Source organism: Alteromonas sp. G4i13 (assembly GCF_054960505.1).
This window is the reverse complement of the sequence record NZ_JBHNYX010000030.1, coordinates 1-57,671: the sequence shown is the minus strand read 5'-3', so window position 1 is coordinate 57,671 and position 57,671 is coordinate 1. Positions and strand designations below refer to the sequence as shown.

At 44.9% G+C, this 57,671-nt stretch carries 50 protein-coding genes (1 of these 50 running past the window's edge); 22 read left to right on the top strand and 28 right to left on the bottom strand.

Going from position 1 to position 57,671, the window contains the following annotated elements:
* Together ACFI6J_RS14820 and ACFI6J_RS14815 are read right to left on the bottom strand one after the other, a co-directional pair.
* Positions 1 to 331 carry the 5' end (the start) of a transposase gene (locus ACFI6J_RS14820; RefSeq protein WP_156078146.1) on the bottom strand. 644 nt of this gene lie to the left of the window's left edge, so only the first 331 of its 975 coding nucleotides appear in the window; it begins with the start codon at positions 329 to 331; its stop codon lies beyond the left edge, outside the window.
* Between the two features lie 559 nt (positions 332 to 890).
* A complete protein-coding gene (locus ACFI6J_RS14815) occupies positions 891 to 1,547 on the bottom strand; it encodes an arylesterase (protein WP_014976079.1) in 657 nt (218 codons plus the stop codon).
* A 16-nt stretch (positions 1,548 to 1,563) separates the two neighbouring features.
* On the opposite strand from ACFI6J_RS14815, the gene ACFI6J_RS14810 reads away from it, so the two are divergent.
* A complete protein-coding gene (locus tag ACFI6J_RS14810) occupies positions 1,564 to 2,262 on the top strand; it encodes an ABC transporter ATP-binding protein (RefSeq protein ID WP_061485322.1) in 699 nt (232 codons plus the stop codon).
* Positions 2,263 to 4,785, top strand: coding sequence for an ABC transporter permease (locus ACFI6J_RS14805; RefSeq protein ID WP_283633280.1), 2,523 nt, complete (start codon positions 2,263 to 2,265; stop codon positions 4,783 to 4,785).
* Positions 4,786 to 5,113: 328 nt separating this feature from the next.
* Here the strand turns inward: ACFI6J_RS14805 and ACFI6J_RS14800 are convergent, their stop codons facing one another.
* Both ACFI6J_RS14800 and folX read right to left on the bottom strand, forming a co-directional pair.
* On the bottom strand, positions 5,114 to 6,010 hold the full coding sequence (locus ACFI6J_RS14800) for a TIGR01777 family oxidoreductase (RefSeq protein ID WP_156078148.1): 897 nt from the start codon (positions 6,008 to 6,010) through the stop codon (positions 5,114 to 5,116).
* Positions 6,011 to 6,033: 23 nt separating this feature from the next.
* Positions 6,034 to 6,402: a dihydroneopterin triphosphate 2'-epimerase gene (folX, locus tag ACFI6J_RS14795; RefSeq protein ID WP_012517852.1), complete on the bottom strand. Its 369-nt coding sequence runs from the start codon at positions 6,400 to 6,402 to the stop codon at positions 6,034 to 6,036.
* Positions 6,403 to 6,475: 73 nt separating this feature from the next.
* Here folX and ACFI6J_RS14790 point away from each other — a divergent pair, with 73 nt between their 5' ends.
* Positions 6,476 to 7,516, top strand: coding sequence for an AI-2E family transporter (locus ACFI6J_RS14790; RefSeq protein ID WP_014948934.1), 1,041 nt, complete (start codon positions 6,476 to 6,478; stop codon positions 7,514 to 7,516).
* 200 nt (positions 7,517 to 7,716) lie between these two features.
* Here ACFI6J_RS14790 and ACFI6J_RS14785 read toward each other — a convergent pair whose 3' ends face one another.
* From ACFI6J_RS14785 to ACFI6J_RS14775, 3 genes are read right to left on the bottom strand one after another with little or no spacing between them, the layout of a single operon-like run.
* On the bottom strand, positions 7,717 to 9,048 hold the full coding sequence (locus ACFI6J_RS14785) for an ATP-binding protein (RefSeq protein WP_014976085.1): 1,332 nt from the start codon (positions 9,046 to 9,048) through the stop codon (positions 7,717 to 7,719).
* Positions 9,045 to 9,719: a response regulator transcription factor gene (locus ACFI6J_RS14780; RefSeq protein WP_014948936.1), complete on the bottom strand. Its 675-nt coding sequence runs from the start codon at positions 9,717 to 9,719 to the stop codon at positions 9,045 to 9,047. Before ACFI6J_RS14780 ends, ACFI6J_RS14785 begins: the two co-directional genes overlap by 4 nt.
* Position 9,720: 1 nt before the next feature.
* Positions 9,721 to 9,990 carry a PepSY domain-containing protein gene (locus ACFI6J_RS14775; RefSeq protein ID WP_014948937.1) on the bottom strand — a complete coding sequence of 90 codons (270 nt, stop codon included), beginning with the start codon at positions 9,988 to 9,990 and terminating at the stop codon, positions 9,721 to 9,723.
* Positions 9,991 to 10,621: 631 nt separating this feature from the next.
* On the opposite strand from ACFI6J_RS14775, the gene ACFI6J_RS14770 reads away from it, so the two are divergent.
* Positions 10,622 to 11,086, top strand: a complete 465-nt coding sequence (locus tag ACFI6J_RS14770) for a pyridoxamine 5'-phosphate oxidase family protein (protein ID WP_039230397.1) — start codon at positions 10,622 to 10,624, stop codon at positions 11,084 to 11,086.
* A gap of 258 nt (positions 11,087 to 11,344) precedes the next feature.
* Here the strand turns inward: ACFI6J_RS14770 and ACFI6J_RS14765 are convergent, their stop codons facing one another.
* The 7 genes from ACFI6J_RS14765 to ACFI6J_RS14735 are packed head-to-tail and all read right to left on the bottom strand — an operon-like array spanning position 11,345 to position 18,451.
* Positions 11,345 to 11,644 carry a YciI family protein gene (locus ACFI6J_RS14765; protein ID WP_025254698.1) on the bottom strand — a complete coding sequence of 100 codons (300 nt, stop codon included), beginning with the start codon at positions 11,642 to 11,644 and terminating at the stop codon, positions 11,345 to 11,347.
* Between the two features lie 4 nt (positions 11,645 to 11,648).
* Complete coding sequence (gene trpA, locus ACFI6J_RS14760) at positions 11,649 to 12,458, bottom strand: tryptophan synthase subunit alpha (RefSeq protein WP_348670711.1); 810 nt, start codon at positions 12,456 to 12,458, stop codon at positions 11,649 to 11,651.
* A complete protein-coding gene (gene trpB / locus ACFI6J_RS14755) occupies positions 12,458 to 13,639 on the bottom strand; it encodes a tryptophan synthase subunit beta (protein WP_014976090.1) in 1,182 nt (393 codons plus the stop codon). Before trpB ends, trpA begins: the two co-directional genes overlap by 1 nt.
* A 20-nt stretch (positions 13,640 to 13,659) precedes the next feature.
* Positions 13,660 to 15,069, bottom strand: a complete 1,410-nt coding sequence (gene trpCF, locus ACFI6J_RS14750; protein ID WP_342317463.1) for a bifunctional indole-3-glycerol-phosphate synthase TrpC/phosphoribosylanthranilate isomerase TrpF — start codon at positions 15,067 to 15,069, stop codon at positions 13,660 to 13,662.
* Positions 15,062 to 16,093: an anthranilate phosphoribosyltransferase gene (gene trpD, locus ACFI6J_RS14745; protein WP_342317464.1), complete on the bottom strand. Its 1,032-nt coding sequence runs from the start codon at positions 16,091 to 16,093 to the stop codon at positions 15,062 to 15,064. Before trpD ends, trpCF begins: the two co-directional genes overlap by 8 nt.
* Positions 16,086 to 16,718, bottom strand: a complete 633-nt coding sequence (locus ACFI6J_RS14740) for an aminodeoxychorismate/anthranilate synthase component II (RefSeq protein ID WP_283626357.1) — start codon at positions 16,716 to 16,718, stop codon at positions 16,086 to 16,088. The genes trpD and ACFI6J_RS14740 overlap by 8 nt, the downstream gene beginning before the upstream one ends.
* On the bottom strand, positions 16,715 to 18,451 hold the full coding sequence (locus ACFI6J_RS14735) for an anthranilate synthase component 1 (protein WP_348670712.1): 1,737 nt from the start codon (positions 18,449 to 18,451) through the stop codon (positions 16,715 to 16,717). Before ACFI6J_RS14735 ends, ACFI6J_RS14740 begins: the two co-directional genes overlap by 4 nt.
* A 278-nt stretch (positions 18,452 to 18,729) precedes the next feature.
* On the opposite strand from ACFI6J_RS14735, the gene ACFI6J_RS14730 reads away from it, so the two are divergent.
* The 6 genes from ACFI6J_RS14730 to dkgB all read left to right on the top strand — a co-directional run bounded on the left by ACFI6J_RS14730 (position 18,730) and on the right by dkgB (position 24,068).
* Positions 18,730 to 19,587 (top strand): PHP domain-containing protein, encoded by an 858-nt coding sequence (locus tag ACFI6J_RS14730; RefSeq protein WP_187446823.1) that lies wholly within the window; start codon positions 18,730 to 18,732, stop codon positions 19,585 to 19,587.
* Positions 19,588 to 19,813: 226 nt separating this feature from the next.
* Positions 19,814 to 20,434, top strand: a complete 621-nt coding sequence (locus tag ACFI6J_RS14725; RefSeq protein WP_014948946.1) for an L-threonylcarbamoyladenylate synthase — start codon at positions 19,814 to 19,816, stop codon at positions 20,432 to 20,434.
* A gap of 224 nt (positions 20,435 to 20,658) precedes the next feature.
* Positions 20,659 to 21,519, top strand: coding sequence for a segregation and condensation protein A (locus ACFI6J_RS14720; RefSeq protein WP_462586258.1), 861 nt, complete (start codon positions 20,659 to 20,661; stop codon positions 21,517 to 21,519).
* Positions 21,506 to 22,099: an SMC-Scp complex subunit ScpB gene (gene scpB, locus ACFI6J_RS14715; protein ID WP_014948948.1), complete on the top strand. Its 594-nt coding sequence runs from the start codon at positions 21,506 to 21,508 to the stop codon at positions 22,097 to 22,099. The genes ACFI6J_RS14720 and scpB overlap by 14 nt, the downstream gene beginning before the upstream one ends.
* Before the next feature lie 40 nt (positions 22,100 to 22,139).
* The gene (rluB, locus tag ACFI6J_RS14710) at positions 22,140 to 23,036 is read left to right on the top strand and encodes a 23S rRNA pseudouridine(2605) synthase RluB (protein ID WP_014948949.1); all 897 of its coding nucleotides are present in this window, start codon (positions 22,140 to 22,142) and stop codon (positions 23,034 to 23,036) included.
* 228 nt (positions 23,037 to 23,264) lie between these two features.
* A complete protein-coding gene (gene dkgB / locus ACFI6J_RS14705; RefSeq protein WP_348670713.1) occupies positions 23,265 to 24,068 on the top strand; it encodes a 2,5-didehydrogluconate reductase DkgB in 804 nt (267 codons plus the stop codon).
* 223 nt (positions 24,069 to 24,291) lie between these two features.
* Here the strand turns inward: dkgB and ACFI6J_RS14700 are convergent, their stop codons facing one another.
* Complete coding sequence (locus ACFI6J_RS14700) at positions 24,292 to 24,855, bottom strand: sugar O-acetyltransferase (protein WP_348670714.1); 564 nt, start codon at positions 24,853 to 24,855, stop codon at positions 24,292 to 24,294.
* 40 nt (positions 24,856 to 24,895) lie between these two features.
* A complete protein-coding gene (locus ACFI6J_RS14695) occupies positions 24,896 to 25,567 on the bottom strand; it encodes a hypothetical protein (RefSeq protein ID WP_348670715.1) in 672 nt (223 codons plus the stop codon).
* 627 nt (positions 25,568 to 26,194) lie between these two features.
* Between ACFI6J_RS14695 and ACFI6J_RS14690 the strand changes: the two genes are divergently transcribed.
* Together ACFI6J_RS14690 and ACFI6J_RS14685 are read left to right on the top strand one after the other, a co-directional pair.
* Entirely contained in the window at positions 26,195 to 26,689 is a 495-nt protein-coding gene (locus ACFI6J_RS14690) for an arsenate reductase family protein (RefSeq protein ID WP_278346130.1), read from the top strand.
* A 12-nt stretch (positions 26,690 to 26,701) separates the two neighbouring features.
* Entirely contained in the window at positions 26,702 to 27,988 is a 1,287-nt protein-coding gene (locus ACFI6J_RS14685) for a DUF445 domain-containing protein (protein WP_168462764.1), read from the top strand.
* Positions 27,989 to 28,121: 133 nt separating this feature from the next.
* Here the strand turns inward: ACFI6J_RS14685 and tmpT are convergent, their stop codons facing one another.
* From tmpT to ACFI6J_RS14655, 6 genes are all read right to left on the bottom strand, one after another.
* The gene (tmpT, locus tag ACFI6J_RS14680) at positions 28,122 to 28,775 is read right to left on the bottom strand and encodes a thiopurine S-methyltransferase (RefSeq protein WP_061485353.1); all 654 of its coding nucleotides are present in this window, start codon (positions 28,773 to 28,775) and stop codon (positions 28,122 to 28,124) included.
* A gap of 105 nt (positions 28,776 to 28,880) precedes the next feature.
* The gene (locus tag ACFI6J_RS14675; RefSeq protein ID WP_012517879.1) at positions 28,881 to 29,237 is read right to left on the bottom strand and encodes an outer membrane protein assembly factor BamE; all 357 of its coding nucleotides are present in this window, start codon (positions 29,235 to 29,237) and stop codon (positions 28,881 to 28,883) included.
* 124 nt (positions 29,238 to 29,361) lie between these two features.
* Positions 29,362 to 31,047, bottom strand: a complete 1,686-nt coding sequence (gene recN / locus ACFI6J_RS14670; RefSeq protein WP_061485355.1) for a DNA repair protein RecN — start codon at positions 31,045 to 31,047, stop codon at positions 29,362 to 29,364.
* A gap of 402 nt (positions 31,048 to 31,449) precedes the next feature.
* A complete protein-coding gene (dps, locus tag ACFI6J_RS14665) occupies positions 31,450 to 31,959 on the bottom strand; it encodes a DNA starvation/stationary phase protection protein Dps (RefSeq protein ID WP_014976104.1) in 510 nt (169 codons plus the stop codon).
* A gap of 259 nt (positions 31,960 to 32,218) precedes the next feature.
* Complete coding sequence (nadK, locus tag ACFI6J_RS14660; RefSeq protein WP_014948959.1) at positions 32,219 to 33,094, bottom strand: NAD(+) kinase; 876 nt, start codon at positions 33,092 to 33,094, stop codon at positions 32,219 to 32,221.
* A 90-nt stretch (positions 33,095 to 33,184) separates the two neighbouring features.
* A complete protein-coding gene (locus tag ACFI6J_RS14655; protein WP_348670557.1) occupies positions 33,185 to 35,527 on the bottom strand; it encodes a fatty acid cis/trans isomerase in 2,343 nt (780 codons plus the stop codon).
* A gap of 210 nt (positions 35,528 to 35,737) precedes the next feature.
* On the opposite strand from ACFI6J_RS14655, the gene ACFI6J_RS14650 reads away from it, so the two are divergent.
* A complete protein-coding gene (locus ACFI6J_RS14650) occupies positions 35,738 to 36,925 on the top strand; it encodes an iron-containing alcohol dehydrogenase (RefSeq protein WP_278346129.1) in 1,188 nt (395 codons plus the stop codon).
* A gap of 103 nt (positions 36,926 to 37,028) precedes the next feature.
* On the opposite strand, the gene ACFI6J_RS14645 is transcribed toward ACFI6J_RS14650, so the two are convergent.
* The 4 genes from ACFI6J_RS14645 to ACFI6J_RS14630 form a co-directional block, all read right to left on the bottom strand.
* Positions 37,029 to 37,796, bottom strand: a complete 768-nt coding sequence (locus ACFI6J_RS14645; RefSeq protein ID WP_278347136.1) for a 3-hydroxybutyrate dehydrogenase — start codon at positions 37,794 to 37,796, stop codon at positions 37,029 to 37,031.
* Positions 37,789 to 38,859, bottom strand: coding sequence for an extracellular catalytic domain type 2 short-chain-length polyhydroxyalkanoate depolymerase (locus tag ACFI6J_RS14640; protein ID WP_348670551.1), 1,071 nt, complete (start codon positions 38,857 to 38,859; stop codon positions 37,789 to 37,791). Before ACFI6J_RS14640 ends, ACFI6J_RS14645 begins: the two co-directional genes overlap by 8 nt.
* Complete coding sequence (locus ACFI6J_RS14635) at positions 38,856 to 40,292, bottom strand: E22 family MetX-like putative esterase (protein WP_348670552.1); 1,437 nt, start codon at positions 40,290 to 40,292, stop codon at positions 38,856 to 38,858. Before ACFI6J_RS14635 ends, ACFI6J_RS14640 begins: the two co-directional genes overlap by 4 nt.
* A gap of 105 nt (positions 40,293 to 40,397) precedes the next feature.
* Complete coding sequence (locus tag ACFI6J_RS14630; protein WP_014976110.1) at positions 40,398 to 41,693, bottom strand: GntP family permease; 1,296 nt, start codon at positions 41,691 to 41,693, stop codon at positions 40,398 to 40,400.
* Between the two features lie 263 nt (positions 41,694 to 41,956).
* Between ACFI6J_RS14630 and ACFI6J_RS14625 the strand changes: the two genes are divergently transcribed.
* The 3 genes from ACFI6J_RS14625 to ACFI6J_RS14615 all read left to right on the top strand — a co-directional run bounded on the left by ACFI6J_RS14625 (position 41,957) and on the right by ACFI6J_RS14615 (position 46,331).
* Positions 41,957 to 44,335, top strand: coding sequence for a TonB-dependent receptor (locus tag ACFI6J_RS14625; RefSeq protein WP_014978851.1), 2,379 nt, complete (start codon positions 41,957 to 41,959; stop codon positions 44,333 to 44,335).
* Positions 44,336 to 44,579: 244 nt separating this feature from the next.
* Positions 44,580 to 45,248, top strand: coding sequence for a response regulator transcription factor (locus ACFI6J_RS14620; RefSeq protein ID WP_014948967.1), 669 nt, complete (start codon positions 44,580 to 44,582; stop codon positions 45,246 to 45,248).
* A gap of 189 nt (positions 45,249 to 45,437) precedes the next feature.
* Positions 45,438 to 46,331: an aspartyl protease family protein gene (locus ACFI6J_RS14615; RefSeq protein ID WP_462586257.1), complete on the top strand. Its 894-nt coding sequence runs from the start codon at positions 45,438 to 45,440 to the stop codon at positions 46,329 to 46,331.
* An 81-nt stretch (positions 46,332 to 46,412) separates the two neighbouring features.
* On the opposite strand, the gene ACFI6J_RS14610 is transcribed toward ACFI6J_RS14615, so the two are convergent.
* Positions 46,413 to 49,928 carry a PAS domain-containing hybrid sensor histidine kinase/response regulator gene (locus ACFI6J_RS14610; protein ID WP_348670554.1) on the bottom strand — a complete coding sequence of 1,172 codons (3,516 nt, stop codon included), beginning with the start codon at positions 49,926 to 49,928 and terminating at the stop codon, positions 46,413 to 46,415.
* Positions 49,929 to 50,175: 247 nt separating this feature from the next.
* Here ACFI6J_RS14610 and ACFI6J_RS14605 point away from each other — a divergent pair, with 247 nt between their 5' ends.
* The 5 genes from ACFI6J_RS14605 to ACFI6J_RS14585 all read left to right on the top strand — a co-directional run bounded on the left by ACFI6J_RS14605 (position 50,176) and on the right by ACFI6J_RS14585 (position 56,092).
* Positions 50,176 to 51,081, top strand: a complete 906-nt coding sequence (locus tag ACFI6J_RS14605) for a tetratricopeptide repeat protein (RefSeq protein WP_101564003.1) — start codon at positions 50,176 to 50,178, stop codon at positions 51,079 to 51,081.
* Between the two features lie 211 nt (positions 51,082 to 51,292).
* Positions 51,293 to 51,916 (top strand): nucleotide exchange factor GrpE, encoded by a 624-nt coding sequence (grpE, locus tag ACFI6J_RS14600; RefSeq protein ID WP_014948971.1) that lies wholly within the window; start codon positions 51,293 to 51,295, stop codon positions 51,914 to 51,916.
* A 119-nt stretch (positions 51,917 to 52,035) separates the two neighbouring features.
* Positions 52,036 to 53,964, top strand: a complete 1,929-nt coding sequence (dnaK, locus tag ACFI6J_RS14595) for a molecular chaperone DnaK (RefSeq protein WP_014948972.1) — start codon at positions 52,036 to 52,038, stop codon at positions 53,962 to 53,964.
* Positions 53,965 to 54,164: 200 nt separating this feature from the next.
* Positions 54,165 to 55,295 (top strand): molecular chaperone DnaJ, encoded by a 1,131-nt coding sequence (gene dnaJ / locus ACFI6J_RS14590; protein ID WP_014948973.1) that lies wholly within the window; start codon positions 54,165 to 54,167, stop codon positions 55,293 to 55,295.
* Between the two features lie 311 nt (positions 55,296 to 55,606).
* A complete protein-coding gene (locus tag ACFI6J_RS14585) occupies positions 55,607 to 56,092 on the top strand; it encodes a c-type cytochrome (RefSeq protein WP_014948974.1) in 486 nt (161 codons plus the stop codon).
* Positions 56,093 to 56,208: 116 nt separating this feature from the next.
* On the opposite strand, the gene ACFI6J_RS14580 is transcribed toward ACFI6J_RS14585, so the two are convergent.
* On the bottom strand, positions 56,209 to 56,361 hold the full coding sequence (locus ACFI6J_RS14580; RefSeq protein ID WP_462586256.1) for a hypothetical protein: 153 nt from the start codon (positions 56,359 to 56,361) through the stop codon (positions 56,209 to 56,211).
* 101 nt (positions 56,362 to 56,462) lie between these two features.
* On the opposite strand from ACFI6J_RS14580, the gene ACFI6J_RS14575 reads away from it, so the two are divergent.
* Positions 56,463 to 57,671: hypothetical protein (locus ACFI6J_RS14575; RefSeq protein WP_462586255.1), on the top strand; the 1,209-nt coding region annotated here is incomplete at its 3' end.

The following is a 57,671-nucleotide window of genomic DNA, read 5'->3' as shown; positions in this document are numbered from 1 at the left end:
TTTCTAAATATCGCTGCACTACGGGCGGGCATTTATAAAACATCCTCCACCGAAGCAAGACCTCATCCATCGTCCAGCCTTCAGCTCTGCCTTTTGCTATATGTAATACCACATGAATGTGATTGTGCATAACAGCGTAGGCGCATAGGTCGATGGCAAAAGCTTGAGAAAGCTTATGAAGCCTGTCTTGAATCCACTTTCTTCTATGCTCATAGTTTATGCCAGTGCGGGCATCGCGACCACAAAGGTAAGATTGCCTCACGCAGCGAGAAATGCAGTGGTAATAAGGTGTAACATCAGTATTTATTTGCTTGTAACGAGGTAGAGGCATATCCGTATCCCATAGTTATTTATTGACATTATGAGATTTACGGCGTCAATTTTAAGTGGTCTTTGGGACAGTTTTAGGGACGGTTATTTTTCATGAGTGCTCTTTCGATCAAATCTCAGAACTGGCAATCGTGGACAGACACTCGAATTTCATAACGGATAGACGTCAATCGTTAAGTCTATTTGACCCAAAAGAAAAAGGACAGACACCCTTATTCGCCGGGTTTCTGTCCTTTCTAATTTCCTTATTGCAAAGCCGCCTCTACTAGCAAGAGGACTAAGCAAAAGTACCAACGAGTGTCTGTCCCTAACAATTTAATTTAAAGGGCAAGTTATACAAACACGTCAACCCTAGAACCCACACGCCCATCGTTAGCGCTTGAGGTCTGCTGTGTGCTCTGGGGCTGAGTCTCGCGACTTTCTTGCACATTACGGGGCTCAACCTGTTGAGTAGGTCGCTGTGGCGATTCTAAGACAGTGGAAACAGGAGACGAATTAACAGAAGAAACGTCCATAAACAAACCTCGCATTTAAAAAATCACTTGATAAGATTAGCACAATTATTGAGCGCTAAGAATTAAACTTCTTAAGTGTCTGTCCATAAAATTAGCGATCAAAGGCTGTGCCTCAGCATTGGGATGAATACCATCGTTTTGCATTAAGTCCTTATTTAGCGCTATTTCTTCAAGGAAAAATGGAATTTTTTGAACGTCCTGAGCTTCCGCGACTTTATTGAAGTTTTGAGTAAACATCTGCGTATAGCGCTTGCCATAATTAGAAGGAATTTGCATTTCTTGCAGAAACACTACGGCTTTACTCTCTTTCGCAACACTTACCAGTGAATCTAAATTATCCCTAATCTTACCGATATTATGGCCCTGAAGGCCGTCATTACCGCCCAGTTCAATCAATACATGGGTAGGGTTGTGTTGCTCTAATAAACGGGGAAATCGCGCTAAACCGCCGTCAGTAGTCTCTCCGCTTACCGCAGCATTTACAATATCAATCGGAATGTTGTCGTCTTGCCACATCTTTTGTAACAAACTGACCCAACCCTCATGTTGCTGTAATCCATAAGCCGCGGATAAACTGTCACCTAAGATAAGTAAAACCGCATTTTCGCTTGTGTCGCTCTGCTCGGCTTGATCTGATAGCGCTTGAAAGGGTATTAAAAGAATAAGTAAAAAAGCGTACAAATAACGAAATTTAACAAACACGAATTGATGACCTCTTATGATAAAAGCTAATGCTGTAACCAAAGTAGTGGATACGAGTGAAGGTTCACTGCAGATCCTTCGTCCTATTTCTTTTGAAGTCAAGTCTGGTGAGTCCATTGCCATTATTGGCGCGTCAGGCTCGGGTAAGTCAACCCTTTTGGGCTTGTTAGCTGGACTTGACCAAGTTACAGAAGGGGAAATTTTCTTAGATGGCGAAGCACTTCACAGCATGACTGAAGAAGATCGCGCGATTTTAAGAGGAAATAAAGTAGGCTTCATTTTTCAAAGCTTTATGTTAGTTCAAAGCTTAACAGCGTTAGAAAATGTGATGCTACCGGCAGAAATTGCAGGGCTTGATAACCCAAAGGCACTAGCTTTGGATATTCTAGAGCAAGTCGGATTGAAACATCGCGCACATCACTTTCCTAATCAGTTGTCGGGGGGCGAGCAACAGCGCGTTGCCATAGCGCGAGCATTTATTACCTCTCCCAAAATACTTTTCGCCGATGAGCCTACCGGCAACCTAGACGCCAAAAATAGTGAAAAAATCGAAGCGCTGTTGTTCGAGATGAATAGAGAAAAAGGCACAACTCTCGTACTCGTAACTCATGATAACGAGCTTGCGGAACATTGTGACAGGCAACTCACTATGAATGCTGGCGAATTAGTTGAAACAACTGGCGCGAACACAATGAATAAGAAAGAGGCGGTTTAGATGTCGACGTCTTTTAATTTAGCTTGGCGGCTTTTCAAGCATGAGGCTAGACGTGGTGAACTGACCATCATATTGCTGGCCATTGTGCTATCTGTGGCAGCCGTTTTGTCGCTGTCACTCTTCAGTGAGCGTTTACAGGGCGCACTAAAGGCTCGTTCTGCAGCATTCATTGCAGCAGATGCGCAACTTCGTTCAGATGACCCTATAAACGAGGAGTGGTTAGCTAGAGCCCAAGAAGAGGGCCTTGCGACGGCAAAGCAGGTGGCAACACGTTCAATGGTATTTAAAGGCGACGAGATGTCGCTTGTTGATTTACGAGCCGTGAATGACGCTTATCCACTGAAAGGGACAGTCAATATTACTGACCAGCCGTTCGGGGAAAAACGTGCTACCGCAGGGTTACCACAATCTGGCGAAGCATGGGTACAGTCTCGGCTTTTTCAGAGCTTGGGGCTTTCTATTGGCGATAGTATCGATATTGGCGACGGCACTTTTACCGTTACCCGTGTGTTGGTAGATATTCCCGATGCTGGCTTTAGCGTGTTTAATACTGACCCTATTGCGCTGATTAACTTAGATGACTTGGAGAAAACTGCGATAACTGGGCCAGGGAGTCGCGCTCGTTATGTGGGCTTTTTTGCCGGTGATGCGGGTGATATAGACAGTTTCAATACTTGGTTATTGCCCCAATTAAATGACGACTTACACTCGTGGCGTACAGTCGAAGATGACGAGTCAGCGATAGGGCGTTCTGTCGCAAGTGCTGAGCGCTATTTTCTGTTAGCGAGTTTGTTGGCAATAGTATTAGCGGCCGTTTCCATTGCCGTTGCTGCTCAGCGTTATGCTCAACGTCACTTTGATCCCGTAGCAATAATGAAGACCTTGGGGGCAACAAGCAGCACCATTCGAAAAGTCTATTTGTTCCAAATTTTATTTATCACTGGGCTTGGTATTTTTATTGGCCTCGTTATAGGTTTTATTGGTCAGCAAGTGGTGGTTTCACTTGTAGCGGACAGAGTGGATGTATCTCTTGACGTGTGGCATTGGCGGCCGCTTTTAATCGCCGTTGCTACAGGCGCTACGTGTGCATTGCTTTTTTCCTTATATCCGCTTTTGCAGCTTTTTTCAGTTCCCCCGCTTCGCGTATTAAGAAAGGACATATCGGCGAATTTACGTTCCAGAAGCATTCAGTTCGTGGCTTCCGGTGGCGCAATATTCTTACTGATGTGGATGTATAGTCGAGATTTAAAAATTAGCGCAATTCTTTTCGTTTCTGGCGCTGCACTGGTTCTTGGACTGCTTGGCGCTACGTACATCTTGATTGCTGTGGGACGCAAGTTGGGCAGTGGAAGGATGGGGGCGTGGCAGTTGGCATGGGCACGTATTAAGCGACGTGCAATGGACAACAGCGTGCAGCTTATTAGCTTTTCCGTCACCATTATGCTGCTTCTAGTGGTGCTAGTAATGCGCAACGATATGGTTTCGCAATGGCGCTCGCAACTGCCCGAAGGGACACCGAATTACTTCTTAATTAACATTACGCCGGATATTCAACCCGAGTTGGACAGACACTTCGCTGACAATGGCGTAAAAATTGAAGAGTTTTATCCTGTCATTCGAGGCCGATTTGTTTCGGTAAATGGAGAAGGGGTAAACACCGAGGTTTCTAAAGAAGATGAGCCGAATCGAGAAGGCCGAAGAGGTTTAGGCAGAGAAGCAAACCTAACTTGGAGCAACGCGCTTCAAAAAGAAAACGAGGTCATTGACGGGAACTGGCATGGCGATGAGGATAAACAATACAGCGAAGGATGGTTCCCGGTCTCCGTTGAAGAAGGCGTTGCAGAAAGGTTGAACATTAAAATGGGCGATCGGCTTACTTTTAATGTGGGCAGCGAGATTGTCGAAACGAAAGTAACCAGTATCCGTACGGTGAATTGGCAAACCATGCAGCCCAACTTCTTCTTCGTCATTCACCCCGAGGCGATGGCTGCATTTAGCCCAACTTATATTACTAGTTTTTACCTTCCTACCGAGAGAAAGGCTGAGTTAACCAACCTACTTAAGCCGTTTGCATCAATAACTATGTTCGACGTTGATGCTCGAATTAATCAGTTGCGAGAGATTGTGGATCAAGTGTCTGTTGCTGTTGAGTTTATTTTGGTACTGGTGTTGTTAGCGGGCAGTTTAGTATTAATTGCTCAAGTACAGGCGAGCATGGATGAACGCAGACAGGAAATAGCCATACTTCGAACGCTCGGTGCAAAGGGGGCGTTGATAAGAAAAAGTGTTATTTTTGAGTTTGTTATCATTGGTGTAGTAGCAGGCTTTATGGCAGCAATGGCCAATGAGTTGAGCCTTTATTTACTTCAAACCTCTGTATTCCAAATGGAAGCAAGCTTACACCCAGAATACTGGGCAATAGCGCCAAGCGTTGGCGCTGTCGTTGTAGGCATATTAGGTGCGTTTGGATGCTGGCGTTTGCTTACACTTAATACCAGTCAGATGCTGCGGAATATGGTTTAGGCATTCTCGCGTTAGTTTAAAATGCGCTTTAATACTAAACGGACAGACACTCGGTTAAGTGCCGTTTAGATTAAGGGCAGTGGACAGTTACTCAATTCAAATGAGTGTCTGTTCACTGTGCATTTCACAGCAAAGTTCACTAATTACTAAAGAATGGTTTTCGCGAAGAGTTTAAAAAGTACTCTGGTTTGAGAGTGGATAGAAGTTTTTGAGGTTTGTGACTAAGCAAAGTGCCTCGCGATAATGTTGTGCAATAAATGTGGACACACACTTGCTTAGCAATTCAAGTGACTGTCCACAAGGCACATAACGAATTTCAGTAATTCAACTATGCGCGATATATTTCTCTTAGCGCCTCGTCGATAGAAGGGAAGTCAAAACTGAAGCCGGCGGTAGTAAGCTTTTGAGGAATGACTCTTTGCCCCTCAAGTATCATCGTCGACGATTCGCCCATTGCTACTTTCATAACAAAGCCCGGGACATTGAACAGGCAAGGTCGGTTAAGTGATTTTGCGAGCGCTTTAGAGAACACCTTGTTCGTGACAGGCTCCGGTGCCGTTAAGTTAAATGCACCAGAACATGCACTATTCTCGATCAAGAAGGAGATAGCACGCACCATATCTTGTAAGTGGATCCAGGCCAAATACTGACTACCACTCCCAAGTGTACCTCCGGCCCCCAGTTTAAACGGTAGAGCCATTTTCCCTAACGCACCGCCTTTTTCGGCGAGAACTACACCAGTTCGAAGCGTTACGACACGTGTCTTAGTTTGATCTACACTTTGGGCAATAGTCTCCCATTTAGCGCACAGTTCATGGGTGAACTCGTTATGAGGAGGAGTTTCTTCAGTTACAAGCTTGTCTCCTTGATTGCCGTAGTAACCAATCGCGGAGCCCGATAAGAAAACAGGCGGAGGCGCATCACAACTATTTATTTTTGAGACTAGCTCAGAAGTGATGTCCCAGCGGCTATTGCAAATTATTTTCTTTTGAGTGTCTGTCCAGCGCTTATCGGCGATAGGCTCACCAGCTAAATTAATTACTGCGTCGAAACTTTCAAAATTTTCTATCGAAGAAACGTTCTCGACGATTTTGACGTTATCCCCCAATTTGCTCTTTGCTTTTGTAAAGTCGCGAGAAGTCACCGTAAATTCATGTTCTCGAGAATATTGACGAATAAATTCGCTTCCTATCAGCCCTGTTCCACCGGTCAAAAGAATGTTCACAATTAGCTCCTCGAGGTATGACCTTATCCCGTCTTATTGCAAGATAGTGTCAGGGACACGGAATCAGAAAATCTAAGGGCATGTGGCTTATCGACCTCAACCTCAGCGTAGCGCACCGAAGAATGTTCTGCGGCAATGCTTAGCACATCGGCGGTAAGTTTTTCCAGAAGAGAAAAACGGTTGTCTTCTACAAGCTTGATGATTGCCTTTGTAATCGTTTTATAGTTGAGCGCATCACTCATATCGTCGGTGTTCGTCGCTTTTTCAGCGTCGTAATCAATTTTCACGTTAACAACAACGTCCTGCTTGTTTTTTATTTCATCTTCATTGATGCCAATGTATGTGCGTAGTCTTAGGTTTTTAATTTTAATAGTGGCAAGATTAAAGTTCATTGAAGTCTCTTGTTTGTAGTTGTTTATAAGTCGTTGTAAAGTGTTGTCGTTTCAGTCAGGAATGTAGCACAAAATGTCAATGGAACTACGCTCGCCAACAGCAAAAATTCTAATCGTTTTAGCATGTTTAGTAGTGGTAATGGCTGGTATTAAAGCCGCCAGTACGATCATGGTACCGTTTTTTCTCTCTATTTTTATAGCGATCGCGTGTAGCCCAATAATACGTTGGACTTCGAAATTTGGCGTGCCTAAATGGCTCTCTATAACTTTTGTTATACTGCTTATCGTTGTTTTTGGTTTTCTTTTAGCTGGCTTAGTTGGCCAGTCTATGACCGAGTTTCGAGAAAATCTGCCAGAATACAGAAGTAAGCTTGATACAGAGTTTGCCTGGGTTGTGTCCAAATTGGCTGAATTTAATATTCACATCAATAGAGAGTTAATCGCTTCGCACCTTGATCCAGCAACGGCTATGTCTGTAGCAACAAATTTCATCAGCGGAATGGGCGGCGTACTTTCAAACCTTTTCCTTATTCTTCTTACTGTCATTTTCATGCTTTTTGAAGCAGACAGTATTCCACGCCGGTTGCATATTGCCCTTGCCGATCCAGGAATGAAACTAAAGCATATCGACAGATTTATTCGTTCTGTGAACAGTTACTTAGCGATAAAAACTGTGGTCAGTTTAGGAACAGGTCTGATTATTGGTATTTGGCTGTATGTGATGGGAGTAGATCATTTCATGCTTTGGGCTGTGTTGGCTTTCATGCTCAACTTTATTCCTAACATTGGCTCAATTATCGCTGCTGTGCCCGCAGTGTTGATAGCCTTTGTTCAACTTGGGCCTGCCTCAGCAGGTTTCGCAGCGCTTGGCTTTGTGCTTGTTAATACCATCATGGGTAATATGGTGGAACCTCGATTGATGGGTAAGGGCATGGGGCTCTCTACGCTCGTGGTATTCCTTTCGTTAATATTTTGGGGGTGGCTGCTAGGCACCGTTGGAATGTTGCTATCAGTTCCGTTAACCATGGTGGTAAAGATAGCTCTAGAGTCTCGCGAGGAGAGCAAGTGGCTTGCGGTGCTGTTATCGAGTGAAGGTGAGAAGTCTGCGTCGTAACTTAGTGTAAGTAGAAAGTGGACAGACACTTGTTTGTGAAAGTCGATAGTGGACAGACACTCAATCGATTTAAAAAAATCTCTCATTGGTCTCTAGCTAAACAGTCAATTGAGAATGTGTCTGTCCACTTTCATACTTGAGCAATTGAAAGCTCAAGGATTTAACGGTCATACACAAACTTCGTTGTACTTTTTAAAGCACTATTCGTGATTGGGAAATTGAATAACGATACGAGCGCCGCCAAGCGAACTGTCCTCGATGAGCATTCTACCTTCGTAGATTGAAACTAAATCGGCCGCCAACGCCATGCCTATTCCGTGGCCTTCTGTATAGGTATCAAGTCGAGTTCCTCGCTCTAACAAAAGCACCTTTTTGTCGTCAGGAATACCAGGGCCGTCGTCTTCTACTTTAATTGTTAGCCAACCAGCACGCTTCGACGCTGATACGATAATTCTATTGGTCGCAGCTTTACATGCATTGTCTAGAAGGTTGCCACATAGTTCCATGAAGTCGGTCTCGTCTCCTTTAAACTGAGTATCCTCATCCAGTTCAAACTCAATGGTAAGGGCTTTATCTTGGTAGACCTTGTCCATTGCATCGGCAAGCTTGTGCAAAATGGGTAATATATAGATAGCTTGTTGCCAGCCAGATTTTCCAGCACTCGCTCTTTTTAGCTGGCGCTTAATGATTCGGTCAATTTGCTGTAATGCTTCGTTTACCTCAGTAGGTAAATCGCTAGTGCCCGATGCTACTGCCAAAGGCGTTTTCAAACTATGTGCTAAGTCTCCTAAACTGTTTTTATATCTCTCCCTTTGGGCGGCCTCAGTTTGAAGCAAACCATTAATGGATTGCTTTAAGGAATCGAATTCAACTGGATAGCGTGATTCTAACTGGCGTTTATGTCCACTTGAGGCTTGTGAAATTTCGTCAATTAACTTCCTAACAGGAAGAAGTACTAGGCTAATCCCGATAATAATAAAAAATAGAAGCGCTATACAGAGCGTGAAAATCCACTGCCACGTCGTGTCTAAGAACGTATTCCGCTCTGCTTCAAAAAGTGCTTTATTGTTAAATATATAAAACCGAACAGGCTCGAAGTCTCTACTTGAAGCAAATTCCGCAGTAAAGGCGTATACAAAAAACTCGGAATCTTCTTCAAACTTAGGTATATGAGAATCCAAAAATAACTCGTTACCGACTGCAACGTCTATCTCAGGTGGTGCAAAGGTATATTCAAGAGCTGAGGCTGACTGCCAAATTACTTCGTCTCGAAACACAATCACGCCAAGATAACCTGATCCCGGAAGGTTTAACTGCTCTTCGTATAAAATTTCAGGCATATAGGGCAGGTCGCCATCTAACTCGAAAGCCGACAACAGACCTAAGTTCATCAACCTAAGCTCACTCATCTTGGCTTGCGTAAGGCTATCAGTATATGCCTCGTCTAAAATGACAACAGTAAAGGGCGCAAATAACGCTAGAAGAACAATCGCTAGAAAGGTACTCCGAAGACGTAGCGACAATTGCCTCATAAACTTCTATTTATCCTATAGCCTCTACCTCGAAGGGTTTCGATTGGCTTTAACTCACCGGTTGGGTCCAGCTTTTTCCGCAGTCTTCCCACGAAAACCTCTATTACATTACTATCTAAATCGAAATCTTGGTCATAAATGTGCTCGGTTAGCTCTGTTTTTGAGATGACCTTTTGCGGGTTAAGCATAAGGTACTCCATGACTTTGTATTCGTAAGCTGTTAGATCCAAAGCTTGACCGTTTAACGATAGTTCTTCACTAACGGTATCCAGCGAGATAGGGCCGAACTGAATGGTTGGGTTCGCTTGTCCAGAAGCTCGTCGAATTAGTGCTTTTGTTCGAGCAAGTAACTCTTCGTTATGAAAGGGTTTGGTGAGGTAGTCATCGGCTCCGGCATCAAGGCCTTCCACTTTCTCTTGCCACCTATCTCTAGCAGTTAAAATGAGTATAGGGCAGGAAATATCAGCTTGACGGGCTTTTCGTATAACCTCAAATCCGTCTAGCTTTGGCATGCCGATGTCGACGATAGCCAAGTCATAGCTATATTCTTTAATGAGAAAAAGCGCGTGCTCACCATTATCTGCGAGGTCTACGCTATAGCCATTTTGCTGAAGGAGCGCATCAAGTTGGGTTAATAATCTGCTATCGTCTTCGGCTACGAGGATACGCATGTTAATCCTTATCTTTATTTGTTTTTACCTTGCCTGAGCGTTTGTCTACGTCTACTGATACTACTCGCCCTGACTTTTTAAGTACTTTTACCCGGTAGTTTTTTGAGGTCTGTTCAACTTTTAAGACGCGTCCATTTACAGCAACGCGAGCACGCTCAGCAGCTTCGCTTTTTGATATATCGCCGCCAGAGTCTTGAAACGCCAAAGCTGGCGCTGTGTTAGACAAAGCTAACACTAAACAAACTACTGCAACACGAAGCGATAATTTCATACAACCTCACAATTATTATCCCACTCAGGCCAAACTACAGATAAGTATAACTTGGTTAACTGAACCGATTCTGAACTGGGTTTAGTCTACCTTGCGGAGCAAAAGCTGTATATAAGCCTTGAGTAAATGGCATTTACGAAAGAGCAAATATTGTGGACAGACACTTAATTGCTATGAGGCCACAAGTCAAAATGAGAGTGTCTGTCCACAACCCTATTTCTAAGCTTCAAAGTGACGCATATATTTAAGTGCTCTCGTTAGTAAGTCATATTGAGTAATCTTTACTCCTACTTTGAAAAAGTGTCTGTCCACTTTGTTGATTGTTATTAAGGGGGACCAATGTTTATTGCGCAAACGAATCACTGTCCACGGTTTTTGTAAATTAGTTCACAACGCTCATATGGATGTATGAGTGTGTGTCCAAAGCTGTACCTAACTAGTGTGTAGTGAAGAGCTTACGTTTCTCAATAACTCTTTTGGCAGCTGAGCGGGATGATATTGACTTTTTTGGCATGCCACGTGCGAGGCATAAGCTTCAGATGAATCAATAAAATGAAAATAAGGCGTTTAGTTCAACTACTCCATTCAATAGTAACGTCGGACAGACACTTATTTTTAACAAGGAGGAGCTATGTCTAGCGATATTAAGAAAACAATGTGGAAAGCAATGTCAGATAGTCCAAAAGTAATGGTAAGTCTGGTAGGCGAGGATATGCATGCCGAGCCTATGTACGCCCAACTTGATAAAGACGCTGATAGCGAGTTTTGGTTTTACACTAGTCGAGACAACCGCATTGCTAAAGGTGGAAAAGCCATGGTTCATTTTGCATCCAAAGGTCATGATGTATTTGCTTGTATCCGAGGCAATCTCACTGTTGAATCACGTAAAGAGGTGATTGATAAATACTGGTCTAATCCAGTAGAAGCATGGTTCGAGAAAGGTAAAGATGATCCTTCTTTATTAATGCTTCGCTTCGAACTTATAGATGCAGAAGTGTGGGATGCAGACCCTTCGCTCAAAGGCATGTTTAAAATGCTTACTGGTAAAACCGTAAAGCCAGAAGAGATGGGTGAACACGAAAAGGTCGATCTTTAAACGCAGTATAATGGGCCAATTTTATGACGAAGTTTTGAGGCGCTGGGACACTTACTCAGAGGAGCGAGTGTCTGTCCACAAGGGATTGTTTATTGCGATTGTTGGCTGATTACTAAGTGTCTGTCCACACTAGTTTAATGAATAAGTGTTAGCTTTGTTACTGTTGAAGCAACAAAAAAGCCCCTTAAACCGGAACTTTTCGGTCTCAAGGGGCTTTCGTTATTTATCGCAGTTTGCTACTTAGCGTTTAGCTAAAAACTAAGGCAAAACCTTTTTGTAAGGTTTAACTACAACACTTTCGTAAACACCAGCTTCGATGTACGGGTCGGCTTCTGCCCATGCTTGAGCAGCTTCTAGTGAATCAAACTCTGCGACTACTAGTGAACCAGTAAATCCGGCTGGGCCAGGATCTGGGCTATCTACAGCAGGGAAGGGGCCTGCCATAACTAAACGGCCCGCATCTTTTAATGCATTCAAACGTTCAAGGTGAGCAGGTCGCGCCGCTAGGCGTTTTTCTAGACTGTCCGCCACATCGGTTGCACAAATCATATATAGCATGCGTTTATCCTTTTGCCGTAGCTGCTTTCATGTTTTCAACAAAGCTGCCGAGCTCGCTTAGCATTTTGTGACTGTCCGATAAATTGGCTGCGATAATATTCACTGTCGCCGAGCCTGAAATTGCGCCAGCGGCACCTGCGTCAATAGCAGATTTAACCTGTTCCGGTGTAGAAATACCAAAGCCTAACAATGCTGGTGCTGCTTTGTGTTTGTTCAAGCGCTCAATAAGCTCTGAAGCAGGCACGTTTGCGGCAGTTTCTGCGCCAGTAACGCCCGCACGACCCAGCAAATACGTGTAACCTTTCGAGTATTCCCCAATTTTTTCCATGGTTTCATCGGTAGCATTAGGTGGTGCAATCAAAATCTGAGAAATGCTGGTGGCTTCGGCTGCTTTTTGAAAAGGTGCTGCTTCGCGAATAGGAACGTCAGCGACCAAAATTGAGTCAACGCCTGCCTCTTGCGCTTTATTGTAAAAATTTTCGATGCCTTGGGCCATTACTAAGTTGCTGTACAGAAGCAAGCCGATAGGCACATTAGGATATTTTGCGCGAACACGTGAAATAACACCCAAGCAATCTGCTACCGTCACCTTGTTATTTAATGCGCGAATAGCAGAAGCTTGAATCGTGGGGCCATCAGCGATGGGGTCAGAGTAAGGTATACCTAACTCAAGTGCGTCAGCACCGCTTTCTACTAGCTGGCAAATAATGGCTTCAGATTGCGCTAAATCGGGGTCACCCACCATTACGAAAGGTACGAAAGCGCCTTGGTTCTTTTTATCAAGCCCGGCAAACATTTGTGCATATCTATCCATTATAAATCGTCCCCTAAAATGTTGATAACGTGCGCTAAATCTTTGTCGCCACGACCTGATAAGTTAACTACGATGATGGTTTCTTCTTCCGCTTCATCTGCCATATTGAGCGCGTGCGCTAAGGCATGCGACGATTCAAGGGCAGGAATAATACCTTCTTTTCTTGCAAGCAATTGGAATGCGTTCAGCGCTTCTTCGTCGGTAGCGGCCACGTATTCCGCTCGTCCAATGTCGTGAAGATAGGCATGCTGAGGGCCAACAGCAGGGTAGTCGAGACCAGCAGATACTGAGTAGCTCTCTTCAATCTGGCCTTCTTTGTCTTGCATGATGAAGGTGTAAGCGCCGTGAAGAATACCTTTTGTACCCGTCACGATAGTTGCGCCGTGCTCTTTGGTGTGAACACCTTTACCCGCAGGCTCAACGCCAACTAGGCGTACAGATGGCTCATCAATAAAGTCTGCAAACATACCGATAGCATTTGAGCCTCCGCCCACACATGCTACTACGGCGTCAGGTAAGCGACCTTCTTTTTCCATGATTTGTGCACGAGTTTCTTCACCAATCATACGGTGATATTCACGAACAATAGTCGGGAACGGGTGTGGGCCCGCGGCTGTGCCTAACAAATAGTGGGCTTTATCATAGTTTGCCGACCAGTCGCGCATGGCTTCGTTTACGGCATCTTTAAGCGTACCAGAACCGGCATTTACAGGAATAACCTCTGCGCCCATAAGCTTCATTCGGAACACGTTTGGCGCTTGACGCTCAACGTCTTTCGCACCCATATAAATACGTGCTTTAAGCCCCAATAATGCACATGCTAACGCGGTTGCAACACCGTGTTGGCCTGCGCCTGTTTCGGCAATAACTTCTTTTTTACCCATGCGCTTGGTAAGTAGCGCTTGGCCTAACACCTGGTTAGTTTTGTGAGCGCCACCGTGTAGTAAGTCTTCACGCTTTAGGTATAACTTCACCTTTGGGTTACTTACCAGATTGCGAGTTAACGTCATTGATGTTGGGCGACCCGCATAGTCTTTTAACAGAGATAAAAACTCTTCGTTAAATGTCGGGTCGTCCTTGGCATCCAAAAATGCTTTTTCCAGTTGGTCTAGTGCTGGAATAAGTAGCTCGGGCACGTACATGCCACCAAATTCACCAAATTTTGTATCTAACTGGTTCATTACGTTGTCCTGTATTTAAATTAGTAACGGCGGCAAATGGCAAAAAGCGCGTCGAGTTTTTCTTCGCTTTTCACGCCGGGTGCGGTTTCTACGCCTGAATTCACATCAATAGCACCACAGCCGGTTGCAATAGCTTCTGCAACATTCTGGGCGTTAATACCGCCAGCAAGCACTAACTTATGCTTCGCTTCGATATCGTTTAATAGCTGCCAGTTGAACGCTTCGCCCGTACCGCCTTTGGCATCACCCACTTGGCAATCCAGAAGAACACGGCTTACAAGGCTATTTTTTAAGTGTCTGTCCACTGCGTCTGGTAGTGCGTCAGAAGAGGTTGCTTTAACACCTTCGACTTTCCAAATTTCACAACCTTCTGGAAGCTTGGCAGCAAGCGCTGAAATGTAGGTGTCATCTTCGCTGCCGTGAAGCTGCACGGCAAAAAGGTTGAGCGAGGCGGCGAGTGATGCCACTTCATCAATGTCGTGATTAACGAACACACCAACAAAAGCACCGTCAACGCTCTGCGTTATAGTCAAAGCCTGTGCTTCGCTCACACAGCGTGGCGATTTTTCAGCGAAGATAAGCCCGCCAAAGCTAGCGCCTTTATCAAACGCCATTTGCGCTTGTTCGGGGGTGGTAAGTCCGCACACTTTAACTGCGCCATTCACTAACGTTTTCACAGCGCGCGGTAGGTCAGACTCTGCCATTAACGCACTGCCCACCAAAAAGCCTTGGGATACAGGCGCTAAACGAAGCACGTCTTGGTGTGTGTATATGCCCGACTCTGAAATAACCACGTAGTCGTGCGTGGCTTTTTCAAGCATGGGCACAAGGCGTTCTGTGGTGGCTAAATCGGTAGAAAGGTCGCGTAAGTTGCGATTATTGATACCAATGATGTTGGCTTCAAGGGCAATAGCGCGCTCCATTTCTTCTTCATTACTTACTTCGGTAAGAATGTCTAATGACAGAGCATTGGCAACGCTTGCCAACTCGCGATATTCGTCATCATTTAGCACACTAAGCATTAATAGCACTGCGTCGGCATTATAGTGACGGGCTAGATACACTTGATAGGTATCAACGAAGAAATCTTTGTTAAGTACAGGCTGAGCAACACGCTCAGTAACATAAGCTAAGTACTCAAATTTACCTTGGAAGTACTTCTCGTCTGTCAGCACAGAAATACCGGCAGCATAAGGCGTGTACGCGGCTAAGATCTCGTCTAAATCGAAATGCTCTCGAATAAGGCCTTTTGAAGGCGATGCTTTTTTGCATTCAAAGATAAAGCCTGCGTTTGGCTCACTAAGTGCGGCAAATAAACTCTTTTCGGAAGGAGCTAGATTCGCCTTGAAGCTTTCTAGCGGCAGTGCTTCTTTGCGTGCGGCCACTTCTTCTCGTTTGTCTGCAACAATTTTCTCAAGCACATTAGCCATTCGTGCTTACCTCCTGAGTAATTTTGGCAACCTTCGTTAATAACTGCATGGGTAACCCTTCGGCCATAGCGTCCATCGCCATTTCAGCCCCTTCTTTGAAGGTTGATGCTTTGCCGGTTACTTTCAACAGTGCCCCGCAGTTCATGGCGATAGCGGCACGGTGCGCCTCTTTACCTTCGCCGTTTAGCGCTGCTTCAACAAATTGTCTGTTTTCTTCAGGTTCACCGCCCTCAATCGCAGAAAGAGGATAATGAGGTAAACCGAAGTCTTCGGCGGTAACGGTAAGCTTGCGAATATCGCCATGCTCAAGGTCGTAAATCATTGATTCGCCGTGAAGCGCCAGTTCATCCAAGCCATCGCCATGCACTATCATTGCGCGGTGTTGGCCAAGCAGCATAAGGGTTTTTGCGTAAGGTTCAAGCAGTTCAGGCGAGTATACGCCGAAAACGCCGTGAGTTGGACCCGCCGGGTTTGCCAGCGGCCCCAGTATATTAAACAAGGTTCTGGTCTTCATCGCAGCGCGCACGGGGGCTGCATGGCGCATACCGGCGTGATAAACCGGTGCAAAAAGAAATGTGAAATTTGCTTCATCTAAGCACTTGCGGGAAGTTTCTGGGCTTATTTCTAAATTAAGACCAAACTGTCGAAACAAATCAGCAGAGCCAGACTTACTCGATACACTGCGATTACCGTGTTTCGCCACCTTCACGCCACAAGATGCGGCAACTACACCGGCTGCACTGGAAATATTAATGGTGTTGTGGCCATCTCCGCCTGTACCAACGATATCTGCAAACTCATAAGACGGTGTGGGAAAGGGCAGTGCATTGGCAACCATGGCACTCGCCGCACCCGCAATTTCGCTGGGTGATTCTTTTTTCATTTTCAGCGCAGTCAGCACTGAAGCAATCATCACCTCGCTTTGCTCACCGTGCATGATGCTGTTAAACAAGCTGTATGCCTCGGTTTGCGACAATGATTCTCGCAACATAATTTGTTCTAGTAGAGGGCCTGCGTTAAGCATGGTTCGCTCCCTGTAACGTTAAATAGTCAATACTTTGCTTTAACAGCAAACTGCCGTGGGCTGTTAAAATAGATTCTGGGTGAAATTGGAAACCCAACATGCGATCTTCGCTATTGTAAACTGCCATTACGGCCTCACTGCCGTCATCGTTTATTGTAGATGCGCAAACAGTAAGGTTTTCAGGCAATGAATGTGCCACTAAAGAGTGGTAGCGTGCGACATGTAAGGGCTGCTGTAAGCCTTTGAACATGGCGTCTTTAGAATGGGTAATAGCAGAAGACTTGCCGTGCATAACTTGGCTGGCGCGACCTACGGTGCCGCCATAATGCTCAACAATAGCTTGATGGCCTAAACAAATACCAATTACGGGGAACACACCGTGTACTTTTTTAAGTAGCTCAGGCATACAGCCGGCTTCACTTGGTGCGCCTGGACCTGGTGACAACATAAGAAGCACGGGGCCTTTCGTTGCTTGTTCCTGCATTCTTTCAAACAGAGCATTTGCTGAAACCGTGTTGCGATAGACCTTAATGTCTAGGTTTAAGGTGCGCAGTTCGTCCACAAGGTTGTAGGTAAATGAGTCTACATTGTCGAGCAAAAATAGGGTGGTCACTTGCTGATTCATGCGTTGCCTCCTTCATTTAATGCAACGTTGATACTTTCAGCTTCTTCTTGTAGCGCTGCTTTTACTGCACCAATTACCGCTTGTGCCTTAGCGCGGGTTTCATCAGCTTCAGCTTGTGGAACCGAGTCATATACTACACCTGCACCCGCTTGAATATAAGCCGTGCCGTTTTTCACAAACGCTGAGCGAATGACTATACAAGTGTCCATATCGCCTTGACCATTCAAGTAGCCAACCGCGCCGCCATAACTGCCGCGGCGTTTTTTCTCTACTTCGCGAATTAACGTCGCTGCGCTTACTTTTGGTGCGCCAACTAGAGTGCCCATATTCATGCAGGCTTGATAAGCGTGCAGTGGATCTAAGTCGTCACGTAGCTGGCCAACCACGCGTGACACCAAGTGCATCACGTGAGAGTAACGGTCAACTTTTAGCAAGTCTTTCACATAGCGCGTACCTGGGCGACTCACTTTTGCAACATCGTTTCGGGCAAGGTCAACCAGCATAATGTGCTCAGACTTTTCTTTGGTGTCTTCGCGAAGGTTAAGCTCAATACGGCTGTCTAAATCTCTGTCGATACTGCCATCAGGGCGCTTGCCACGTGGACGGGTACCGGCAATCGGGTAGATCTCTACCTGATTACTTTCTCTTTCGTATTTAAGCGCTGATTCAGGAGAGGCGCCAAATATGCTGAAAGCGGCATCTTGCATGTAAAACATGTAAGGGCTTGGGTTTGATTCTTTAAGTTTAGCGTAAGCAAGTAGCGGCGACGGGCAGGGGAGAGAGAATGTGCGCGAGGGCACAACCTGAAAAATGTCGCCAGCTAAAATGTGCTGTTTTAAGTCGAGTACATGATTACAAAACTGTTCATCGCTTAAATCAACGCTAACTTCAACGCTTGGGTCAAAAGAAGAAAGTGACTGTCCGTTTTCGGTTTCGTTTGGGCTTTCTGAGTCGGAAGCGAGTGACTGTCCGCTTTGTGCTTCACTATCTACATCAGAAATCTTCACTCCATTTGTGCTCACTAGCACAGGCTCAGCGGGCATATCGTGTAGCTGCTGATGAATTGCTTCTAAGCGCTGAGCAATGGCAAAGTATTGCTGGGCAACGTCTTGTCCGCTAAAAACACTGCCAATTAAATGAGTTTCGCGGGTTTGGTGGTCAACGGTAATTAAAGTTTCTGCCAGGTAAAACACAAAGTCTGGACAGTCATTTTCACCTTCTGCAACATCGGGTAATTTTTCAAAGCCTGCTAGCATGTCGTAGGCAAATACACCGCCTAAGAAAACCGCGTGGGGATGTTGGCGGATTGGCGTTATCTTATTGATAACAATGCGAAGCGCGTCCATTACGCTTGCGGCCTTTAAGCGACTGTCCTCGTCAAGTTCACCGTCGGCTTCATCACACACCAGCGTAATTGAAGTGTCTGTCCTTTCTTTGACGTGTAGGCCGTCAGGGGCGTGGTCAACAAATAAAGGTAACACTGAAGCGCCGTTGCCTGTCAGTGCTTTCACTTCAACTCGATTGCCCCGGCATTCCATGCGCAGTGCTGCGTCAACCATTAACAAGCTTTGTAAATCGTCTTTAGAATCAATTTCTGCCGACTCTAAAAGCAATGCGTTATTTTTATTGCCACAAAGGTGGGCAAACGCGGCAAGTGGATCATCGACATAGTGTCCCACCTGCTCAATTGTCTCTACCTTACCTGGAGAAATCCCCAGTTCCGCTAAACTCATTTTTGCTACTCTCCAACTGCAAAAAGACAAAAAAAAGGCCCGTATAAACGGGCCTTTATGTGTATTCATTCACGCACTACAGTGCACACCGCCCGTTAAGTTAGGGAGTGCCACCACCAAGCTGCAACTGTCATTGCTGTTGAAATATTGTATGAATGCATGAATTACTCGTTGTTTTTCCAAACTTCAATAGGATTTGAAGCGGTTAGTACGTATACTTTGTGTGTATAGAAGAAAACAAATTGCCGTTTGTGTCAACCTAAAATTTGCATAAGACATTGAAAATAGATCTACACAGTCATACAAAATTCTCTGATGGCCACCTAACGCCAGAAGAATTAATCCTTCGCGCACACACCATGCAGGTGGATGCGCTTGCCGTTACCGACCACGATACCGTAGCCGGTTTGGAAGAAGCACATGCCACTCAATCGAAGCAAAAACGTGCTTTAACCATTATTGATGGTGTTGAAATTTCCACCACTTGGCACAGTTTCGATATCCATATAGTTGGATTAAATGTGGACAGACACTGCCCAACGTTTCTTGAGCGGCTGCAAGGCCAGTCTCAAACCCGAGAAGCCCGAGCTGAAAAAATTGCTGATAAGCTCGAAAAGTGTGGGTTTGAAGGTGTTCTAACGCGAGCAAAAGCGCTAGCGGGCGTTGGCCAGGTGACACGGGCGCACTTTGCGCGCGTATTAGTAAACAACTACGGTGTGCCAAGTATGGACGCCGCGTTTAAGAAGTATCTTGGCAAAGGCAAACGAGCTGCAGTTAAAGCAGAGTGGCCAAGTATCGAAACGGCTATCGAGTGGATACACGATGCAGGTGGACAAGCAGTACTGGCTCATCCTGCTCATTATGATATGACAGCGAAGTGGCTACGGCGTTTGGTGGCCTTGTTCGAACAAGCCGGTGGCGATGCCATTGAAACTGCGTTTCCAGGTATCAATAAAACCAAACAAGAGCTTATTAATGAGCTTGCACAAACCCATCAGTTACTAGCATCGGCGGGCTCTGATTTTCACTTTCCGTCTCGTTGGACTGAGCTGGGTAAGAACCTCGGCATTAGCAGTAAGCTCACACCCGTATGGCATAATTGGAAACAATTTGAAGGGCTGACGGCTGAAAGCTAAGAAAATCTAATTTGCTAAGCTCTGGGTATAAATGGGCAAGGTAAGGCAAATGGTTCACGTACGGTTGATGAGCGCTATAGCTAATTAAAATGCCGAGAGTTGGTTGGTAAAAAGCTTAAAAGCGAGTTTTACCCACGAGCTTAACCAGCAAGCTTTACGAGTGGACAGACACTTGCCTCGTTGGCAAAGTAGTATCGTTCTGCGCGTTTAAGAAAAGGAAGTAATTATGAGTCAATTTTTCTATGTGCACCCCGACAACCCGCAAAAGCGCCTTATTAGTCAGGCTTGTGAGTTAATTCGAGAGGGAGCAGTGGTGGTGTATCCGACAGACTCAGGCTACGCCATAGGTTGCCAAATGGAAGACAAAAAGGCGCTTGAGCAGTTGTGTCGTATTCGTCAAATCGATAAAGATCACAACTTTACCTTAATGTGTCGAGATATGTCTGAGCTATCAATTTACGCAAAGGTAGACAACACGGCGTTCAGACAAATTAAGAACAACACGCCAGGGCGCTACACCTTCGTGTTGAAAGCGACCCGCGAAGTACCAAAGCGTTTGCAAAACCCTAAACGTAAAACCATTGGAATTCGCGTGCCCGATAACGCCATTGCACTTGCATTATTGGAGGAGCTGGGCGAGCCATTGATGTCTACGTCTTTGATTTTGCCAGGCAATACCATGGCCGAATCAGACCCAGATGTCATTCGCGACAACTTAGAAAAGCAAGTAGGGCTTATTATTCATGGTGGTTACATTGGTGAGCAGCCCACAACGGTGGTTGATTTGTCGGAAGACACACCAGTAATTGTGCGACATGGCACGGGCGATCCGTCTCCCTTTGAGTAACTTTCGTTAGGCTGACTTTTTGAAAAGACTGTTTTAAATAGGTTATTTTAAATAGCTTCTTTTGCTAGTTGCAGGTGAAAGTTATAGTAGGAAACCGTAAGCTAAGTTTCTAAGGCCTGTAGCGCTTCGGTTTGCAGCGAAGCGCTGCAAGTTCTCGCGTGAACGCGTAAATAATAATATCAATAATCGCCGCTTTGTTAGCGCGTAAAAACGGTTGTGGAACTGTGTCAGAGCTTGAAGACAATAATAATGATAATGAGGCCTCTGTTGAGAAGGGGCTTTCGACACCTGTTCAGCAGCCGTTGCCACTTGCGTTTATTAATGGCGAAGCGCTAATTGAAAAGCCTGAAGATCTCTTCATTCCCCCCGATGCCCTAGAGGTCATATTAGAAACCTTCGAAGGGCCGCTCGACTTACTACTTTATCTGATTAGAAAACAAAAGTTTGATATCACCATACTGCCCATCGCTGATGTTACCAAGCAGTATATGGAGTATGTTGATGCCATGATGTCGCTAAAATTAGAGCTGGCGGCAGAGTACTTGCTGATGGCAGCCATATTGGCAGAAATTAAGTCCAGGCTTCTATTGCCTAAACGCAGTGACGATTCCGACGAAGAAGAAGACCCTCGAGCAGAGCTTATTCGCCGATTAAAAGAATACGAGCTAGTAAAGCAAGCGGCAGAAGATTTAGATATTCAGCCTAGACTTGAACGGGATATTTTCACCACTCACGTTGAACTAAGTGAGAATGTGGCGCCAATTCGCATTGAGCCCGATGTGTCTTTAGCTGAAATTGTATTGGCGTTCAGTGCGGCCATGAAGCGCGCTGAAGCGTTTGAACACCATACCATTGCACGGGAAGCACTGAGCACGCGAGAGCGCATGTCGCTCATCTTGTCGTTACTCACAACAACAGAATATACGCCACTTGAACGCCTATTTACGGTTGAAGAAGGTAAAGCTGGGGTAGTGGTTTGCTTCTTAGCAATTTTAGAATTAGTAAAAGAACAGCTAATTTTATGCATTCAGGCAGGTCCTTATGCAAAAATTCATGTAAAATTAGGTGCCCATGAAGAAAATTAACACGGCGCAGCTTAAACAATTGGTAGAGGCAGCAATATTTGTTGCTGATAAACCTATTTCAAAGCAGCATTTAAAAGAAACGGTACTCAATGAGTTTACCGTCGCTGATAGAACCTTGAGTAAGGTGATTAACGAGCTAAAGTTAGACTATCAGCCAAGAGGCATTCAATTGGTGGAAGTAGCAAGTGGCTATCGCTTTCAATCGTTAGATGCGTTAAGCCCGTGGTTAAGCAAATTGTGGCAGGAAAATGCGCCAAAGTATTCTAGAGCAATGCTCGAAACCTTGGCACTCATTGCCTATCGTCAACCTATAACCCGCGGAGAAATAGAGCAGGTAAGGGGCGTGGCGGTAAGCAGTAATATTATAAAGACACTCACAGAACGAGACTGGGTAAAGGTAGTAGGTCACAAAGAAGTGCCTGGGCGACCAGCGCTTTATGCAACTACCAAAGGCTTCTTAGACTATTTTTCGATGACGTCGTTGAGCGATTTGCCCAATGCTGATGCTTTCGAAAACATGGCTGAAAGCGTTGCGTCAGACTCGCCGCTTAAGGTGTTAAATGAGGCACCGTCTGAATAGACCGTGCGACCGTAAACAAGCAATTAAAGAGTGAAAACCCATGACTGAAAAGTTGCAAAAAGTACTGGCTAACCAAGGGCTAGGCTCGCGACGAGAAATGGAACGTTGGATTGAAGAAGGCCGAGTATCGGTCGATGGCACCAAAGCAACATTAGGAGATAGAGTCGACCACACCGCACAAATCCGTGTTGATGGTCATTTGCTATCTCGTCAAACAGAACAGCCAATTTGCCGAGTGTTGATGTACAACAAACCCGAAGGTGAATTGTGTAGCCGTCACGACCCTGAAGGTCGCGATACGGTATTTGACCGTCTACCCGCTATTCGACTAGGGCGCTGGATCACCGTTGGTCGTCTAGACATGAACACCAGTGGCCTGCTGTTATTCACCAACGATGGTGAACTAGCCAACCGCCTAATGCACCCGAAATGTGAAGTAGAACGCGAATACGCAGTACGTGTATTCGGTGAGGTAACAGGCAAAACACTACATACCCTTCAAAAAGGTGTAGAGCTGGAAGACGGCGAAGCAAAGTTCCTGACAATTTCAGGTGCGCCTACGCCGCAGCATGCTGAAGATGAAAGCATGAACCGTTGGTACAACGTAACGTTGAAAGAAGGGCGTAACCGCGAAGTGCGTCGTCTTTGGGAGTCGCAAGGCGTGCAAGTTAGCCGCTTGATCCGCGTTAAATATGGTCCAATTGAACTGCAGAAGCGTCTACCGCAAGGTGCGTGGGTAGAACTAGGATTAGAAGACGTAAACGCGCTTCGTAGCCATGTTCAATTGCCGGATGAAACGCAAACTATGGTTAATGTACGCCAGGGTAAACTTGACCACGCTCGTTTAAGTCGCATGCGTCGCTCGGTTAAAAAGCATAAAGTGCGTAAGCAACAAGGCTTAAATAAACGAGCTGGACGTCCCGCCAAACGTAAGTAATACTTAATTTATTCTTCACGTGTAAGTGATTACTCAAAGCCGCAAGCGTTCGCTAGCGGCTTTTTTATTTCAGTGACGTGCATTCTTCAACGTAATCACTAGGTTTGTCTCCCATTTAATCCTGATTTCAGTCACGATGATTACGATCTTCTTTCTAAGCGATGGCGTAGCAAAGTGTGAAGCTGCTACGTCAAGTAGGGTAAGACCAACACGGAAAAGGAGAGAGTAATGAAAGATATGCCTCAGTTAGGAATGGGAACGTTTCGGTTGAAAGGTGACGAGGCCCGTGAGTCAGTCAGTAAAGCGCTAGAGGTTGGGTTCAGACACATTGATACCGCACAATTTTATGACAACGAAGCACAAGTTGGCGATGCCATAAAAACCAGCGGCCTTGATAGAAGCGAACTGTTTGTCACCACCAAGGTGTGGCACGAGTCATTGGGCGATACCCATTTTATTCCAAGTGTTCACGAAAGCTTAGAAAAACTGAAGCTAGAATATGTTGATTTGCTTCTTATTCATTGGCCATATCCTAGCACTGATATTTCACTCGAAAGTTACTTAGGCAATCTTGCAAAGGCGAAAGAGCAAGGGCTTACTCGTCATATTGGGGTGTCTAATTTCACTATTGATTTGTTAGATAAGGCCGAAAAGGTTATTGGTAAAGGCGAGATTTACACCAACCAAATTGAAATCCATCCTTTCATGCAAAATAAGAAAGTTGTTGAAGCGTGTAAGGAAAAAGGCATAAAAGCGACTGCATATATGCCATTTGCGGTAGGAAAAGTAATGAAGGACGAAACTTTATTGCGAATAGCGCAAAACCACGATGCGACGCCAGCGCAAGTTGTTCTGGCGTGGATGGAGAAACGTCACATTTACGCAATCCCTTCATCAACCAGTAAAGTACACTTGGCAGAGAATTTAGCTTACGGTGGTGTACATTTAACTGATTCAGAGCTCGCGCTTATTGATGATCTTGATAACGGCGACCGAATTGTAAACCCAGATTTTGCTCCAGACTGGGATTAACGATTTATAGAGCGCGTTTGTCTTTAGACTACTAACGGGATAGCGTTTAATTTTACCTAGCTCTGTGTACTAGGCTAAAATCAGGGGCCGCCTTTGAGGTACTAATGGCGGCCCTTGAAGAGTCTTTGAATTACCGGTTCAGATTAAATCGATAGATGTGACTTGGTATGGACTCGTGTAAAGGTGTTTTTTAAAGCATGTGATACCGAAAACATCACATGCTCTATTCGGCTTGCTCTATTTCTTTGATGACTTTGGCAGGGTTACCACCTATGACCACATTGTCGCCAAAAGACTTAGTTACCACCGCGCCAGAGGCCACAACCACATTGTCTCCCAACGTTACGCCAGGGTTTATGACCGCCATACCACCAATCCAGCAATTATCGCCAATAGTAATGGGCTTGGCGAACTCGATGCCGGTTGCCCTTTGTACCGGATCTAATGGGTGCGTAGCGGTGTAGAAACCGACTTGAGGCGCAATCATGCAGTTATCACCTATCGTGACCTTCGCTGCATCTAAAATCACACAATTGAAGTTAGCGAAAAAATTTTCGCCTACGTGAATATTTTCGCCGTAATCACATTTGAATGAAGACTCAATGTAAAGCCTTTTTCCAGTATTACCAAACAGCTCTTTTAGTAGTCTTGTACGCTTTTTGTGGTCACTTTGACAAGTTGTGTTGAGCTCGTCTAATTGCATACGGCATTGCTTGCGCAATGCCGATAATGTTTTGTCTGACGGAAAGTATAAATCGCCAGCAAGCATCTTTTCTTGTTCAGTCATGCATTTCCAGTAGGTAAGCTTAAATGATTAAGCCAATACGTTACTGTGCACTGCCGTAGCTTACAATGACTTTTTGTTTTAGTTCATCGCTTTCAATGTCTAAGTTGACAGGGCGGTGCAAAACAATGCTGCCGTCCACAGTAACCGATGCACTAATCGATAGGGTAGGTTTGTTGTCTGATTTCTTGCCCCAAGCGCTTTCACTTTCCTTATATACGATATCGCCTAAAATGTGAGAAGAGCCAGACAAAGTAATATCGCCGTTGAGTGTTTTGATGTGTTTTTCAATGGTTGTATCGACGGCTGTTATGTCTCCATTCACTGTTTCAACGCTACCGCCAATTGCACTTTGCGTAGGAAGTGTAACATTTCCATTCACGGTCTCTACACCCTTAAGCACATTGAGGTGTGAAGCTGCACTTACATCGCCATTTACAATATCGATATTTCGGACAGACACATGGCTACCCATTTCAAGATTTCCGTTAACGATGCTGACTTCATCCGCGCCACCATGATCGCTAATTTCCACATTGCCATTAACAGAAGAAATATCACCAGCGTGTTTCCCTTCAGCTATGTCAATATTGCCTAGAATAGAACTGAAATCGCTGCCTTCTAATGCGCTAGCGTCGCCAACATGGATAACGCAGCCAGTAAGCAAAGAGGCTGAAAGCAACATAGCTGCACTAGTAATAATAGACTTTTTCATATTCTTATATCCTTGATTGTTTCATAAATACTTAATAACACGCTTTAACGGTATTAATATCAAACACAAATTTTGTTGTGCATTTATAAAATACATATCACGTATCATGCCACTCTTAAAAAGCATTTAAAATCAAATGGTTAGTTTAATATGCTAAAGGGTGGAGACTGCCTCAATGGTGTAATAACTAATTTTATAGTTTCATCTGCCACCGGATGGCGAATTTGACCATTTTGTACCACATGGCTCTAGGCTCAGAAGGGATTTCAGAAGGGGACAGACACTCGCTTGAAGAAATTATTTAAAGAAATGGACAGACACTCAATGTGAATACATCTTTTTGGTTACAAGCTACTTTTTTGAGTGTGTGTCCAAGAAGTACAGGTAGCTATTTGAGTGTGTGTCCAACGAGTACGGGCAAGGTTTTAGCCTATGTGAGTGTCCGTCCTCGAATTGTATTTGGTTACAAGCTGCTTTTTTGAGTGTGTGTCCAAGAAGTACAGGTAGCTATTTGAGTGTGTGTCCAACGAGTACAGGCAAGGTTTTAGCCTATGCGAGTGTCTGTCCTCGAATTTTAATAGTATGTTGGTATATGTGGTTTTTACTTTTTAGTGAGGTTAGGTGGCGATGATAAAGATTTATCACAACCCAGAGTGCGGCACGTCTAGGAATGTACTGGCGGTGATCAAGGCCGCTGGGTATGAGGTGCAGGTTATTGAGTATTTACGTGTTGGGTGGGAACGTGAACAACTAACTTATTTGTTGAATGCAGCTAACCTTAACCCTCGACAAGCGCTTCGCACAACAAAGTCGCCTGCTGCTGAATTAGGGTTACTTGATGAAACAGTGAGTAACGAAATCATCTTTGAATTGATGCTGGAACATCCCGTTTTAGTGAATAGGCCTATTGTTTGCATTCCCAAAGGTGAACACGAAAAAGCAGTTTCTTTACCTCTTGGGAGAGTTGAAGGTAATTCCTATTCTGATAACGCGAAAGAAACAGTGAAATTATGCCGGCCAAGTGAAGCTGTACTGGATATTTTGCCTGTATGGCCACAAGGCCCTTTTGCTAAAGAAGACGGCACACCACTTATAGACCAAGATGGTAAACGAGTAATTTAAACGGAGTAGTTTATGCAGGACAAGTACACGCAATTGAATAAGGCTAAAAGGCTTGCATTGGCCTGTTTGATTTTTGCCGCAAGTGTATTTGTTTTAACGGTTTTACTTCCCAAGTTTTATCCAAACTTGCAAGGAGTATGGTGGTTGGGGCTTATTAAGATGGCCAGTGAGGCGGCGCTCATCGGTGGTCTAGCTGACTGGTTTGCAGTGACGGCATTATTTAAGCCAATTCCAGCGAAGTACCCCATTCCGCACACCAATATCGTGGCTAGTAACAAGTCTGTTATTGCTAATAACCTGTCATTGTTCGTTAAGGAAAAGTTCTTTCATCCTGAAGCAATAGAGAAGCTAATTCGGGACAGCGACCCTGCAAAGGGCGCGGGAAGGTGGTTGTCACAAGATAGAAACGCTACCCGTTTAAGTCGCTTTCTATGCGATGCTTTTGCAGGCGTTCTTCGCGTGCTCGATGACAAACCTGTGAAAGCGTTTATCGCTAAAACCGCACAGAAGGGCATTAACCAACTTGATCTTAGGCAATTGATGGCAACCTCGTTAAGCGCCGTTACGAAAGAGCGCCAGCATCAGGTAGTGCTTGATAGGGTGTTAGGGAAATTGGCCTCACTGCTTGCAGAGCCAGAAACCCAAATCTACATAGCAGATACGTTAGTAGTCTGGCTAAAAACTGAATACAGTCGTATCGAAAAGCTATTGCCGTCTAGTTGGCTAAGCGAGCAGGGAGCACTCATTGCTGTTAAAGCGGTTTCAAGTATTTTGGAAGATGTATACGAAGATGAGCATCACCCCATTCGCCATGCATTTGATGAGCAAGTACACGAATTCCTCTACGAACTACAGCACAGCCCGTTAATGGAGAAAAAGGTAAACAGCTATCGGGAAAAAATTATTAATGACCCAGCGTTAAACGCGTATGTTCAGCAATCATGGGCCAAGTTTCATCAATGGCTTTTAACGTCTCTTGAACAGCAAAATGGTAAAGCAGAAACAAAGGTGTCGAGCCTTTTAAACGATTTGGGTACCACGTTAACGCAAGACAGTGAGCTAGCAAAAGCGTTCAATAAGCACATTGGAGAAGCGGCTAAATACATGGCGCCTGAGTTGGCTGAATTTCTAACCCGTCACATTCGCGACACCATCAATAGTTGGGATGAACGTGAAATGGCTGAGCAGGTAGAGTTGAATATTGGCCGCGATCTTCAAAAAGTTCGCATAAACGGCACGATCGTAGGCGGGTTGATAGGTGCAATATTGTTTGGCATAGAGGCACTGCTTGGCCTCTAGTCATTTATTTAAGCAAGTCGCATTAGCTGGTGTGGGTATGAATAGCTTTAGTGTCGCTGTTAATCAGCGCTAAAACGCAAACTATAAAGCAACCATTTCAACGCTTTCTATTGGCAACAAATCTTAAAAAAGTCTACTTCGCCGTTAGTGCAAATACCAAATTATCAGCGTCTACTTTGCCTTTCAAACCGCCTTCAAGCACCGAGCGCTCTAACCTTTGAATGTTGTAGTCCGCTGAATAAAGAGCGTCGACGGTTTTTTCGTTTACGCTAAAGGGAGGGCCGGCCATTTCATTCTGGTCATACTCGAAAGAAATGATTAGCTGGGGGGCGCATTGAGTAATGGCCATTAAATGCGCAGCATATTGCTCGCGAAGCGGGCTAGGCAGCGCGACTAAAGCGGCTCTATCATAAATGCCCGTAACGTCACCTAAGTCGCTTGATGTAAGTTTAAAGATATCACCTACGTAAATGGTTAAACCGTCTATAGCGTAAATTTTACCGTTGGAAGTAGTGGTAACGGTAGGCTCTACACCTAGCTCTTCAAACAGCTGTATAATAGCCACTTCGCTTAGCTCAGCACCAACCACTTCACAACCCTTGGAGAGTAACCAACCAATATCTCGGGTCTTTCCACATAGTGGTACAAAAATGCGCTTTAAAGATGTGCTAGGACTATCGTCGCCAAACAGAAAAGACGCATACTTTACCAGAAGTGCATTCCCTTCAGGTTCGTGAAATCCAATCTCGTTCTTTTGCCATTTACTGTGCCAAAAACTATGTTCCATATAAACCTCAAGTAAGTAAGCGATATATCTCTAAAAAAACAGACGTTTTTATGAAGGGTATTAGAAACAAAAAAGGTAGCGAGAAACGCTACCTTTTAAACAAAATTAGTTATCAAGCGGTGTATTGAAGTCTTCAGATAACTCGAAGTCACCTTCAACCGTTGTCACTTTGTTGTCTACAAAGTTAATCACCATTTGCTTTTGAAAATCTTCACCACGCTTTTTCATACCGCGCTTCATATCGTAAACGTAGTACCAAGTGTCATCGTCGAATGAGTCTTGAACAACAGGGTTACCTAGTACATAAATAACTTGTTCTTTTGTCATTCCAACGCGCAGCTTTTCCACATCTCTTTGATCAAGGAAGTTTCCTTGAGGAACGTCGATTCGATAAATCCAGTTCGAGCAAGCGGTTGATGTTAGTGTGATACCAAGAATTACTAATAGGTGTTGCAACTTCATGCGTTAATTTGTCCAGTATTGCCTTTGTTAGTGTCAATGAACTTCGCTAAAGCGAATTTCGAGACTGTTTTATTGCAAGCGCGAAGGCATGCTACATTGACAACTATGACCAATCAACTGCATTTTAGTTCGATGCTGCGCTTTTAAGCAGTTCTTTTGCATTCGCTAGCGCCGATTTGGTTACTTTATCACCGGCTAATAGTCTTGCAAGCTCATCGATCCTGTCTTGCTTCGTCAACGCCAACATCTGGGTTTCAGTACTTTCCCCGTCGGTAAGCTTGGTAACAAACAATTGATTATGTGCCTGTGCCGCTACTTGAGGTAGATGGGTAACACACATTACTTGCGATTGTTTACCTAATTTACGTAAAAGCCCGCCAACGATTGATGCTGTTGGGCCGCTAATGCCCGTATCGACTTCATCGAAAATCATAGTAGGGGTAGCGTGATGGCCGCTCGCGATAACCTGAATAGCCAGTCCTATACGAGAAAGTTCACCACCTGATACGACTTTTTCTAATTTGTCTGCATCTTGACCAGGGTTGGTAGACACTTTAAATTCTACGGTATCTAGACCTGTGCTCACCGGCTTCTTAAGTTCGTCGTATTGAATCTGAATATCCACTTTTGCGTGGGGCATATTCATTTGGCGAATTTGCACTTCAATATCTTCGCTTAGCTTACCAGCAGCACGTTGCCTGCTCTCAGAAAGCGCTTTGGTCGCGGTTAAATACGTTGCTCGTGCTTCTTCTACTTCGCCTTCAAGCGTACCTAACAGTGTTTCCTGTTCCGATAAAGCATTGAATTCGGCGGCTAGCTCTTGGTGATGCTGATAAAGTCCCTCTGGCATCACAGTATGTTTACGGGCAAGTTCCATCGCCTTCGCATAGCGCGCCTCAACTTGCTGTAAGCGAAGTGGATCGATCTCTAAGTGATCGCAGTAGCTACGTAGCTCTCCTGCCGCTTCTTCTACTTGAATTGCTGCATCATTAAGCATTGCAATGATTGGCGTTAAACTAGCGTCGTGCGCCTCTAATTCGCCTAAACGTTCAATACTGCTTTGTATAACTGACAGTGCGTTGCCTTCATCGCTTTCATATAAATTGTATACGCTAGTCTGTGCTTGCTCTAAAAGGCTTTGCCCGTTACTCAGGCGTTTGTGCTCTATTTCTAACTCTTCAAATTCACCCTCTTCAATGGCGAATTCATCAAGTTCTTGAACCTGATAAGTTAACAGCTGAATTCTGTCTTCGCGCTGCTGGGCTTGTTCTTGAAGCGCCTTTAACGTGCGCTGCTTATCACGCCAAAGAGAGTAGGTTTCTCTAACCTGCACTAATATGTCGTTGTGCTTAGCGTAACCATCGACTAATTCCCTTTGATGGTCTTCTTTCAGCAACTGTAGGTGAGTATTTTGACCGTGAATGGCCAACAAAAACTGGCCTAAGCGTTTTAACTGCTGAAGTGAAGCGGGAATACCGTTGATAAAAGCTTTTGAACGGCCTTCCTTTGAAATAACTCTGCGAATAAAGCAGCTATTCTCATCTTCATCTGAGGTGAGCTCATGTTCATCGAGGAAGGCTTTAGCTAATACATTGCCGTCTAAAGAAAAGTGAGCAATGATCTCCGCTTTTGCACTACCTTTTCGCACCGCATTTGCGTCGGCGCGCTCGCCTAAGCACAAACTTAAAGCATCAATGGCGATGGATTTACCAGCACCGGTTTCGCCGGTTATAGCAGTCAACCCGTTTTCCAGTTGAACCGATAATTGTTTTACAACAGCAAAATTTGAAATAGAAAGATGCGCTAACATAACCACACTCGAAAAAAGTTGAACATGATGATATATACAGTAACTGATAATATATACAGTATTTTTTCTGTGTAAAGTTAAGTCGTAAATATTTTACTTAAAAATTAAAGTGGATTGTGAAAAGTTTAAATAAATCAATAGTTTATAGAGCTTTTAAAAAGGAGTGGTTATGAGTAACCCATTAATAATAGGCTGCGCTAGATGCGTTCGTTACAGTGGTTATACAGTAGTAAATTAGCTCAATGCTAAGTAGCTGAATAACTCAAAAGCAAGCGGTAAACAATTCCACAACGCAGTAGAGAACCTGATAGCAAAAAGGAGAGCGTAAGCTCTCCTTAAAATTCAATTTCAATTAAATAGCAGGTAGTCCGAATGACTATGTGGTTTACCAGCAATTATACATTATTGCTGAAGTTCACCGCTGCCAGACTCAATGTGCGCGCGCACAAACCACTGGAACTGTTCTAAATCTGCAAGTTGGCCGGTGATCATATCTTCCGATACTGGGTCAATTTCACCTAAAAGCTCTAACGCTTTTCTATGGTCACCATTTACACCGTCATATACGGCATCCAGCGCCTTAAGGTGGTCAAGTACTAAACCTTTACCCAACTCATAATCGTTCCAGCTGCGACCTTCAACAATGGCTTTCGGTGTACCTTTAGGTACGCCACCTAACGTGGCAATTCGCTCTGCAATTGTGTCGGTCATTTCGCGTACCGCATCTACCTGCGGGTCCAACATTTCATGCACACCGATAAAATTTGGTCCTACTACATTCCAATGAATGTGCTTCAACGTTAACTGTAAATCTAATAGTGCAACCAATCGCTGATCCAATACCTTGATTGTTTTGGCAGCTGCATCGTTATCCATTCCAGGGGCTGTAAATTTGATATTGGTGTTACTCATGATATCTCCTATTGAATGCAAATAAGTCAGCGGGATGCGAAACATCATTTAGGCCAAATAACAAAGACCTTGTGCTGACGACTTGTTGTAATAGGTGCAACAGGTATGCCGAAAACTTATATTTCTATAAGTCTTGGTTTTCGTTAAGGAAATTAGAGAAGATTAAAAAATCTTTATTTTTCAAGCCTGTAGCAATCAAGAAAATGCTACAGGCTTATGTAATAAATGCACATGGAATCAACTAAATGGAGCAGGGAGGTTAGTAAAGCTTACTACCCCAACCTAACTTTTTACGAAGTACATTGAAGTAGCTGTAGCCCTTAGGGTGAACAAGATGGAGTTTGTCTACGCTTTTGTTTATTCGAATTTCATCGCCAGGTAGCACCGGCAGGACAATATGGCTATCGCAACTCACTTGTAGCGAGTCACTATTAACCTTTGATACTTTCATCGATACCTGACTGTCAGCATCAACAACGATTGGACGGCTGCTCAGTGTGTGAGGAAACATGGGTACCAACGTAAGTGCATCTAGTTTGGGCATAATAATAGGGCCGCCCGCTGATAAAGAGTAAGCCGTTGAACCTGTAGGTGTGGCTACTATTAATCCGTCGCTGCGCTGACTGAATACAAATTGCTCATCGATGTAAATTTCAAATTCCATCATATGGGCAACTTTTCCGTGGTGAAGTACCACTTCGTTTACAGCAGAGTTGTTACTTTTAAGCTTTTCGTGTCGATAAACTTCTACTTCAAGTAAGAAGCGCTCTTCTACTACGCATTCACCGTTAAAGATAAGGTCAAGTTGTTGAACAATATCATCGGGGTGGATATCAGTTAAAAAGCCTAGGTTTCCGCGGTTTACACCGACAACGTGAATGTCAAAGCGAGCGAGCACACGTGCTGCACCAAGCATGCTGCCGTCACCGCCGACCACAACGGCAAGGTCAGCCTCTTTGCCAATAGTGACAAGGTTACAGCTTTTAAAGTTCTCGGTTTCAAGCTCTTCAGCAATACTTTCCTCAACCAATAGTTTGCATCCTTTAGCCAACAAATATTCGGCAAGAATGTTTAAGCTGTCATGAGTTGCAGCGTGCTGAGGTTTTCCAATTAAAGCAACGGTTTGATAGGGCATGGAATGCTAATGTCCTTTCATTTCCAATGGTTGGACATTAGCACAGGTTTTTTGCAAAAGAAAAGCGTAATACGGCACACAGCGCAAGGTTTAGCGATCTTCTAACCGATTATAGTCGAGAAGACCGCCTTCAATAGGATAGCGCTCGCTAGACCATTGCATTAATTTATCACTAAACGCCCAAAAATTAGGGTTGGTTCGACGCATGCCAACATCGTCGAGCAGGGCTTTGTAATCGGCTTCGCTTTTAATGGATTTAAGCTTCTCAATCGAAGACGTTATTTCTGAGGCATTGATATACCAGAATGCGTCGGGGTAACTGCCCAACAAACCATGAACTAGCGTGATTGAATCTTTAGAAGGCTCCCGGTTTTCCTCTTCTTCAAATAGGCTATTTACATTGTAATGCGCGCTATTTCTAAGGGCAGTGAATACATCAATGTTGTCTGGGCTCTTGTCGTCTTGAATCACAATCATGGTAGTTTCAGGCATCAACGTCGCTTGTTGAGCAGGAATCGAATCTAAGCGCTTTAATGCTTCGAACTGTTCAGCTGATAGCGAACGTTTATTGTAGGTTGAGGCATTAGGTTGAACTTTAGCCAAGTATTGCGATAACAATTGATAAAGTTCTTGTTGAGGATTATCTGTTTCGAACGCTATGCCAGAAGGTTGTTCGAAACTGTTGATATCACCTTCCAAATAATCGGTAAGTTCAGGGCTTGCGTTTTGATACCAATCGTCAAGAAGGTCATGGCGGGTAGTTGGAGGAAGTAGATTAAGGAAGTTCGATTCACCTTCCATGCGCAAGAAATCCATGTACAAACGGGTCAATAACTGATGGCCATAATTGCCGTAAACATCAAAGCCAGCCACAAGCAAGTAGTGAATGCGCTCTAACAAGGCATAGTCAATCACCCATGCTGTTTTAGTGGGCTGGCCAACCATCCCCTTAACAACTGTGGCATTATCGAAATGACGAAATACGGTTAAGCTGGCATTGGTATTATCGCCGTCGCCATCCCATATACTCGACATGCTTAAATGCTCTTCATTTTTGAACTCATTGTTCAAAAAGGTGGTTCTTGCACGCATATATTCGCCTTGGCGCTTTGCGTATTTAACCCAGTTTACCGCAAGGGCTGAGCTATCTTTTTCAGCGGGAAGGTGGAGGTTTTCTTTTTGAGAAGCGTAAAAAGCATTTACTTTTTCAGATGCTGCAATGTCTGGGTCGACAAAGAACACCCAGAATCGATCGTTAATGACGTTAAGCGCGACTTGTCCTCTGCACACGGGACCTTTGATATAACCCATAATGGTGTTTTGCGCGCGCTCAAGCATAAATCGATAACGACTTTCTACTGGCAATAAGGTAAAGGCCGTTAATGGGTTGGCCGCCACTTGGGGTTTGTATGATGGTAATGTTTCTACAGAAAATTCTGCGTCGACAAACCACGATTGCCATTTATCCATCAGTGTTTTATTAATGGCGTACGCTTGATGTGTTTTACTCACAATAGTTGAATGCACTGGCTGTAGACGATAGTAAACGCGCTCGACCTCCGGATCGTCGAAGGGTCTGCGAGTAGCAATAATATCTAACGCTTGTCCGGGTGGTGTACGCGAGCGCACTAGATTAAAAAACTGAGGCGTTTTACCTTTTTCTGAAATATCTTCGAAATAGAGGTGAGACGTAAACAAGTGTTCGTAAATATAGCGTGCGGAAAGCTGCATCTTGTTGCTATCCCCATTAAGCCACACTTCCAAACCAGTTATGTTCTCATTCAGTTCTTGTGAGAGCGCTTTGGGTAAAGGTAACGGCGCACCATGGTTTAACCACTGAATGAGTGTAGAGTGCTCCGCATCCGACAGGGCTGGCAGTGCGTAGGGCATGCCTCCCAGGGGCTGGCCTGCTATGTACCCGCCCATTTCATCTATTGTTGGGCATTGGTTTTGTCGATTTAAGCTTATATCGAAATTGTCACCTAAATGAGCGGTGTTGGGCAAAGGGTGCTGTTTTTTTAGCAAAAGCATTTGCGCTAGCACCGAAGATTGGGTCGGCGAAGCGTTAGGTTTTTCTTTCGATTCGAGCACGTCGAAAAAGCCACGCTCTCGCCATGCGTCTACGTTGTGGGCGTCGAGAAACATTCTATTGGGTTGGGCAGCGGTGAGTCGTGTCCCTTCATAGACTTTTTCTTTGTTAGCACCTCTGGCTATACCCTCTGGAGATGACATCTTTAGTTGGCATGGCGCATCGTAACAGGCGTGGCAGACAACACAGCGCTGCGTTAGTACTGGGTTTACTTGTGTGTCAAAGAAATTGTCGGGCAAATTCTCCATGGCGGGCATGACGTTGTTTGATGAAAGTAAAGGAGCGTCAGGTTTCGGCCATTGCCATATCGCTATAGCGATAATTGCTATAAGCAACGAAATCATACCGAGTTTCTTCATAATCGTAGTCCACAGAAAAGTTCTAATCAGTTTATCACTCATTTCACGTACGGTGATGTTAATAATTAACCATTAACTCTTGGCAATGGAAACAACCACGCATTTGTATGTATTTGGAGGAAAGCTGGAGAGGTAGTGGGGCGGTAACATTATTTTTACATTGTCATTGCTTTGGGCGTTGTACTAGGTATGCTGATGAAAAGAATTCGCAGCGAGGGAAACATGTCTCATCAAATTATTCTGCCAAGAGTGATGCACATAGGGAAAGGGGCGAGTCAGCGGGTTGCTGAAACGCTAAAAGGACTCAACTGCCATAAACCTTTACTGGTTACCGATAAGGTAATGGTTGAGTTGGGATATAGTGCTGCCATAGTACAGGTGCTGGAAGAGGCAGGAATAAGCGCCGATGTATTTTCAGATACGGTACCAGAGCCCACGGTGAGGTCTATTTATCGCGGTGTGGATGCGTTCAAAACCCACGCTTATGACAGCATCATTGCTTTAGGTGGTGGAAGCCCCATCGATAGCGCAAAAGCCATCGCTATTTTGGGTAAGTACGGCGGCGAAATGCGAGACTACAAATTCCCGCGGGTTGTAGATGAAGCGGGACTGCCGATCATTGCTATTCCCACAACAGCGGGAACGGGCTCAGAAGCAACGCGATTTACCATTATCACCGACGAAGATACCACAGAAAAAATGTTGTGTGTTGGTTTAGGGTTTATGCCAACGGCAGCCTTGGTCGATTATTCATTAACGCAAAGTTTGCCTGCCCGCGTGACAGCCGATACAGGCATTGATGCGCTTACTCACGCTATTGAAGCGTTTGTTAGCCGCAAAGCCAATCTTTACAGTGATGCACAGGCGTTATCAGCCATGGCGTTAATTGCGCCTAATCTACGCACTGTATTTGCAGACCCAACAAATGAAACGGCGAGAGAATCAATGATGCTGGGCTCAACGCTCGCGGGCATTGCCTTTTCAAATGCTTCAGTGGCCCTTGTTCATGGAATGAGCCGGCCTATCGGTGCAGCGTTCCACGTGCCTCACGGATTGTCGAATGCCATGTTGTTGCCCGCGGTTACCGCCTTTTCTATTCCAAGTGCATCAGTGCGTTATGCACAATGTGCTCGCGCCATGGGTGTTGCTACGCAAAGTGACTCAGATGAGGTGGCGAATCAAAAGCTTATCAACGAACTAAAAGCACTGAATGCAGATTTGCAGGTACCTACGCCTGCCGACTTCGGTATTGATAAAGAGGCATTTTTTGCATCGACTTCAACAATGGCAGAACAAGCTCTGGCATCAGGCTCACCCGGTAATAATCCACGTGTACCTACCATTGAAGAAATGGTTGCCATTTATGTATCTCTTTGGGAATAGCGTTTTTGCGAAAACATTAAACGAAAAAAAGACTGCTCATTGCAGTCTTTTTTATGTGAAAAGAAATATTCTTTAAAAAACTAAGCGTTAAATCGCTTACGGGTTATCTAGCCGTCCAGCCCCCATCAAGTACCATAGTTTGCCCTGTTATATTGCGAGCACTGGGCGACATTAAGAAGCTTGCGGTATCTGCAAGTTCTTCAACGCTAACAAATTGCTTTTTAGGCATGGGTTCTAACATTATTTTTGTTATTACCTCTTCCTCGGTAAGGTTATTTTCTTTTGCCTGTGCTGCAATTTGTTTCTCCACCAATGGTGTTTTCACATAGGCGGGGCAAAGGGTATTGATAGTTACATCGCAATCTCCTGTTTCAAGCGCGATAGTTTTTGCGAACCCTAACAGCCCATGCTTCGCCGCTACATAAGCAGACTTATAGGGCGAGGCTACCAACGAGTGAATAGATCCTACATTGATAATGCGCCCGTAATTTTGCTTACGCATGGCAGGTAAAAACGTTTGGGTTAAAAGAGCAGGGCCAACAAGCATGATATTTATAAGCTGCTGCCACTTATCTGCAGGGAAGTCCTCGATGCGTGAAACGTGCTGAATACCGGCATTGTTTATAAGCACATCAACGGTATGTTTCCCTAGTACTTCAGGTAGCGCTGCAACTTTCTCTGCATCGCACACGTCTACGGCTACTGCGCTGGCCGAACCGTCTAAATGCGCAAGTCGAGTCACAGCCTCTTTTGCTGCCTGTTCGTTTATGTCGGCGATGATCACATGGTGCCCTTGTTTCATCATTGACTCAGCAATGCCAAAGCCAATGCCGCTTGCTCCACCCGTGATAAATATTGTGCGCTTAGTCATTGTTACTTCCGTTGGATTTATTTAGTGAAGGTGCACTATTTAATGAAAACAGCAGCTGTTTTACTGCGTTTATTTGTGCGCCGTTCCTGTTGGCGTAATTGCCAGAGGCATAGCCCCACCAATCCCAACAGCCTTGTGGATTTAACGGCATGAATAACGACTTCTTAGTTTGCGGATAAAGCACAACAATATGGTTGTCATCAGCCCATTCATTCAGCCCTGTTTGGGTAGTGTAGGCATCGCCTACGGCATCGGCATACTGGTTACAGCCGTGGAAACTAATATGGGCTCTGCATGGCTCGCCTTGTGCACAGCTTTCAGGCACATACACAAAACCTTCGCTTGCTAATGTTTTGGCATCGCCACCCGCTATTTTTTGCTGATCAATTGAATGAATTTGCCCTGACAGTGACTCGTCGGGTGTCGAAACATCTTCAACAAGATGAGAGAGCATGGCACCTGCTGCATCGTAATCGCAGTTTCCAATGAAGGGGCTCTCTGATTTCATGCAGTTAACCCCATTGTTTTTGGTGGGAAAAAGGTGAGCCATCGGTTTGTCATTGATATAGGCAATATTTTGTGTGTCTGTCCACAATTTGTATTGCTCAAATAATAAATCGCTCACTGGTGCAATCACTCTGGTGTCTTGCGTACCGTGAAAAAGCCAGACTTTTGCGTCTTTCATATTGGAAAGCGACGCAATTTTTCCTTCAGTTTCATACTGTTTGGCTTTTTCATTCAGCGCTTCAAGGTTAACTTCTCCCTCTACCTTGTTCACGCACTGTGCCAGGGCAGTGGTTATATCACCTTGTGCACAGAAGTACGGGCCACCAGCAATAACGCCAACGCCTTTTACCCAGTCGCTGTGTGCTAATTGAAATTGTGTTGCCATGTAACCGCCTGACGATAAGCCAGATACGGTAACGTTCTTTAAATCAATGGTGAGTGAAGGAAGCGCGTCTTGCGCAGATGACTCGTTACCGAATACCGGTACACTAACTGCAAGTGCGCTTAATACAGACAGACAAAGCGCGTGGCGTAAAAAGGGGGTAGATTTCATCATTGCATTGCTGCCTTATCATTTTCTAAAAATTGGCGAATAGCCTGAGCCTGAGCGGATACATTCGTCACGCCTTCCAAATGACCTAATTTGCCATTTAGCGTAACCAATGTGCTGTCGTTATTCATTGAAGTTAAACCTTGGTGTGCACTTTGCGATAAGTAGGACATAAGAAGCAAATCAGTTTGAGCTGGAATAAACAGCGTTTTCGCCTTTATCGACGCCAGCCCTTGCTCAAGATTACCTTGATGCCCAGCAACGAAAAGCTGGCAAGCTCGAACCAAGTATAAAAGGTGGTTTGCGTCCATGGATTTTGCCCGGGTCTTTGCTCGCTCACGCAGCCAGTTCACAATACTGTGTGATTGACGTATGTCATTAAGCGGAGCCGACTCAACATTTTTATACCCTAACGTGTTGCCGGTTTGGTTGAAAAAAGAAGGGGTAAGGGCATTTTGCGTAATTAACATGAGCGAGGCAGCTAAGCCATTAAGGGGTGCTTGCTCTTTGGAATAAGCGCCGTTGTTCCAGTTTTTATCTAGAGTGATTGGCGTTGCCCAGTGTTCCAATGCCGCGGTAGTCCATGCATCGCTTTGACCTGCGCCGATAACTGAAATCATACGTTCAACCCAGTCTGGGTAAGCGCTCGCCCAATCGATAGCCTGCATAGAGCCCATAGAAGGCCCAATAACCGCATACAGTTTGCTAATACCTAAACTTTCTAGAAGTGCTTTTTGAACATTGACAAAGTCACGTATTGTCACGACGGGAAAGTCTAAGCCATAGGGTTTACCTGTGTCTGGATTTATTGACGTAGGACCGGTTGTAATAACGTGCGGGTCGTAAGCATTTAGATTGGCCAGCGTATCAACGCTTATTACATAAAATCGGTCTGTATCAATCGCCTTGCCGGGGCCGATAATACTATCCCAGTAGCCTGGCGCTGAATCGTTATCATCGTACTTTCCAGCGGCATGAGAAGATCCAGAAAAATAGTGGGTAATCAGTATAACGTTACTCTTAGCATCATTTAGTGTTCCGTACGCCTCCCAGCCAACTTTTACGTTTTTAATTTGTTTACCACCAAAGGTTGTGAAATGAGGCATTTCAAAAACGCGTTTTTCTACCATCAGCGCAGCATTGGAATGCGAAGCGCTCGGCGAGGAAGAAGCTGCCTCAGACGAAGGTGCTTTTGAAGAACTGAGCAATGACGATGTATCTTCGAGTTCGCCAGCAATGCCCTGACAATGTATCGTCAACATTAGCGTGGCAAATAATCCTACCAATGAGCGCTGTTTTTTAACTAAAAACACCTCAACCAAGTTTGCTAATGCTAACGGTTTCTGTACTCGTTGTGAGCTGAGCTGTTTCAATAGCTTATTGATTCTTTTGCTCTTATTCCACACTAACGTGGAAGCAAGCGTCTTGTTCCAATTCATACTTTCTTATCCCTTTCTCTGGCCGCATTTTTTAGATGGCAATGTTTTGCTAGAGTGACTTATATATCGTGCGGCCTTAGGCCATATCGTTGGCTTTGACTAATGCTACATAATGCTAAACAGGCCAATGGCCATGGCAAGGCCAATAACTGGCACCACAACTGTTAGCGCACCAACCGCCCAGTAGGCAGCCTGATGGGTTTCGTTACAAATGGCGCGTATGGTAGTAACCACATAGCCATTGTGAGGTAACGAATCTAATGCGCCTGATGATATAGACACAATTCTATGTAGCTGTTCTGGCTCTACGCCTTGGTCAAGGTAATGCGGAGCCACCAAGGGTAAGGCAATGGCTTGTCCGCCAGATGCACTTCCTGTTAACCCTGCAATCACGCTTACGGCAATGGCGGCACCAATAAGCTCGTTACCAGGAATTTGGGTCATAAGCGCTACTGTTGTTTGAAACGCTTCGGTGTTTTTTGCTATAGAGCCAAAACCTACAACAGCGGCGGTGTTACCTATGGCGATCAATGCGCCGGTGGTACCCGCATTTATGGCAACCGGTAAACTGTGAAAATGTTTGTAGTTAATCGCCAGCAAACACAGTACGCCGCCGCCTAACGCCAGAATAAGCGCAAGCTGAGCGAGTTCTTCATGGAATAGAAACGAAATGACTAACACCACGACTAACGGCACAATTCCGGTAAGCGGGTGGGGTAGCGCTCTGTCTCGCACTTCAGGGTCGCTTGCTCTGGCTTCAAACACCTCGCCGTTATTAACGGCTTTTCTGATCATCTTAGCAAGCCACCAGTAACCGAAGCATGCCATGAATATGGCGACGACAAGGCTAACTTCCCACGCGGCAAAAGGGGAGGTACCCAAATACTTTATAGGGATCCAGTTTTGGATTTCTGGCGAGCCCGCGGAGGTCATCGTAAATGTTACCGACCCGAATGCCATGGCAGCAGGTATGAAGCGACGGGGTAGGTTGGCATCTTTAAACAAACTCACCGCCATAGGGTAAACAGAAAACGCTACCACAAACACGCTTACACCACCGTAGGTCAAAATAGCGCAAGCTAGCACAACAGCTAATACGGCACGCTTGTAACCAATTTTGGTGATAATCCAGCGAGAAACAGCATCTGCTGCTCCTGTGTCTTCCATGAATTTACCGAATAACGCACCAAGTAAAAACATGAAAAACCAAGAGGCGATAAAGCCAGAGAAACCACTCATATAGGTTTGAACGAAGTTTACGTCGCCGGTGAAGACGCCGATATTATTGGTAATGGCAACTACAAGCGCACACAAAGGTGCAGCAATAAAGAGGTTCATTCCGCGTATTGTCAAAACAATAAGCAACAACAGACCGCCTACTAAGCCAATCATACTTAACATAGTTATTATTCCTTAAAAAATCTGTGACCGCAGATGATCCGAAACAGTTAAGTCGATTTAAGATTTGCTTACACTCAAAACCACAAAGTGTATACAAATCAGATAAAAAGCGTTCATAACAGACATAAAGTTTGACGTTACTTTTATCAAAATCCCATAGTACGATGGTACTACATACTATTAACAATTAATTAACTAAAGTGATTTTGACCGTAGGCAATACATCCGGCAGTGACCAGAACTTAGAACAACAAGGACTCACTATGTCTCAATCAATACACACAAATGGCTTGGTTTTACCCTACCAATCACATTCAGCCTCTGTTAGCACAGTAGAACGCAAAAGCGATTCAGTTAAGCACCCCATGCACAGCCTTTGTGCCCTAGCGGTGGCTAGCGTTTTAAGCACAGCGCCAGTATTCGCTCAGGATAGTCAAGCTGATGCCGATGCCGAAGCGCAAAAAGGAAAATTAGAACGCATTGAGGTGACAGCGCGAAAAACTGTAGAGTCGCTACAGGAAACGCCGGTAGCTATCACGTCTATTGGTGCGGTTGAACTTGGCGAAAAAGGGATTAGCGTGCTGACTGAAGTGCAGCAGTTTTCGCCCAACACTACGCTACAAACTAGTCGCGGTACCAATTCCACCCTGACGGCATTTATTCGCGGATTGGGTCAGCAAGACCCGCTTTGGGGCTATGAACCAGGCGTGGGTATTTATGTTGACGATGTTTATATTGCTCGCCCACAAGGGGCCGTACTTGATTTGTTAGACGTACAGCGTATTGAGGTGTTACGTGGCCCGCAGGGGACGCTTTACGGAAAGAATACCATTGGTGGCGCGGTTAAATACGTTACGAAGGAAATGACCGGCGATACGCAGATGAACGTTGAAGCTACGGTAGGTAGTTACAGTCAGCGTGATATCAAAGTGACAGGTCAAATACCGCTGATTGAAGACACGGTGTATCTAGGCGTGGGTTATGCCAACTTAAACCGCGACGGCTTCGGCGAATATCTGGTAAGCGCGTTGCCCAATCAAGATAAAGAGAACTACAACAAAGATCTCTGGGCAGCCCGTGTAACGCTAGAAGTTCACCCGAGTGAAGATTTGTTTTTCCGTATTGGGTGGGATAAGACCGAAGACACATCAAATGCGAAAGGCGGCTACCGTTTAATCCCAAGTATATTAACTGATGCGCCCGTGCCTGATTCGGTTTTCGATTCGTACACCAGCTTACCTACATGGAATAAAGTCGAGTTAGAAGGCTATAACTGGCTGGCACGATACAGAGTGAATGATGATTTAGAGCTTAAATATATTGGTTCGCATAGAGAGAGCTATTCACCTACCAACATTGATTTTGACAATACGCCTCTGCCTATTTTTGATGTACCGGCAGAGTATGACGACAGTAATGATACTCACGAGATTCAAGCGAATTATACCGGGAACGCGTTTAGCTTAGTGTCAGGGCTCTATTTTTACGATGGTGAGAGTTGCGGTAATTTTGATGCCATTTTAGGTGTGTTAGGTCAATCGCTTGGTGCCTCAGGGTTAACGCGGGAAGTGACGGGTTGTAATAACTCAGAAAGCTGGGCTGCCTATGCGCAGATGAACTATGACGTAACCGATAAGCTATCGCTTTCGCTTGGTGCCCGATACACCGATGAAGAAAAGACCGCGTTTGTAAATAACGGTCTGGTATTCGCCAATGTTTATCCTTATACCGACTGGATTGATGGGTACGTGCGTCCCGACGGACAATTAGTACCTCAAGTACTTGGGACAGACACCGATGGCGATGACGTGTTAGATGCGCCAGCGGTAGAGAGTTGGTCGCGCTTCACCCCTCGAGTGGGCGTGGAGTATCAAATGGACCGCGATACCATGTTCTTCGCGAGCTATTCACAAGGCTTCAAATCGGGCACGTTTAACCCTCGTGCTCAGACTAATGAGCCTGGTGTTGAACCAGAAGTCGTTGACAGCTTCGAAGTGGGTGTGAAGAGTGACTTAACCGACGCACTTCGTATGAATATCACATTGTTCTCTTACGACCACAAAGATCGTCAGTATATTGGTGTAGAAGGAGATTTGTCTGATCCAACAGCCCTCGACCAGCGACTGCGCAATGCTGCAGAAACGGCCGCAAAAGGCGCCGAGTTGGAGATGACGTGGGTAGCCACGGATAACCTTCAGTTTGACGTTGCTTACGGTTATATTGATTTTGAGATTAAGAAAAATAATGCAATCCCTCCGTTGATTGGTCTAGCAAGTACGCCAGAGAATACCTTTAATCTTAATGCCAACTACCTACTAGAAACGAGTTTCGGGGATATTACTTTCAACGCCAACTACTACTATCGCGATGATTATCTTATCTTTGAAACCAGCGATCTTATTCAGCAAGATGCCTATGGTATGGTGAACTTAAGCGCGCGCTGGGAAAGCGTTGAAGGCGACTGGTATGCTGGACTACACGTCAAAAACCTGACCGATGAAGAGTATTTGGTTGGTGGTTATGACTTTGTCACGCAAGACGATGAAGGTAACTTTGGTCCGGGCCTTGGTGGCGATACCACACTTATTGGTTATTACGGTGACCCACGTACAGTTCACCTTACGGTAGGTTATCGATTCTAAACGGTATGTTCTGAAGAAGACTGTCAACACGTTTCACGCCTAGGCCATTGCGCTTAGGCGTGCTCACTTTTGTTCGACCTGTATCGATTTTGTTGGCCGGCGAATATGTCGAGCAGTGAAGGGCGTGGTGCGGAGCCTTACTCAATAACAGATACGCCAATAACAGATACGCCAATAAAATTAACCTTTTTTTACCGGCGTGGTAGTATGTTGATTAACAAGCTAGTTACAAGTTGATAGCATTATGTCTGTGAAAATCTTGATTGCTGACGATCACCCTCTGTTCAGGGCTGCGATGTGCCATGCGTTAGCTAGTGTGGAGCATATCGAACTTGTAGAAACCTCCACGTTCCCCGATACGCTCACTAGTCTTGAAGAAAATGACGACATCGATCTGCTTTTCTTAGATCTCACTATGCCAGGCAATGAAGGGTTAAATGGCCTTGCTGAGGTACATGCGCTCTATCCTGATGTACTTGTTGTTGTTATTACCGCACAAGAAGAGCCTGATGTTATGGCAAAATCGTTTGCGTTAGGCGCAAGCGGTTTTATACCCAAATCAGCTTCGGTCGATTGCATTATTGACGCGGTAAATACGGTGTTAGACGGTGAAACTTGGATCCCGCCTTCAGTTCACAATGCATCAGCTACGATGCCAAATGCCACTGCATCGAATGCGAATGGCCACTCTGGCCAAGATGATTTCACAAACCGATTAAAGCAACTTACCCCTCACCAACTTAAAGTGTTGCGAATGGTATCAGACGGCTTGCTTAACAAGCAGATTGCTTACGAACTGGCCATTTCTGAGTCCACCGTTAAACAGCATGTATCTGCAGTATTGAGAAAGCTTGGTGTTATTAACAGAACCAAGGCCGGTATCGCGTTCAAAAATGCAATGCATTTAAGCTAAACGGAAAGCGATAGACGTCTTCAAGACTATGATCATATTGATATAGTTTAAGCACTAACATGTATTAGATGCTTTCCACTAGATTAGGGATTTTTGCGCGTTCGGTTCATCGTGCTAATTCGATCTCAATCAGCTCATGTGCTAGCGTAAGATTTCAAAGGATTAGTTTACTGGCGTAAAAGGATATTTATGACGCGATTTATTTTACTTTCCCTTCTTTTTTGTTCTTTCAATGCGTTTAGTGCCGTTACAGCATGGACAGATTTCACCCTGGACAACGGTCACGTTTTTTTGCCTGTTACCATAGAAGGCATCGAATCTCGGGTCATGCTGGATTCAGGAGCACAAATAAACAGTATCAATCGCGCGTTTATCGGGAAGCATGATTTAGACCTTGATAAAGGGCGCCCCGTGACCGTTAAAGGGGTGTACGACGTTGAAAGGCGAAACGCTGACAACAATGTAAACGTTGAAATATTTGGTAGTGATTTCGAGCTGGATTCACTTGTCGAATCCAGCTTAGGTCATCACTCTAATGGTATGTTACTGGGGGCAGGTTTTTTCAATAACTTCATCGTTCAATTGGACTATCCCCACAGAAAAATTCGTTTGGTGACGCGTGATTCGATAGATATGGGGGAGGTGGCAAATGTTCGAGCCAACTCTCAACAGGGTAGTGGAATGCCTATCGCGCAAGTAGAAATTAACGGTGTTGCGTTGTGGCTATTAGTCGATACTGGTAACGCCGGTACAATTTTGATTAACCGTCGAGCGGCGTCCAATGTTGGGTTGCTTGAAAAAGTGGAAGGCGCAAGCACGTCATTTGGTGCCAATAGTTCTGTGGTCAATGAGTTCGCTACGTCTGATGTCGTGAAGTTTGGCCCATTCGAGATTAGTGACGTTAAGGTTAGCTTTCCTGCTGAAGGGCAAAAGACAAACTTAGAAAGCCAGTATGAAAGAACGGGTAGCCGGATAGGTGGAAAGCGGGTAGTAGGCTTAATAGGCTATGATTTGTTGAAAGACTTCGTTGTAACACTTGATTATCGTTACGGGAAACTTCACATCGCGTTACCGCAAAAGTAAAACGTATCTTGATGCAAACCAGCTACCAAAAGAAGACGAAATACCTACTGCCGTACTATAAATGCGATCACGAGTTCTCTATTAAACAAGCGATTGCTTTAGCAGTCGCTTAAGTGCCGCAGGCTTTAAGGGTTTTGGCAGGTAGCTAAATTGTTGCTCCGCCGCTTCCTCTCTTATGTCGTTACTTCTGTTGGCAGTGACTAAAATCTTTAAGGCAAAACGCACGTTATTTTCAGAAAGAATCGCTGCAACGTCAAAACCGGTTTCGCCATAATTTAGGTGATAATCGGCGACGAGCACATCAAAGTGTTCTTGTGAAATACTCGACACTTCTGCTCCGCCCGCTATCAATGTTGTACTCCCTCCCCAATCTCTCAGTAAGGTACACATTGCATTTGCCACTTGCTCGTCATTTTCTACAAGTAGAAAACGGGTGTCTTTTAAAAATGCATTGTTGTTTTTATTCGCTGAGTCTAAAAAGGGCATTTGATGGGAGTGCCAGGAGACAGGGCGAGAACGGCTGTCTAATGCGCTTTTTTGAACGCTTACTGAATTATTTGGCGCACTTGCTGAGTTCTTCGTTAATACTGATTTATTAAAAGGGGAGTCAACATGATTAGTGTTACTTGCGTGCGCGGTGGGTATCGAGGCTTCGCTTTGAAATGCTCTAGATACAGCCACACTGAAGCAGCTTCCTTTATTTGGCGATGAAGTCAGTCCGACTTCATGACCGAGTAGTCGACATATCTTATCTACAATAGTCAGCCCTAATCCAATTCCTTCGCCTTTGTTGTTGCTCTCTAGCTGGTGGAATTCACTAAATATTTCATGCTGTTGGTGGACGGCGATACCTAGTCCGGTATCGTAAACACAAAGCTTTATAACCTGCTCGGTATTTGTGACTCTTGTGCGTCTCACGCCCACCAAAATACGGCCTTTTGCGGTATAGCGGACTGCGTTGGACAGCAAGTTTTGAAGCACCCGTCGCAGTAGTACTTTGTCCGAGTACACCATAACTCTGGTCGGTACATACCTGAGCTCAATACCTTTTTGCTTTGCAATGACACTAAATTCCTGCACCAATGAAGACAACATATCACTGACTGGAAATTCAGTCTTTTGAGGGGTAAGCACGCCAGCGTCTAATTTCGTCATATCAAGTAGCATTGAAAGTAAGCTCTGAGCATTGTCCAAAGAATTCACCACGCCTTCAGATAGTGTGGCCAGTTCACTGCCTTGCGTCTTTTTGCTGAGCATGCTGGCAAATAATGTTGCGGCGTTGAAAGGTTGCATGAGATCGTGCCCAGCCGCGGCCAGAAATTTGGTTTTGCTCTCGTTAGCTTTGTCAGCGTGTTGTTTGGCTTCTTCTAATTCTGCTGTACGCTGCGCAACCCTTGCCTCCAAGTCTTCTTTTGCACTTTCTAATTCTTTTTGAATTGCTATGTATTCAGTGATATCGCTATAGGTAGTCACGTAGCCGCCACCAGGTAGCGGCGCGCCGTTAAGTTCAATCACTTTTCCGTCAGGCTGTTTGCGAATATGTTTATGACGGGTGCCTTCCAGCATGTAGCTAACGCGCTTTTCGATAGATGAGGGGCTAAACAACCCTCGGTTTGCGTTGTAGCTAAGTATATCGGTAATGGGCATGCCCGCTTTTAGAAATCCTTTAGGGTAGGCAAATAACTCCACGTAACGTTCGTTCCACGCCAGTAGCTGCAGTTTGTCATCAAGCACACTTATGCCTTGCTCAATGTTTTGCACTGACGATTGAAGTACCTCGTGGTTAAACTGAAATGACTGAGAAGCTTCTTCTACCCAGTCAACCAGTTCTGGAAAGCTATCGCTGCCTGTATCTGCGATGGCACCCAGTAATATACGAGCACTAGGTGCTCCTACTTGTGCGGCAAGCAACTTATTTACCCTGTCGATAAGCGCCTGACTGGCATAACCACTGCTAGCGGCGCGATTGACGTCAACTGATAGCTGCTTAACCAGTTGAGAGTGCGTGGCACTTTCGAGCACACGTTCGGTGAGTGCAATTAAGTCCCTCACTTTTACCAGTAAACGAGGTGTGTCGTGATCTGTTAGGAGTGTATTATTTGGCTTCGTGCCACGTCTTGATGTAATCAATGCAACCGTAACGAATGTTAGGCAATTAGCCAATAAGGAAAAGGCAAAGCCCAAACCAAGCGCTTGGTCAGTGGGTGCTGGGTTGAAATAATAACTCGACAGTAAGCTTGGGTAGAGGAGGAATGCTGCCCAACATGTAAACCCTACCAATAAGGCGCAAATAGCGGCAGCTTTGTTGCTTTTCGTCCAGTAAAGACCAAACATAAGTGCAGGCATGCACTGTGCTAATAATGCTATAGCAATCACCCCGCTTTTAACCAGAGGTGCAGCCTGACTTATATTCAAGTGATACCAGAGCGCAATACTAAGTACGACCACAACGGTAATACGACGTATAGACAGTATTTTGTTTGGCTGCATTGAACGATTGGGCGAAGTCTTTAGTCTCGCTTTTAGCCAAAGTGGCGTGACAACATTGTTCGAGATCATTATTCCCAGCGCCAAGGTTGCAACAATCACCATGCTGGTGGTTGCAGAAAGACCTCCTATGAAAGCAAATGACGACAGCGCGATATTTTCAGCATATAAAGGTAGGGCAAGCACATACGCATCAGAGCTCGTATCCACTGGCAGCAGCATTTTTCCTGCAAGTGCAATAGGAATAATAAAAAGGGTCATGCCAAATAAATAGAGGGGAAATAGCCACCTTGCTGTTCTAAGCTCCCCCTCACCGTTCTGCTCAACGAAGTTCATATGAAACTGTCGTGGCAAAACGAACATAGAGCAAACGCCCAAAACAACATGTGATACATAAACCCAGGGTGCGCTATCAGCATAAATGACTTCTCGAGCACTGGCATTTGAAGCGGCGTTAGACACCAAATCCAACACACCATCAAACAGATAGAAGCAAACGAAAACACCTACAGCGCACAGGGCAACAAGCTTTATAACCGATTCAAACGCTATAGTAAGTAGCAGACCGGGGTGTTTGTCGGTCAAGTTGAGTGTACGGGTACCGAAGATAATGGCAAATAATGCGAGCAAGATAGCTACGTAGATACTTAACCATGGCGTGCTTGTATGCGCGTCGTCAGTCAACAAATTTATTGATTTCGTAATGGCGTCTAACTGCAGGGCAATGTAGGGCACTACACCGAAAAAACACAGTAAAGTGATAAGCGCGGCAATCAAGTGGGAGTGCTGGTATTTAAGTGAGATGAGGTCTGCTAAAGAGCTGATGTTGTGTTGTTGACACAGTCTGCTTATATGAAGCACCACAGGAAACGCAAATGCCATAGTCAGCATAATCCCTAAATAAGTAGGGATAACTGCCCAGCCATATTGTGCTGCTTGAGAGGTAGTGCCGAAAAATGCCCAAGATGTACAATGCACGCCCAATCCAAGGCTGTACAATATTGGGTGTTGCCGGTTGTCACGTAAACGCTTATCGCCCCAAAATGCTAAAGCGAAAAGCGCGAGGAGATAACAACCAACAATAGTGCCAACCGTCCAGATACTTAGCATAGATATTCCGTGTAGTTGAACGCATTTATTAGCGCAATTGAAAGCGCGTTTTATTGTTGATTTACATTAACATAGTTTTCACATGCGAGGTATCTTCTGTTGGCACACAAGCAATATTTCGGAGTTAATTATTTGCAATTTGAACGATAAGTGATAGGTTTTTATACAAGGCGACGTCTTTTTGAGCAGTAGGATTTACACATAAGTCGGTCTTAGCCAATCACCGGAATAATAAAAAGGGAATTTAATGAAACAAAATTCAGCAAGCACACGTATTCTGCGAATCTCACTACTAATTTCAACTATAATATCTGCATCTGTTTGGGCTATTCCGAATCAACCTGAATGTGCAGACGAAGATTGTTCACTTGCTAAGCTGAATACACTTCGAGCTTTGGCGTCCAGAGGTCATGAACAAACCAGCTTCTCCCTTGGCCACATCTTTATGAATCCTGAATCTGGGGTAAAGACAGATTTAGAAAATGCCTATTATTACTTTGATAAGTCTGCCAAACAGGGCTTCCTACCAGCTTACCGACAAGCAGCGGGGATGGCTGCACAGGGAATTGGTACACAAAAGAATATGGCTGAAGCCAAGCGATTGATGAAATTTGCTGCAGATGAAGGCGTTAATAGAACGGCAGAGGAATATGCTGTTCTCGTCTTTTCTGATAATGAATCTACCGACGAAGAAAAAGCGACTGCGGTTGAATTTTTGGAAGCCGAAGTTGAAGAAGGAATGAGCTACCTCGCTAACTATGTATTAGCCGTTCTTTATATCAATGGAGAGTTTGTGGAAAAGGATATAGTGAAAGCGAAGTCTCTATTAGCATTTCCAGCGTCAGGTAAATACGCCAATTCGGTAGAGCTACTTCAACAATTAAGTGGAGAGAAAGTTATAGCGCAGGACAATGAGAACCCTAAGTCTACTGCTGGTCTCGATAGCAGCATTGAAACTATTACGGTGACTGGAATTAGTATCAATATGGGCGATGTTCACGGGTTGATGCTAAGTGAACTCAGAAAGCACCATGGGCAAACGGGAAGCAGGATAAAAGGGAATGGTTGCAAAAGAGGTGACCCTCAGTGTGTTATCCTAGATAGTGGTTCAATACGAACGCCAACATTTTGGCAAGTTGGTACCACTAGGTAACTAAATTAAAAAACTCATTAAAGCGTTAGGAAGCCAAACTTAGTATTGAAGTTTGGCTTTTTTTATATTTTTTTAAAATCACCCACAAAAATAATGTGGATACCCTTGATCACCTTAAATCTAGCCCCATAACTAAGCGCAACAGACTTATTCCCAATAATTTTAACGTTATTGGGCAATGCCTAATTAAGAAAAACGTTTGGAGGTAGGCATGAGCGATAATCGCGACGTGCAGGCAGAACAAGAAAATACAGTTGATCAAACTGTACAAAATGCTGAAGAAGCGCAAGTAGAAGCGTCACAAGCAGAAGGCGTAGAGCTTGATGAAAATGCACAACGCATTTACGAGCTAGAAACGGCACTTTCTGAGGCGCAAGCCACAATCAAAGAGCAGCAAGATGGTGTGCTTCGTGCGCGTGCAGATGCTGACAACGCACGTCGTCGTGCTGAAGGTGAAGTAGAAAAGGCGCGTAAATTTGCCCTTGAACGCTTTGCTGGCGAGTTGCTTCCGGTTATCGATAACCTAGAGCGTGCTATCGAAATGACCGATGGCGACAATGAAGCGGTTAAGCCGCTTTTAGAAGGTGTGGAAATGACCCACAAAACTTTCTTAAGCACTATTGAGAAATTTGGATTAAGCCTTATTGATCCGCAGGGCGAAACCTTCAACCCTGACTTGCATCAGGCAATGTCTATGCAAGAAAGTGCAGACCACGAGCCAAATACGGTGATGGCGGTTATGCAGAAAGGTTATCAAATTAACGGCCGCTTGTTACGCCCTGCCATGGTTATGGTATCGCGTGCGCCAAGTGGTGGTGTGGACACGCAAGCGTAAGTCACGCTTTTTGCGATAAACACACAAAAATGTCAGTTTTTTTACTGGCATCTATTGAAAAGGCTGGGGAATAACCCCACTAAAAGTACAGAATTAAGAAACTTTTTCGGAGACACGAAATGGGTAGAATCATTGGTATCGATTTAGGTACAACGAATTCATGTGTCGCAGTTCTAGACGGCGACAAACCTCGCGTAATTGAAAACGCGGAAGGCGATCGTACAACCCCTTCAATCATCGCTTACACAAACGATGGGGAAACATTAGTTGGTCAGTCTGCAAAGCGTCAGGCGGTAACTAACCCGACTAACACATTATTCGCAATTAAGCGTCTAATTGGTCGTCGCTTTCAAGATAAAGAAGTACAGCGTGACATCGACATCATGCCTTTCAAAATTGTAGGTGCTGATAATGGTGATGCGTGGGTAGAAGCGAAAGGCGAGAAAATGGCGCCTCCGCAGATTTCTGCTGAAGTACTTAAGAAAATGAAAAAGACAGCTGAAGATTATCTTGGTGAAGAAGTTACTGGCGCAGTTATCACTGTTCCTGCTTACTTCAACGATTCTCAGCGTCAAGCAACTAAAGACGCGGGTCGCATCGCTGGTCTTGAAGTTAAGCGTATTATCAACGAGCCAACTGCTGCTGCTCTTGCCTACGGCATGGACAAAAAGCAAGGCGACAACGTTGTTGCAGTATACGACTTAGGTGGTGGTACGTTCGATATCTCTATCATCGAAATCGATGAAGTAGACGGCGAACACACGTTTGAAGTACTAGCAACTAATGGTGATACTCACCTTGGTGGTGAAGACTTCGATAACCGTGTTATCAACTACCTAGTTGAAGAGTTTAAGAAAGACCAAGGCATCGACCTTCGTAAAGATCCGCTTGCTATGCAGCGTCTTAAAGAAGCGGGTGAAAAAGCGAAGATTGAGCTTTCTTCTTCTCAACAGACCGAAGTTAACCTGCCATACATCACTGCAGATGCAACAGGTCCTAAGCACTTAGCTATTAAGCTTACTCGTGCAAAACTTGAGTCTTTGGTTGAAGACCTAGTTAAGAATTCACTTGAGCCGCTTAAGAAGGCACTAGCTGATTCAGATCTTTCTGTAGGCGACATTAACGACATCATCCTAGTTGGTGGTCAAACTCGTATGCCGCTAGTACAGAAGTACGTGACTGAATTCTTTGGCAAAGAGCCACGTAAAGACGTAAACCCTGACGAAGCAGTTGCAGTAGGCGCAGCAATTCAAGGTGGCGTACTTTCAGGTGACGTTAAAGATGTACTACTTCTAGACGTTACACCTCTGTCTCTAGGTATCGAGACTATGGGTGGCGTGATGACTGTGCTTATCGAGAAGAACACGACAATTCCAACGAAGAAGTCGCAAACGTTCTCAACTGCTGAAGACAACCAGTCTGCGGTAACAGTACACGTACTACAGGGTGAGCGTAAGCAATCAAGTGGCAACAAGTCTCTTGGTCAGTTCAACCTAGAAGGTATTCGTCCAGCAGCACGCGGTGTACCGCAAATCGAAGTAACATTCGATCTTGATGCTGACGGTATCCTGCACGTGTCTGCGAAAGACAAAGACACAGGTAAAGAGCAGAAGATCACTATCAAAGCCTCTTCAGGCCTAAGCGATGAAGAAGTAGAAAAAATGGTAGCTGACGCGGAAGCGAATAAAGAGTCTGATAAGAAGTTTGAAGAGCTGATTCAAGCGCGTAACCAAGCTGACGGTATGGTTCACGCCACACGTAAACAGCTTGAAGAAGTTGGCGATGCACTAAGTGCAGAAGACAAAGCGCCAATCGAAGAAGCACTTTCAGCACTTGAAACTGCAGTTAAAGGCGAAGACAAAGCGGACATCGAAGCGAAAACGCAAGAGCTTATCCAAGCATCTAGCAAGCTGATGGAAGCGGCGCAAGCTCAGCAAGCTGCAGCCGGTGGCGCAGAAGGTGCAGAGCAGCAAGCATCTTCTGGTAAAGCAGACGATGACGTTGTTGACGCTGAATTCGAAGAAGTGAAAGACGACGACAAGAAGTAAACTGTTGTGTCAGGCCCGTTACTTAGCATGTTAGCGGGCCGTGTAAGCAGTTCAGGCGCAGCAGGAATTTCTTGTTGCGCCTTTGTTGTGTAAATGACTTGGCTTTATTGAATGTGTGTTCAGGTTATTTTCACAACAGTCAGATGTAGATTCGATGAGCATAAAATGCTTATCGACAAAAAGTAGGATATGTAAACGATATGTCGAAACGAGACTACTACGAAGTACTCGGGGTAGATAAAAGCGCAGGCGAACGCGAAATTAAAAAGGCGTATAAGAAGCTGGCGATGAAATATCACCCTGACCGTACGCAAGGCGATAAAGGCCTGGAAGATAAATTTAAAGAAATCCAGGAAGCCTACGAAATTCTGTCAGATTCGCAGAAACGTGCAGCATACGACCAATATGGCCACGCGGGAGTAGATCCTAACCGTGGTGGCGGTGGCTTCGGTGGTGGTGCCGATTTCGGCGATATTTTTGGTGATGTATTTGGTGATATCTTCGGCGGTGGCCGAGGAGGTCGTCAATCTCGCGCACGTCAAGGTTCAGACCTCCGCTACAACTTAGAGCTAACGCTTGAAGAAGCGGTTCGTGGCAAGAGCGTAGATATTCGCGTACCAACTTTGGTCGAGTGTGAAGTCTGTGATGGTTCTGGTGCGAAGAAAGGCTCTTCACCTAAGACCTGTCCAACCTGTCACGGCAATGGCCAAGTTCAAATGCGCCAAGGTTTCTTTGCTGTTCAGCAGACTTGCCCTACGTGTTCGGGCAAAGGCAAGATCATTGAAGATCCTTGTAACAGCTGTCATGGCCACGGTCGTAAAGAAAAGACTAAGACCCTTAACGTTAAAATTCCAGCTGGCGTAGATACCGGTGATCGTATTCGTCTATCAGGCGAAGGTGAAGCTGGAGAGAACGGTGCACCTCCAGGTGATTTATACGTTCAGGTCCACGTACGTGAGCACGATATCTTTAAGCGCGATGGCAACAATTTGTACTGTGAAGTACCGTTGAGCTTCACTACGGCAGCCCTTGGCGGCGAGCTAGAAGTGCCAACGCTAGATGGGAAAGTAAAACTGAAAATCAGCCCTGAAACGCAGACTGGCCGAATGTTCCGTCTACGTGGTAAAGGTGTTAAATCAGTGCGAAGCGGTGCCATGGGCGACTTAATGTGTAAGGTTGTGGTCGAAACACCAGTAAACTTATCATCTCGCCAAAAAGAACTACTTCAAGAGCTTGAAGAGTCGATGGGTAAAGCGTCAAGTAAGCATAGCCCGAAAGCGCAAGGCTTCTTTGACGGCGTTAAAAAGTTCTTTGACGACTTAACGAACTAATTGCTTAGTAGTACATACTTCATTTGAAAGCCCTCAGTTGAGGGCTTTTTTATTTTTGAAAGGCACTTAAACGCGCTCTTATGAGTGGCCAGTTATCCATGCAGATTGGTATTTGTAATAGAAAGTGCTCACTTTAAGAAGGAAAGGGGGAGTTAGTCTTTTCTTTACTTACTTTTACCGCTAAAAATCTTGCGCATCATCCGACTATTCGTCACGATAACCCTAGTATCGGGACTTTTAGCTTGCAGATCACAAGGCTTAAAAGCCCGTTTGAGACCAATGAATAATATTTACCTAACAAGGGAACAGGCATGAAATTTTCAAGTAAATTGCTACTGAGCGCTGCCACGGCAGGCGCAATCTTATCAGGCTCGGTATTAGCTGCTGACGTGACAGAAGCAACGTCAGAAAAACACGCGGGAGCTGCAACACAATATCGCCAAGCCGTTTTTCAGTTAGTACGCAGTAACATGGGACCGTTAGGTGGCATGGCAAAAGGTGCTCTACCATTTGACGAAAGCGTTATGGAAACAAATGCCGTACGTCTAGAACAACTTGCTGACATGATGGGCGATTATTTATCAGTTGATACCCGTAAGTTTGACGTTGAAACTGGCGCAAAAGATGAAATTTGGGAAAATTTCTCAGATGTAGAAAAGAAAGTGATGGCACTTAAAACGGCAGCGCAAGGGCTTCAAGCAGCTGTTAAAGCGGGTGATGAAAGCGCGTACAGAGGTGCAATCGGTAAAATTGGTGCAAGTTGTAAATCATGCCATGACGACTATAAGAAGGACTAGCCCAAGCTTGTTTTTCAACACGTGAAAGCGCTCTAATATCGGGTCAGTAAGAATGTACCTATTGCATTTTACTGACCCAAAACCTCGATTAGTACTTCGATGTGTTAATTAGTATTTTATAATTCAATCATACAGATAAATTGAGAGTGGCGCTGAAGCGCAGACTCGCAACCTTCCTCAAACAGTAGTGTACTTTTTCGTCCAGGGCTTTGTAGGTAATAAGCATCAGGCATCGCCCCACACTTAGCCACCTCAGAAATTGACTTCATTATAGCCTTGTAGAACGTGTCTACGAGAGTACATCGTTAAGAACCATACGCTGTGGTATATTCGTAAGTGCTTAACAACAGATTTTTAATATGGAGATAAGATGCGACCCTCGCTAACGTATGTAGGTACACTGGACGATGTTGTAGAGCGTTTTCCTTGGCAATTCGACGCTGATATAAACTACTTTAATCAATTGCTAGTGAGGAAGGCTATATTAGGAGAGAAGATACTTATCAATGATGGGTATTTACTTAATAATAGTGCGGCAAGGCAAGCTATTCTAAACCCCAGTTGTTCTCCGCTCACGTCACTAATCGAGCAAGGTTTTGTAAGGATCTTATCGCGGAACGCCGATTTAGTCTCCTTACCAGAGAAAATGGCGGATCAAGGTGTTGCCAGTTTCAACGTTTTGAAAAATTCTGCCGAATGGCCAAGTTTGAAGCGAGAATTACGTAAGTGGCAGCCACTGTTAGAAGAAACGGATAATTTTATACCTTGGCCAGAAAAACACATCAGTCATGGCTTTGATCAAATGATCATGCGGTTGGCTGAACGCACACCAGAAGACTTATCAATTGGCAGTGTCAGTCATGACCAGTGGCGACGAGTGTTTGATTTGTATGAACAATCAAATCGATACGACAAAGAGGCTACCCGAACCCGTTGGGAGTCTGCGGTCACTGAGTGCTTAGCTGATAACCATCAAGGGCGTCTAGCTATGATGCACCTGGCCTGTGAGGCGTATCACTACAATTTCGGTGTTTGCTTGGGCAGCCAGACGTCTTTGTCGAAACAGCAAATTTTGGTCGAAACACGGTTTAGCTCAGCGTTTGCTGATTTATCCAAAGTAGATCAAGAGTTACAAATGCAGCACGTTTCAATACCCGGATTGCGTGTACCGCAAAATATATCAATGAATAGCGGGCCAAAATGGGCGGAACTAGTATCTCCGTTTAGCGATGTCGGCAAACAGTTGAGAGCATACCGTCAAGCTCAAGATGACTATTTTTCTGGGCAAGGTACAGAAGAGTGTTTAACTGCTGAGGCTCGTGCCTATTCGAAGCAGTTGTCATCGTTGTTTGGTGAAAAGCAATCGGAATCTGCAGTCGCGAGGGTCGCTATTGGCGTAGGCTTTTTCGCTGCGGGTCTTATGGCGGCGGGTCCAGAAGTAGCGGCAGTCCTTTGGCTGACAGAAAATTACTTGTATCCGACAATAACGCGTAAATTCAAGTTGCGTGACCGTGAATTTTTTAGCAAGAATACAGCCCTTCCCACGCAAACTGTTTCTAGCGCGCTAAGCTCAGTAGTG

Bases quoted from the DNA above. Each gene is read 5' to 3' on its own strand.
- ACFI6J_RS14810 (WP_061485322.1), top strand. From the start codon at position 1,564: ATGATAAAAGCTAATGCTGTAACCAAAGTAGTGGATACGAGTGAAGGT.
- ACFI6J_RS14805 (WP_283633280.1), top strand. From the start codon at position 2,263: ATGTCGACGTCTTTTAATTTAGCTTGGCGGCTTTTCAAGCATGAGGCT.
- folX (WP_012517852.1), bottom strand. From the start codon at position 6,402: ATGAACTTTAATCTTGCCACTATTAAAATTAAAAACCTAAGACTACGC.
- ACFI6J_RS14790 (WP_014948934.1), top strand. From the start codon at position 6,476: ATGTCAATGGAACTACGCTCGCCAACAGCAAAAATTCTAATCGTTTTA.
- ACFI6J_RS14785 (WP_014976085.1), bottom strand. From the start codon at position 9,048: ATGAGGCAATTGTCGCTACGTCTTCGGAGTACCTTTCTAGCGATTGTT.
- ACFI6J_RS14780 (WP_014948936.1), bottom strand. From the start codon at position 9,719: ATGCGTATCCTCGTAGCCGAAGACGATAGCAGATTATTAACCCAACTT.
- ACFI6J_RS14775 (WP_014948937.1), bottom strand. From the start codon at position 9,990: ATGAAATTATCGCTTCGTGTTGCAGTAGTTTGTTTAGTGTTAGCTTTG.
- ACFI6J_RS14770 (WP_039230397.1), top strand. From the start codon at position 10,622: ATGTCTAGCGATATTAAGAAAACAATGTGGAAAGCAATGTCAGATAGT.
- ACFI6J_RS14765 (WP_025254698.1), bottom strand. From the start codon at position 11,644: ATGCTATATATGATTTGTGCAACCGATGTGGCGGACAGTCTAGAAAAA.
- trpA (WP_348670711.1), bottom strand. From the start codon at position 12,458: ATGGATAGATATGCACAAATGTTTGCCGGGCTTGATAAAAAGAACCAA.
- trpB (WP_014976090.1), bottom strand. From the start codon at position 13,639: ATGAACCAGTTAGATACAAAATTTGGTGAATTTGGTGGCATGTACGTG.
- trpCF (WP_342317463.1), bottom strand. From the start codon at position 15,069: ATGGCTAATGTGCTTGAGAAAATTGTTGCAGACAAACGAGAAGAAGTG.
- trpD (WP_342317464.1), bottom strand. From the start codon at position 16,093: ATGCTTAACGCAGGCCCTCTACTAGAACAAATTATGTTGCGAGAATCA.
- ACFI6J_RS14740 (WP_283626357.1), bottom strand. From the start codon at position 16,718: ATGAATCAGCAAGTGACCACCCTATTTTTGCTCGACAATGTAGACTCA.
- ACFI6J_RS14735 (WP_348670712.1), bottom strand. From the start codon at position 18,451: ATGAGTTTAGCGGAACTGGGGATTTCTCCAGGTAAGGTAGAGACAATT.
- ACFI6J_RS14725 (WP_014948946.1), top strand. From the start codon at position 19,814: ATGAGTCAATTTTTCTATGTGCACCCCGACAACCCGCAAAAGCGCCTT.
- scpB (WP_014948948.1), top strand. From the start codon at position 21,506: ATGAAGAAAATTAACACGGCGCAGCTTAAACAATTGGTAGAGGCAGCA.
- rluB (WP_014948949.1), top strand. From the start codon at position 22,140: ATGACTGAAAAGTTGCAAAAAGTACTGGCTAACCAAGGGCTAGGCTCG.
- dkgB (WP_348670713.1), top strand. From the start codon at position 23,265: ATGAAAGATATGCCTCAGTTAGGAATGGGAACGTTTCGGTTGAAAGGT.
- ACFI6J_RS14700 (WP_348670714.1), bottom strand. From the start codon at position 24,855: ATGACTGAACAAGAAAAGATGCTTGCTGGCGATTTATACTTTCCGTCA.
- ACFI6J_RS14695 (WP_348670715.1), bottom strand. From the start codon at position 25,567: ATGAAAAAGTCTATTATTACTAGTGCAGCTATGTTGCTTTCAGCCTCT.
- ACFI6J_RS14690 (WP_278346130.1), top strand. From the start codon at position 26,195: ATGATAAAGATTTATCACAACCCAGAGTGCGGCACGTCTAGGAATGTA.
- ACFI6J_RS14685 (WP_168462764.1), top strand. From the start codon at position 26,702: ATGCAGGACAAGTACACGCAATTGAATAAGGCTAAAAGGCTTGCATTG.
- tmpT (WP_061485353.1), bottom strand. From the start codon at position 28,775: ATGGAACATAGTTTTTGGCACAGTAAATGGCAAAAGAACGAGATTGGA.
- ACFI6J_RS14675 (WP_012517879.1), bottom strand. From the start codon at position 29,237: ATGAAGTTGCAACACCTATTAGTAATTCTTGGTATCACACTAACATCA.
- recN (WP_061485355.1), bottom strand. From the start codon at position 31,047: ATGTTAGCGCATCTTTCTATTTCAAATTTTGCTGTTGTAAAACAATTA.
- dps (WP_014976104.1), bottom strand. From the start codon at position 31,959: ATGAGTAACACCAATATCAAATTTACAGCCCCTGGAATGGATAACGAT.
- nadK (WP_014948959.1), bottom strand. From the start codon at position 33,094: ATGCCCTATCAAACCGTTGCTTTAATTGGAAAACCTCAGCACGCTGCA.
- ACFI6J_RS14655 (WP_348670557.1), bottom strand. From the start codon at position 35,527: ATGATTTCGTTGCTTATAGCAATTATCGCTATAGCGATATGGCAATGG.
- ACFI6J_RS14650 (WP_278346129.1), top strand. From the start codon at position 35,738: ATGAAAAGAATTCGCAGCGAGGGAAACATGTCTCATCAAATTATTCTG.
- ACFI6J_RS14645 (WP_278347136.1), bottom strand. From the start codon at position 37,796: ATGACTAAGCGCACAATATTTATCACGGGTGGAGCAAGCGGCATTGGC.
- ACFI6J_RS14640 (WP_348670551.1), bottom strand. From the start codon at position 38,859: ATGATGAAATCTACCCCCTTTTTACGCCACGCGCTTTGTCTGTCTGTA.
- ACFI6J_RS14635 (WP_348670552.1), bottom strand. From the start codon at position 40,292: ATGAATTGGAACAAGACGCTTGCTTCCACGTTAGTGTGGAATAAGAGC.
- ACFI6J_RS14630 (WP_014976110.1), bottom strand. From the start codon at position 41,693: ATGTTAAGTATGATTGGCTTAGTAGGCGGTCTGTTGTTGCTTATTGTT.
- ACFI6J_RS14625 (WP_014978851.1), top strand. From the start codon at position 41,957: ATGTCTCAATCAATACACACAAATGGCTTGGTTTTACCCTACCAATCA.
- ACFI6J_RS14620 (WP_014948967.1), top strand. From the start codon at position 44,580: ATGTCTGTGAAAATCTTGATTGCTGACGATCACCCTCTGTTCAGGGCT.
- ACFI6J_RS14615 (WP_462586257.1), top strand. From the start codon at position 45,438: ATGACGCGATTTATTTTACTTTCCCTTCTTTTTTGTTCTTTCAATGCG.
- ACFI6J_RS14610 (WP_348670554.1), bottom strand. From the start codon at position 49,928: ATGCTAAGTATCTGGACGGTTGGCACTATTGTTGGTTGTTATCTCCTC.
- ACFI6J_RS14605 (WP_101564003.1), top strand. From the start codon at position 50,176: ATGAAACAAAATTCAGCAAGCACACGTATTCTGCGAATCTCACTACTA.
- grpE (WP_014948971.1), top strand. From the start codon at position 51,293: ATGAGCGATAATCGCGACGTGCAGGCAGAACAAGAAAATACAGTTGAT.
- dnaK (WP_014948972.1), top strand. From the start codon at position 52,036: ATGGGTAGAATCATTGGTATCGATTTAGGTACAACGAATTCATGTGTC.
- dnaJ (WP_014948973.1), top strand. From the start codon at position 54,165: ATGTCGAAACGAGACTACTACGAAGTACTCGGGGTAGATAAAAGCGCA.
- ACFI6J_RS14585 (WP_014948974.1), top strand. From the start codon at position 55,607: ATGAAATTTTCAAGTAAATTGCTACTGAGCGCTGCCACGGCAGGCGCA.
- ACFI6J_RS14580 (WP_462586256.1), bottom strand. From the start codon at position 56,361: ATGAAGTCAATTTCTGAGGTGGCTAAGTGTGGGGCGATGCCTGATGCT.